This window comes from Streptomyces sp. NPDC049040 (assembly GCF_043197715.1).
GTDB lineage: Bacteria > Actinomycetota > Actinomycetes > Streptomycetales > Streptomycetaceae > Actinacidiphila.
The window spans coordinates 735,954-778,926 of record NZ_JBICTO010000003.1 but is presented as its reverse complement, the minus strand read 5'-3'; the positions used below and the strand labels follow the sequence as shown (position 1 = coordinate 778,926).

38 protein-coding genes and 2 rRNA genes are annotated in these 42,973 nt (G+C 73.8%); 32 read left to right on the top strand and 8 right to left on the bottom strand.

The annotated features are described in order from the left end of the window. The 4 genes from ACGFMP_RS12655 to ACGFMP_RS12640 form a co-directional block, all read left to right on the top strand. Window positions 1–94 (top strand): 23S ribosomal RNA (locus tag ACGFMP_RS12655); the annotation flags it as partial. Between the two features lie 139 nt (window positions 95–233). Beyond that, window positions 234–350 (top strand): 5S ribosomal RNA (rrf, locus tag ACGFMP_RS12650). Window positions 351–627: 277 nt separating this feature from the next. After that, on the top strand, window positions 628–1,881 hold the full coding sequence (locus ACGFMP_RS12645; protein ID WP_393672120.1) for a hypothetical protein: 1,254 nt from the start codon (window positions 628–630) through the stop codon (window positions 1,879–1,881). Next, window positions 1,881–2,774 (top strand): hypothetical protein, encoded by an 894-nt coding sequence (locus ACGFMP_RS12640; protein ID WP_393672119.1) that lies wholly within the window; start codon window positions 1,881–1,883, stop codon window positions 2,772–2,774. The genes ACGFMP_RS12645 and ACGFMP_RS12640 overlap by 1 nt, the downstream gene beginning before the upstream one ends. An 85-nt stretch (window positions 2,775–2,859) precedes the next feature. Here the strand turns inward: ACGFMP_RS12640 and ACGFMP_RS12635 are convergent, their stop codons facing one another. After that, window positions 2,860–4,173: a DUF1015 domain-containing protein gene (locus ACGFMP_RS12635; RefSeq protein WP_393672117.1), complete on the bottom strand. Its 1,314-nt coding sequence runs from the start codon at window positions 4,171–4,173 to the stop codon at window positions 2,860–2,862. A gap of 75 nt (window positions 4,174–4,248) precedes the next feature. Here ACGFMP_RS12635 and ACGFMP_RS12630 point away from each other — a divergent pair, with 75 nt between their 5' ends. Beyond that, on the top strand, window positions 4,249–5,256 hold the full coding sequence (locus ACGFMP_RS12630) for an HAD-IIA family hydrolase (protein WP_393672116.1): 1,008 nt from the start codon (window positions 4,249–4,251) through the stop codon (window positions 5,254–5,256). 552 nt (window positions 5,257–5,808) lie between these two features. On the opposite strand, the gene ACGFMP_RS12625 is transcribed toward ACGFMP_RS12630, so the two are convergent. Together ACGFMP_RS12625 and ACGFMP_RS12620 are read right to left on the bottom strand one after the other, a co-directional pair. Then, entirely contained in the window at window positions 5,809–6,609 is an 801-nt protein-coding gene (locus ACGFMP_RS12625; RefSeq protein ID WP_393672115.1) for a siderophore-interacting protein, read from the bottom strand. Window positions 6,610–6,613: 4 nt separating this feature from the next. Further along, window positions 6,614–7,627 carry an ABC transporter substrate-binding protein gene (locus tag ACGFMP_RS12620; RefSeq protein ID WP_393672114.1) on the bottom strand — a complete coding sequence of 338 codons (1,014 nt, stop codon included), beginning with the start codon at window positions 7,625–7,627 and terminating at the stop codon, window positions 6,614–6,616. Window positions 7,628–7,714: 87 nt separating this feature from the next. Between ACGFMP_RS12620 and ACGFMP_RS12615 the strand changes: the two genes are divergently transcribed. The 3 genes from ACGFMP_RS12615 to ACGFMP_RS12605 all read left to right on the top strand — a co-directional run bounded on the left by ACGFMP_RS12615 (window position 7,715) and on the right by ACGFMP_RS12605 (window position 10,943). Continuing rightward, entirely contained in the window at window positions 7,715–8,797 is a 1,083-nt protein-coding gene (locus ACGFMP_RS12615) for a FecCD family ABC transporter permease (RefSeq protein ID WP_393672169.1), read from the top strand. After that, entirely contained in the window at window positions 8,794–9,900 is a 1,107-nt protein-coding gene (locus tag ACGFMP_RS12610) for a FecCD family ABC transporter permease (protein ID WP_393672113.1), read from the top strand. Before ACGFMP_RS12615 ends, ACGFMP_RS12610 begins: the two co-directional genes overlap by 4 nt. A 131-nt stretch (window positions 9,901–10,031) precedes the next feature. Then, window positions 10,032–10,943 carry an ABC transporter ATP-binding protein gene (locus ACGFMP_RS12605; RefSeq protein ID WP_393672112.1) on the top strand — a complete coding sequence of 304 codons (912 nt, stop codon included), beginning with the start codon at window positions 10,032–10,034 and terminating at the stop codon, window positions 10,941–10,943. Here the strand turns inward: ACGFMP_RS12605 and ACGFMP_RS12600 are convergent. Next, a complete protein-coding gene (locus ACGFMP_RS12600; protein ID WP_393672111.1) occupies window positions 10,891–11,238 on the bottom strand; it encodes an SCP2 sterol-binding domain-containing protein in 348 nt (115 codons plus the stop codon). The genes ACGFMP_RS12605 and ACGFMP_RS12600 overlap by 53 nt on opposite strands. A 164-nt stretch (window positions 11,239–11,402) precedes the next feature. On the opposite strand from ACGFMP_RS12600, the gene ACGFMP_RS12595 reads away from it, so the two are divergent. The 8 genes from ACGFMP_RS12595 to ACGFMP_RS12560 all read left to right on the top strand — a co-directional run bounded on the left by ACGFMP_RS12595 (window position 11,403) and on the right by ACGFMP_RS12560 (window position 19,795). Next, complete coding sequence (locus ACGFMP_RS12595; RefSeq protein WP_393672110.1) at window positions 11,403–12,740, top strand: hypothetical protein; 1,338 nt, start codon at window positions 11,403–11,405, stop codon at window positions 12,738–12,740. Next, entirely contained in the window at window positions 12,733–12,978 is a 246-nt protein-coding gene (locus ACGFMP_RS12590) for a hypothetical protein (RefSeq protein WP_393672109.1), read from the top strand. The genes ACGFMP_RS12595 and ACGFMP_RS12590 overlap by 8 nt, the downstream gene beginning before the upstream one ends. A 13-nt stretch (window positions 12,979–12,991) precedes the next feature. Beyond that, the gene (locus ACGFMP_RS12585; protein WP_393672168.1) at window positions 12,992–13,801 is read left to right on the top strand and encodes a TlyA family RNA methyltransferase; all 810 of its coding nucleotides are present in this window, start codon (window positions 12,992–12,994) and stop codon (window positions 13,799–13,801) included. Window positions 13,802–13,815: 14 nt separating this feature from the next. Beyond that, window positions 13,816–14,712, top strand: a complete 897-nt coding sequence (locus tag ACGFMP_RS12580) for an NAD kinase (protein WP_393672167.1) — start codon at window positions 13,816–13,818, stop codon at window positions 14,710–14,712. Window positions 14,713–14,776: 64 nt separating this feature from the next. Further along, window positions 14,777–16,534 (top strand): DNA repair protein RecN, encoded by a 1,758-nt coding sequence (gene recN, locus ACGFMP_RS12575; protein ID WP_393672108.1) that lies wholly within the window; start codon window positions 14,777–14,779, stop codon window positions 16,532–16,534. Between the two features lie 559 nt (window positions 16,535–17,093). Continuing rightward, window positions 17,094–17,924, top strand: coding sequence for a hypothetical protein (locus ACGFMP_RS12570; protein ID WP_393672107.1), 831 nt, complete (start codon window positions 17,094–17,096; stop codon window positions 17,922–17,924). A 121-nt stretch (window positions 17,925–18,045) separates the two neighbouring features. Beyond that, window positions 18,046–19,176, top strand: coding sequence for a glycosyltransferase family 4 protein (locus ACGFMP_RS12565; protein WP_393672106.1), 1,131 nt, complete (start codon window positions 18,046–18,048; stop codon window positions 19,174–19,176). 52 nt (window positions 19,177–19,228) lie between these two features. Further along, entirely contained in the window at window positions 19,229–19,795 is a 567-nt protein-coding gene (locus ACGFMP_RS12560; protein ID WP_393672105.1) for a hypothetical protein, read from the top strand. An 84-nt stretch (window positions 19,796–19,879) separates the two neighbouring features. Here ACGFMP_RS12560 and ACGFMP_RS12555 read toward each other — a convergent pair whose 3' ends face one another. Continuing rightward, window positions 19,880–21,694, bottom strand: a complete 1,815-nt coding sequence (locus tag ACGFMP_RS12555) for a glycoside hydrolase family 15 protein (protein ID WP_393672103.1) — start codon at window positions 21,692–21,694, stop codon at window positions 19,880–19,882. Between the two features lie 452 nt (window positions 21,695–22,146). Here ACGFMP_RS12555 and ACGFMP_RS12550 point away from each other — a divergent pair, with 452 nt between their 5' ends. The 9 genes from ACGFMP_RS12550 to ACGFMP_RS12510 all read left to right on the top strand — a co-directional run bounded on the left by ACGFMP_RS12550 (window position 22,147) and on the right by ACGFMP_RS12510 (window position 33,417). Then, window positions 22,147–23,799: a CTP synthase gene (locus ACGFMP_RS12550; protein WP_393672102.1), complete on the top strand. Its 1,653-nt coding sequence runs from the start codon at window positions 22,147–22,149 to the stop codon at window positions 23,797–23,799. Between the two features lie 57 nt (window positions 23,800–23,856). Next, window positions 23,857–24,480: an NUDIX domain-containing protein gene (locus ACGFMP_RS12545; protein WP_393672100.1), complete on the top strand. Its 624-nt coding sequence runs from the start codon at window positions 23,857–23,859 to the stop codon at window positions 24,478–24,480. Between the two features lie 354 nt (window positions 24,481–24,834). Beyond that, entirely contained in the window at window positions 24,835–26,772 is a 1,938-nt protein-coding gene (locus ACGFMP_RS12540) for a tetratricopeptide repeat protein (RefSeq protein ID WP_393672099.1), read from the top strand. 249 nt (window positions 26,773–27,021) lie between these two features. Further along, window positions 27,022–28,137: an alanine dehydrogenase gene (ald, locus tag ACGFMP_RS12535; protein ID WP_393672166.1), complete on the top strand. Its 1,116-nt coding sequence runs from the start codon at window positions 27,022–27,024 to the stop codon at window positions 28,135–28,137. 379 nt (window positions 28,138–28,516) lie between these two features. Then, window positions 28,517–29,482 carry a ParA family protein gene (locus ACGFMP_RS12530; protein WP_393672164.1) on the top strand — a complete coding sequence of 322 codons (966 nt, stop codon included), beginning with the start codon at window positions 28,517–28,519 and terminating at the stop codon, window positions 29,480–29,482. Next, window positions 29,467–30,165: a hypothetical protein gene (locus ACGFMP_RS12525; protein WP_393672098.1), complete on the top strand. Its 699-nt coding sequence runs from the start codon at window positions 29,467–29,469 to the stop codon at window positions 30,163–30,165. The genes ACGFMP_RS12530 and ACGFMP_RS12525 overlap by 16 nt, the downstream gene beginning before the upstream one ends. Before the next feature lie 65 nt (window positions 30,166–30,230). Beyond that, window positions 30,231–31,592 carry a segregation/condensation protein A gene (locus ACGFMP_RS12520; protein ID WP_393672097.1) on the top strand — a complete coding sequence of 454 codons (1,362 nt, stop codon included), beginning with the start codon at window positions 30,231–30,233 and terminating at the stop codon, window positions 31,590–31,592. Beyond that, a complete protein-coding gene (gene scpB / locus ACGFMP_RS12515) occupies window positions 31,589–32,281 on the top strand; it encodes an SMC-Scp complex subunit ScpB (RefSeq protein WP_393672096.1) in 693 nt (230 codons plus the stop codon). Before ACGFMP_RS12520 ends, scpB begins: the two co-directional genes overlap by 4 nt. Next, window positions 32,281–33,417, top strand: coding sequence for a pseudouridine synthase (locus ACGFMP_RS12510; RefSeq protein ID WP_393672095.1), 1,137 nt, complete (start codon window positions 32,281–32,283; stop codon window positions 33,415–33,417). Before scpB ends, ACGFMP_RS12510 begins: the two co-directional genes overlap by 1 nt. Before the next feature lie 6 nt (window positions 33,418–33,423). On the opposite strand, the gene ACGFMP_RS12505 is transcribed toward ACGFMP_RS12510, so the two are convergent. Next, window positions 33,424–34,170 (bottom strand): DNA polymerase beta superfamily protein, encoded by a 747-nt coding sequence (locus ACGFMP_RS12505; RefSeq protein WP_393672093.1) that lies wholly within the window; start codon window positions 34,168–34,170, stop codon window positions 33,424–33,426. A 227-nt stretch (window positions 34,171–34,397) separates the two neighbouring features. On the opposite strand from ACGFMP_RS12505, the gene ACGFMP_RS12500 reads away from it, so the two are divergent. From ACGFMP_RS12500 to der, 4 genes are all read left to right on the top strand, one after another. Beyond that, on the top strand, window positions 34,398–35,483 hold the full coding sequence (locus ACGFMP_RS12500; protein ID WP_393672092.1) for a prephenate dehydrogenase: 1,086 nt from the start codon (window positions 34,398–34,400) through the stop codon (window positions 35,481–35,483). 209 nt (window positions 35,484–35,692) lie between these two features. Continuing rightward, window positions 35,693–36,373 carry a (d)CMP kinase gene (gene cmk, locus ACGFMP_RS12495; RefSeq protein ID WP_393672090.1) on the top strand — a complete coding sequence of 227 codons (681 nt, stop codon included), beginning with the start codon at window positions 35,693–35,695 and terminating at the stop codon, window positions 36,371–36,373. Window positions 36,374–36,453: 80 nt separating this feature from the next. Next, the gene (locus ACGFMP_RS12490; RefSeq protein WP_393672163.1) at window positions 36,454–37,038 is read left to right on the top strand and encodes a lysophospholipid acyltransferase family protein; all 585 of its coding nucleotides are present in this window, start codon (window positions 36,454–36,456) and stop codon (window positions 37,036–37,038) included. 74 nt (window positions 37,039–37,112) lie between these two features. Next, window positions 37,113–38,570: a ribosome biogenesis GTPase Der gene (gene der / locus ACGFMP_RS12485; RefSeq protein WP_393672089.1), complete on the top strand. Its 1,458-nt coding sequence runs from the start codon at window positions 37,113–37,115 to the stop codon at window positions 38,568–38,570. A 6-nt stretch (window positions 38,571–38,576) separates the two neighbouring features. On the opposite strand, the gene ACGFMP_RS12480 is transcribed toward der, so the two are convergent. Both ACGFMP_RS12480 and ACGFMP_RS12475 read right to left on the bottom strand, forming a co-directional pair. Then, a complete protein-coding gene (locus ACGFMP_RS12480) occupies window positions 38,577–38,879 on the bottom strand; it encodes a hypothetical protein (protein ID WP_393672087.1) in 303 nt (100 codons plus the stop codon). Between the two features lie 341 nt (window positions 38,880–39,220). Next, the gene (locus tag ACGFMP_RS12475; protein WP_393672085.1) at window positions 39,221–40,048 is read right to left on the bottom strand and encodes a hypothetical protein; all 828 of its coding nucleotides are present in this window, start codon (window positions 40,046–40,048) and stop codon (window positions 39,221–39,223) included. A 203-nt stretch (window positions 40,049–40,251) separates the two neighbouring features. On the opposite strand from ACGFMP_RS12475, the gene ACGFMP_RS12470 reads away from it, so the two are divergent. The 3 genes from ACGFMP_RS12470 (at window position 40,252) to ACGFMP_RS12460 (ending at window position 42,799) form a co-directional block, all read left to right on the top strand. Then, complete coding sequence (locus tag ACGFMP_RS12470) at window positions 40,252–40,875, top strand: transglycosylase family protein (protein ID WP_393672084.1); 624 nt, start codon at window positions 40,252–40,254, stop codon at window positions 40,873–40,875. 141 nt (window positions 40,876–41,016) lie between these two features. Continuing rightward, window positions 41,017–42,300, top strand: a complete 1,284-nt coding sequence (locus ACGFMP_RS12465; RefSeq protein ID WP_393672083.1) for a glycosyltransferase — start codon at window positions 41,017–41,019, stop codon at window positions 42,298–42,300. Between the two features lie 202 nt (window positions 42,301–42,502). Beyond that, window positions 42,503–42,799, top strand: a complete 297-nt coding sequence (locus ACGFMP_RS12460) for a proteinase inhibitor I78 (protein ID WP_393672082.1) — start codon at window positions 42,503–42,505, stop codon at window positions 42,797–42,799. Window positions 42,800–42,973 lie beyond the last annotated feature (174 nt).

The window sequence follows — 42,973 nt, the reverse complement described above, 5'->3', positions numbered from 1 at the left end:
AGGCTCCCAGTAGACGACTGGGTTGATAGGCCGGATGTGGAAGCCCTGTAAGGGGTGGAGCTGACCGGTACTAATAGGCCGAGGGCTTGTCCTCATTTGCTCGCGTCCACTGTTTGGTTCCCGGGTTGCGAACAGTCGCACCGGTTGAACAGATTCACTTAACTGAAAAGTGTGCTTGTTCGCTTGGACTCTGTCGATGTCCCACCTGCGCGGTGGGGCGTACCCGATAGCGTTTCGGTGGTCATAGCGTTAGGGAAACGCCCGGTCACATTCCGAACCCGGAAGCTAAGCCTTTCAGCGCCGATGGTACTGCAGGGGGGACCCTGTGGGAGAGTAGGACACCGCCGAACAATCTTTCCAGACCCCTGGTCCTGGCCTAAGCGCTGGGACCAGGGGTCTTTTTGCATGGCGCGCACACAAAGCGCAGCTTCCCCGTGATTACGGGAGACTTGTACTACAGCAGCACGATTCGAGGAGTCACGTCGATGTCCAACTCGCCTGAAGACCGGCCCGAGCGTCCCGAACGCCGGGACTCGCGCCCGAACGGCGGTGGCGACCGCGGGGGTTACCGCAGTGGTGGCCCGCGAAGGGACGGCGACCGTCCCAGCGGTGGCGGTTTCCGCCGCGATGACCGACGTGACGATCGTCCTCGTGACGACCGGCGTGACGACCGTCCGCGTGGTCCGCGTCGTGAGGGTGACCGTCCCGGTGGCAGTGGCGGCGGCTTCCGTCGTGACGGCGACCGTCCCGGTGGCGGCGGTGGCGGTTTCCGCGGTAACGACCGCCCGCGCTACGACCGCCCGGCCGGCGGTGGCGGCGGCGGCGGTGGTTTCCGTCGTGACGACCGTCCCGGTGGTGACCGTCCGCGCTTCAACGGCCCGCGTGACGACAGGCCCCGCGATGACCGGCGTGATGACCGTCCGCGTGGTCCGCGTCGTGACGGTGACCGTCCCGGCGGCAGCGGCGGCGGTTTCCGCCGCGACGACCGCCCGGCCGGCGGCGGCTTCCGCCGCGATGACCGTCCCGGTGGTGACCGTCCGCGCTTCAACGGCCCGCGGGACGACCGACCGCGCTATGACCGTCCGCGTGACGACCGTCCTCGCGACGATCGCCCGCGTGATGACAGGCCGCGTTTCGACCGCCCCCGTGACGATCGTCCGCGCTACGAGGACCGGCGTGATGACCGTCCGCGTGGTCCGCGTCGTGACGGTGACCGTCCCGGCGGCAGCGGCGGCGGTTTCCGCCGCGACGACCGCCCGGCCGGCGGCGGCTTCCGCCGTGACGACCGTCCCGGTGGTGACCGTCCGCGCTTCAACGGTCCCCGCGACGACCGTCCCCGCGACGACCGGCCCCGCTTCAACGGCCCGCGTGACGACAGGCCCCGTTACGACCGTCCCCGCGACGACCGTCCCGGCTACGACCGGCCGAGGGACGACCGTCCCCGTGACGACCGCCCGCGCTACGACCGTCCGCGTGACGACAGGCCGTCCCGTGACGACAGGCCGCGTTTCGACCGCCCGCGTGACGATCGCCCGCGTGGGCCGCGCCGCGAGGACGACCGTGGCGGCTTCCGCCGCGACGACCGTCCGCGTGACGACAGGCCGTCGCGTGATGACAGGCCGCGTTTCGACCGCCCCCGTGACGATCGCCCGCGCTACGACGACCGGCGTGACGACCGCCCGCGCGGCCCGCGCCGTGACGACGACCGTCCCCGTGACGACCGCGGCTTCGGCCGGCGGCCCGCCGTCGAGGGCCGCGGCCGGTTCGAGAACCGGGGCGGCCGGGACGACCGGCGCGAGGAGCGGGAGCCGGTACGCCGGCTGCCCATCCCCGACGAGGTCACCGGTCACGAGATCGACCCGAGCGTGCGGCAGGAGCTGATGAGCCTGCCCAAGACGCTCGCCGACGACGTGGCGCGCAACCTCGTCATGGTGGCCCGGCTGCTGGACGAGGAGCCGGAGCAGGCGTACGCGTACTCGCGGATCGCGCTGCGGCTCGCCTCGCGCGTGGCGGCCGTACGGGAGGCGGCGGGCTTCGCCTCGTACGCCAGTGAGCGCTATGCCGAGGCGCTCGCCGAATTCCGCGCCACCCGGCGGATGACCGGCACGGTGGACCTGTGGCCGGTGATGGCGGACTGCGAGCGCGGCCTGGGCCGCCCGGAGCGCGCCCTGGAGATGGCGGGCGCGCCCGAGGTGCACAAGCTCGACAAGGCGGGCCAGGTCGAGATGCGCCTGGTCGCCGCGGGCGCCAGGCAGGACATGGGCCAGGCGGAAGCGGCGGTCGTGACGCTCCAGAGCTCGGAGCTGGCGTCCAACGCCGTGCACCCGTGGACCGCGCGGCTGCGGTACGCGTACGCCGACGCGCTGCTCGCGGTGAACCGTGAGCCCGAGGCGCGCGAGTGGTTCGCGAAGGCGCTCGAGGCCGACCAGAACGGTACGACCGACGCGTCCGACCGCCTTGCGCAGCTGGACGGCGTGGAGTTCGTGGACGCCTTCGACGACGCGGACGAGGACGAGGTGGCGGACGAGGAGAAGTCCGGCGCCGCGGACGCCTCCGACACGGCCGACGACGCGGATGCCGACGACATCGACGAGCAGGACGACGATGGCGCCGACGACCAGGATGAAGACGACGAGGACGACGACGAAACCGACTCGGAGGCGCCCGCTGCGGACGCCGCCGGGGACAAGGACGTCGATCTGACCGACGAGGCGGACCCGTCGTCCTTCCTCGACTCGCCGTTCCGCGAGCCGGCGCCGGGCGAGAAGGACTGACCGGATCGGTGAGGCAAGGGGAGGGAGGCACCCGCGGATTCGCGGGTGCCTCCCTCCCCTTCTTTGCGTTTGCGTGCCGTGCAGGTCAGTCCAGGTCGAGGCTCCGTATCACCAGTCCGCCGGCCGGCTTCGGGCCGAAGGACGTCGACTTGCGCGGCATCATGACGCCCTGCCGGGCGAGTTCCAGGACGACCTGTTCGTGCACCGGGTGCATCAGGACCGCCGTACCCGCGTGCCTTTCGGCCTGTTCGACGGCGGCGTCGGCCGCATGGATGTAGCGGATGTCGTCGGGCGAGTCGGGGATCCGCCAGACGTGGTCGAGCAGCAGGGTGTGCAGGACGGTGGCGTCCAGGCGCCGCCATGGCGTCGGCCGCCCGGTGGGGACGTGGGCGTCGAGCGGGCCGGGCTCCGGCCGGTCCAGGAGGTGGAAGCCGCCGTCGCCGGCCAGGACGAAGGCGTTGCCGTCGGCCGCGGCCTCGGCGAGCACGTCCAAGGCGGTGTCGAGGGTGTGGCCGGGCAGCGCGCGTACCCGGAAGAACGGGCGGGCGGTGTCGAGGGCGCGGTCGAGCGGCAGGCGTTGCAGGACGCGGTGGATGGCGCGTACCCGCAGCGGGTGTCGGGCGGTGTCGACCAGCAGGACGAGGCCGTGGTCCCAGGGGGTGCCCGGCGGGTGCGCGGCCTGGAGCCTGCGGTAGGTGGCCCAGCGGTGGTGGCCGTCGGCGATCAGTGCCTGGCGGCCCGCAAGATCGGCGTCGATGGCGGCGATCTCGGCCGGCTCGGTCAGCGACCACAGGCGGTGGTGGACGCCGTCCTCGGTGGTCGTGTCGAGCAGCGGCTCGCAGGTGGTCGCGGTCCTTTCGACGAGGGCCGCGGTCGCGTCGCCGTCGCGGTAGGCGAGCAGCAGGGGTTCGAGGTTGGCGCGGGTGGCGCGCATCAGGGCCGCGCGGTCGGCGACCGGGCCCGGCATCACGTCCTCGTGGGGCAGCACCACGCCGTCCTCCGGCGGGGTGAGCCGCAGCGCGCCGATGACGCCGCGTTGCAGGTGGTCCCCGTCGCGCTGCTCGTAGACGTAGAGGGCGGGCCGCGGGTCGGCGGCCAGCACGCCCTCGGCCCGCCATGCGGCGAGCGTGCGGGCGGCCTTGCCGTGCCGTGCGGCGGGCGTCTCGGCGTCGGGGAGGATGAGGCGGACCACGTTGTACGGGTCGGCCGTCTCCAGATGGCGCTGCCCGTCGGGGCGGACCACGACGTCGTACGGCGGAGAGGTGACCGCCGCGAGGCTGCCGACGCGTTCCGCGACATACCGCAGGCCGCGGAAAGGGGCCAAGCGCAAGCCCTGCTCACGGCCAGGACCCGGGTGGGTTCCGGAATCGGGTCCTGGGTGGGGACCGGGAGTGCTCATCAGCGCATGGTACGTCCGGCGTCCGCGATGGGGGATGATCGAGATGACGTCGACCTACGAGGAGCGAGCCCGCCCATGACCCACCGGACCAGTCCGAGCGGCAGCGAGCAGCCGCTCGACACCGCGTACGACACGGCGCTGCTCGACCTCGACGGAGTCGTCTACGCAGGCGGCGACGCCATCGCCCACGCGGTGGACTCGCTCACCGCGGCCCGTTCCGACGGGATGCGGCTCGCCTACGTCACCAACAACGCCGCGCGTACGCCGCAGGCCGTCGCGGAACACCTCAGCCGGCTCGGCGTGCCCGCAGAGACCGAGGACGTCATCACCTCCGCGCAGGCCGTCGCCCGGCTCATCGCCGACCAGGTGCCGGCCGGGGCGAAGGTCCTCGCGGTGGGCGGCGAAGGCCTTTTCGCGGCGCTGCGCGAACGCGGCCTCCAGCCGGTGGAGTCCGCGGACGACGGGCCGGCGGCGGCCGTGCAGGGCTACGGGCCCGAGCTGCGCTGGTCGCAGCTCGCGGAGATGGCCCACGCGGTGAACGCCGGGGTGCCGTGGTTCGCGTCCAACACCGACCTCACCATCCCCACGGCACGCGGGGTCGCCCCGGGGAACGGCGCCGCCGTCCAGGCCGTGCGGTACGCGACCGGCCGCGAGCCGCAGGTGGCGGGCAAGCCGCAGCCGCCGATGCACCGGGAGACGGTGCTCAGGACGGGGGCTCGGCGCCCCCTTGTCGTCGGGGACCGGCTCGACACGGACATCGAGGGGGCCAACGCCTCGGGCGTGGACTCGCTGCTGGTCCTGACCGGGGTCTCCACCGCGGCCGAGCTGGTCGCGGCGCCGCCGGAGCACCGGCCGACCTATGTCGCGGCCGACCTGCGGGGGCTGCTCACCCCGCACCCGCCCGTCACCTGGGACGGCTCCCAGGCCCACTGCGGCGGATGGACCGCCGACTCCGCTCTCGAGCTCACCGGTTCCGGCGAACCCCTCGACGGGCTCCGCGCCCTCTGCCGCGCCGCCTGGTCCCGCACCGACGACACCCCCGCCCCCGACCCGGCCAAGGCCCTCTCCCACCTCAACCTCTGACCTCCACCGCACCGCAGGGGCACCCCCTGAGGGGTGCGAGGAACGGCGCGAGCAGCCACGACGGCGCGACACAAGCAGCGCCGCCTGAGGGGGCACCCCCTGAGGGGCGCGAGGAACCACGACGGCGCGGCGCAAGCGGCGCCACCGCAAGCGGCACCCCCTGAGGGGTGCGAGGAACCACGACGAACCGCAGGTGTGCCGGCGGCCGCAAGTGGCACCCCCTGAGGGGTGCGAGGAACCACGACGAACCGCAGGTGTGCCGGCGGCCGCAAGTGGCACCCCCTGAGGGGTGCGAGGAACGGCGCGAGGAACCACGACGAACCGCAGGTGTGCCGGCGGCCGCAAGTGGCACCCCCTGAGGGGTGCGAGGAACGGCGCGAGGAACCACGACGGCGCGGCACAAGCAGCGCCACCGCAAGCGGCACCCCCTGAGGGGCGCGAGGAACGGCGCGAGCAGCCACGACGGCGCGGCGCAAGCGGCGCCACCGCAAGGGGCACCCCCCGAGGGGTCGCGAGGAACAGCGCGCGCACCCCGGGCGGCCGGGGGAGGGCTCAGGTCACCGAAAGCAGGGCGTCCTCCGAGCTCCCCCGGCGCCAGTAGCCGGCGAAGGCGACCGCGGGCCGGGGGAAGCCGCGGCTCCCCACGAGGTGCCGCCTGACGTCGCGGACGAGCGCGGCTTCGCCGGCCAGCCAGGCGTAGGGCGTGCCCGGCGGCAGGTCGGCCGCGGCGACGGCTTCGGGGAGGGCGGCGGGCCGGGTCACCCAGGTGACATCGGCCTGGCACTTCGTGGGGAGCGCGATGCGGTCCCCGGGGTCGCCGACCGACACCCAGGCCTTGACCACGGTGCCGGCCGGCAGCCACTCCAGGATGCCGGCGACCGCGGGCAGCGCCGTCTCGTCGGCGCACAGCAGGACCCAGTCGGTGCCGTCCGGCGGCTGGAAGTCGACCCCGCCGTTGTCGGGTACGACGGGCGCCAAGAGGGTGACCCTGTCCCCGGGCACGGCCCTGTTCGCCCACCGCGAGGCGGGTCCGGTGTCGCCGTGCAGGGCGAAGTCGATGTCGACTTCGACCGGTTCGCTGCGCACATCGCGAACCGTGTACGTCCGCATGACGCCGCGCACTTCGGGGTCGAGGGCGCGCCAGCGCGGGTACCAGTCGATGTCGAGGACGTCGGGCAGGATGGGCCGTTCCTGCCCGTCCTGTGGCAGGAAGAGCTTGAGCCGCTGGTCCCGCCCGCCGCTGACGACGCGGGAGAGCCCCGGCCCGCCGAGCACGACCCGCAGCAGCGTGGCGGACAGCCGCCGGGTGCGCAGCACGTGTACGTCGAAGAAGTCGTAGGTGGGCTCCGGCACGGCGTCAGCTCACCTTCTTCGCACCGGCGATCGCCTTGGTGAGGGCTTCGAGCTGGTCGGCGCACTTGGCGTAGGAGAAGATCGGCTCGCTGGGCCAGCCGTATATCTGCCCTGCCTTGACGGCGGGCAGCTGCGTCCAGGTGGGCCGCCCGGTCAGGTCCTTCGGCTGGATGGTGGCCGAGCGGTTGTCGAGCATGATGACGTCGGCCTTGTACTTGCCGGCGTTCTCCCAGCTGAGGGTCTCGAAGAAGCCGCCTTCGACCTTGTCGGGGACGATGAAGTCGACGCCGAGGCTCTTGTAGTACGTCAGGTCGGCGGCGGACGACGGGGTGGAGACGTAGAAGGACTCGGCGCTGGCGGAGGTGGCCATCACCGTGATGCCGCCTGAGGCCTTGGCCGCGGCGCGCAGGCCGGCCGACGCGGTCTCGAAGCGGGCCTTGGCGGCGGCGTTGGCGGTGGACCGCATGTCGGCGCCGAGGGCTTCGGCGAGTTCGGCGTAGCGCTGCAGGGGCGTGGTGAGCGGGACGCCCGCCACGTTGATGCCGGCGCTGGGGGCGATGCCGAGGATCTTCGCGGTGCTCTGCTCGGGCACGTACCAGAGGGACTTGGGGTCGTACATGTGGCTGATGAGCAGGCCGGGGGCGAGCGCGGCGTACTTCTCGATGTTGAACTCGCCCCAGACGTTGCCGATCACGGTGACCTTGCCCACGTCGAGGTCGCCGGCCTGCGCGTCGGGGGAGCCGTCCTTGAGCTTGGTGGGGCCGAAGACGCCGGTGCACTCGACCCCGTAGTCGTGCAGCGCCGCGGCGGAGCCGATGTAGGCGACCAGGTCGGCGGGCGTGCGACCGAGCTTCACCGTGGTCTTGCGGTCGTCGGTGAAGGAGAAGGGTCCGGCGGACGGCTTCGCGCCGGCGGGGGCGGCCTCGGAGTCCGAGTCCGAGCCGGAGCCGCCGCAGGCGGCGAGCAGGGCGCCGGCACCGAGGGCGCCGCCGGCGGCGAGCACGCCTCGGCGGGACATTCCGGACATGGCGGGGAAACGGGAGGAGTTCATGGTGGAGCGCCGCTCTGCTTGGAGGGGAGATAGCGAGGTTAGGCTAACCTAACCATCGTGCTGGTTGACCACGACTCCCCACCTGCCCCCGCCGCGCGCAAGCCCGCAGGCGAACCCGCCCCGCCGTCGTCCGGCCCCCCGGCCCGTACGAACACCGCACGGGCCGCGGGACTGCTGGCCGCCACGGGGCTGCTGCTCGCCGTCGCCGTGGCGAGCATCGCGATCGGCGCCAAGGACGTCCCGCTCGACCAGGTCTGGCACGGGCTGTTCCACTACGCCGGCACCGACGACGACGTGGTGATACGCAAACTGCGGCTGCCCCGCACCCTGCTCGGCCTGATGGTCGGCGCCGCCCTCGGGGTCGCGGGCGCGGCCATGCAGGCCCTCACCCGAAATCCGCTCGCCGACCCCGGCCTGCTCGGCGTCAACGCGGGCGCCGCCGCGGCCGTCGTCACCGCCATCAGCTTCCTCGGCGTCAGCTCGCCCGCCGCCTGGGTGTGGTTCGCGCTGGCCGGGGCCGCCGTCGTCTCGGTGCTGGTCTACGTGGTCGGCGGCAGCAGGTCCGCCACGCCCGTACGCCTCGCGCTCGCCGGGACCGCGGTCACCGCGCTGCTCCAGGGCTGGAGCAGCGCCGTGCAGCTCACCGACAGCGTGGCCCTCGACCGGATGCGCTTCTGGCAGGTCGGCTCGCTGGCCTCCGCCGACATGGCGACCGTGCGCAGGATCGCGCCCTTCCTGCTGGCCGGCGCCCTGCTGGCGATGGCGACTGCCCGCCCGCTCAACGCCATCGCGCTCGGCGACGACACCGCCCGCGGCCTCGGCGCCCGGCTGACGTCGACCCGGGTGCTGGTGATGGCCGCCATCACCCTGCTGTGCGGGGCGGCCACCGCGGCCTGCGGGCCGATCGTCTTCATCGGCCTGATGGTCCCGCACGTCGTACGCGGCATCACGGGCCCCGACATGCGCTGGATCCTGCCCTACGCCGCGGTGCTCTCGCCCGTACTGCTGCTCGGCTCCGACGTGCTGGGCCGGCTGCTCACCCGGCCGGCGGAACTCCAGGTCGGCATCGTCACCGCCGTCATCGGCGGCCCGGTCTTCATCGCGCTGGTGCGCCGCAGAAGGATGGCGGAGCTGTGACCCGCTTCACGACCAGCGACACGACCAGCGACACGACCCGTGGCCGGACCGCGGGGACCACCGTGCCGCGCGGCACCGTCGTACGCACCGCCCGCGGCGGGCTGTCGCTGCGGTTCGACCGGCGGTCCGCCGCGGTCGGCACCGGACTGCTCCTCGTCGCGCTCGCCGCCGCCGTGGTGCTCGTCGGCACCGGCGACTACACCATCGCCCCGGCCGACGTGCTGCGCACGCTCACCGGCCACGGCACCGCCGGCCAGGAGTTCATCGTCCGTCAGCTGCGGCTGCCCCGGGTCGTGGTGGCACTGCTGGTCGGGGCCGCCCTCGGCATGGCGGGCGCCGCCTTCCAGACCGTCGCGCGGAACCCGCTGGGCAGCCCCGACGTCATCGGCTTCGGCCAGGGCTCCGCGGCAGGCGCGCTCGTCGTGATCGTCCTGCTGCACGGCTCGTCGTACGAGGTCGCCGCGGGCGCGGTGGCCGGCGGCCTGCTCACAGGACTCGCCGTCTACGCGCTGGCGTGGAAGCGCGGGGTGCAGGGCTACCGTCTCGTGCTGGTCGGCATCGGCGCCTCGGCGGTGCTCGCCGCGGTCAACAGCTACCTGCTGGTGAAGGCGAACCTGGTGGACGTCGCCAGGGCCGTCGTCTGGATCACCGGCTCCCTCGACGGCCGGGACTGGGACCAGGTGTGGCCGCTGCTGGCCGTCTGCGCGGTCCTGATGCCCGTACTGCTCGGACAGGGCAGGGCGTTGCGTATCACCGAGATGGGCGACGACGCGGCCAGCGCCCTCGGGGTGCGCGTCGAACGGGTCCGGCTGATCGCTGTCCTGTCCGCGGTCCTGCTCACCGCCGCCGCGACCGCCGCCGCGGGACCCGTCGCCTTCATCGCCCTCACCGCGCCCCAGCTCGCCCGCCGGCTGACCCGGTCGCCCGGCGTCGGACTGCTGCCGTCCGCCGTGATGGGCGCCGCCTTGCTGGTGCTCGCCGACCTGGCGGCGCAACGGGTGTTCGGATCCGGGCAGGTGCCCGTCGGGGTGGCCACCGGCGTGCTCGGCGGCGGCTACCTGCTCTGGCTCCTGGTCAGCGAGCGCCGGGCGGGCAGGATATGAGCCCCCGCGGAACCGGCCCCCGCGGAACCGTCCCCCGCACCGGCACCGGCACCGGCGCGCCGCGGCAGCGGCCGTGGCGGCACATCGACGTGACGACATCTCCACCGAACGACCCTCCCGGGAGCACCGCCATGACCAGCCGCAATGCCGACACATCGACCGAGGGACCACGCCTGCGGGCCGACGGGGTGACCCTCGGATACGACCAGCGGATCATCGCGGAGCGGCTGAGTGTCGACATACCCGACCACTCCTTCACCGTCGTCGTCGGACCCAACGCCTGCGGCAAGTCGACATTGCTGCGCGCGCTGGCCCGGCTGCTCAAGCCCACGCAGGGCAGGGTGCTGCTGGACGGGCGGGCGATCGGCAGCCTGCCGGCCAAGTCGGTCGCCAGGACCCTGGGACTGCTCCCCCAGAGCTCGGTCGCGCCCGACGGCATCACGGTTGCCGCACTGGTGGCCCGCGGCCGCTACCCGCACCAGGGCCTGCTGCGGCAGTGGTCGGCGCAGGACGAGCGGGTCGTCGGCGAGGCGATGGCCGCCACCGGTGTCGCGGAGCTGGCCGACCGCCAGGTCGACGAACTGTCCGGCGGCCAGCGGCAGCGGGTGTGGATCGCCATGGCCCTGGCCCAGCAGACACCGCTGCTGCTGCTCGACGAGCCGACCACGTACCTGGACATCCAGCACCAGATCGACGTCCTCGACCTGTGCGCTGGGCTGCACGAGGAGGGCGGGCGCACCCTCGTCGCCGTACTGCACGACCTCAACCAGGCCGCGCGCTACGCCACCCACCTGATCGCCATGCGCGACGGGCGGATCGAGGCGGAGGGCCCGCCCGGCGACATCATCACCGCGGAAATGGTCGAACGGGTCTTCGGGGTGCGCTGCCGGATCATCGAGGACCCGGAGAGCGGCACACCGCTCGTGATACCTGCGGCGCGCCGGACCGCCAGGCCCGCGACGGTCCGGGGGAACGGCCCGCAGGCCGCCCTCACAGCAGCGAGCGCAGCCGCAACACGTCCCGCAGCCCGCCCTGCACCTTGACCCGCCCGCTGCCCCACGCCTTGGCGAAGCTCAGCTCACCGCCGACCATCGCGACCAGGTCGTCCCCCGACATCGCCAGCCGGATCTGCGCCTTCTCGGACGGCGCGCCCGGCACGGCGACCACATCGGTGATCGTGCCATCCGCGAGCCGGCCCACGAAAGTGATGTCCAGATCGGTGATCCGGCAGCTCAGCGACCGGTCGAAGGCGAGGCCCGAACGGACGTCGCCCTCCGCCCGCGCCATGCTCAGGGACAGGTGGTCGAGTGCGGTGCGGCACTCCTCGATGGTGGCCATCTGCGCGGTCTCTCCGGGTTGAACGGTACGTCCGGACGACGGTACCGCAGGGCAGGGTCAACGGGCCGCGGCGGCCGAAGGCGGTAGCGTCATGACCACGGTGGTCCGCGCTGCGGTCCGCCGGGTGAACGACGAGTCAACGGGCGAGGCGAGGAGTGAAAGCGATGCGGGACGCGCTGCGTACCTGTCTGCAGATCGCGGGCGGCCTGACCGAGGCCACCCGCCGCCGTACGGTCGACGCGGCCAGGGAGCTGCTCGACCAGACCGGGATCGACGTCGATGCCGTCCAGCGGAAGATCGGTTCGTCCATCCCGGCGGAGGTTCAGACCCTCGCCGACGAGCTGATGGCCACCGGACGGGCCAACCGCGACCTCCTCCTCGGACTGATCCGTGAGGAAGTCGACAAGGCGATGGGCCGCGTCGGCCGGGTCGCGGACGAGGTGACGAAGGTCGGCGTCGTGCTGGAGACCCTCGAACGCCGCATCCGCAACCTGGAGTCGACCGAAACGGAGGAGGGTGCCGAGGCGGGTGCCGGTGGCCGTACCGCGGCGCCCAAGGCACCGCCGCGCGAGCCCGCACCGCCGGTGCAGCACGTACGCGTCGACGCCGAGCCGCCCGCGGCGGCGCGCAGGGCCGCCGCCAAGGAGGCGGCGGGCGCGAAGAAGACCGCCCCGCCGGCGAAGAAGGCCGCGCCGGCCAAGAAGTCCGCCGCGCCCGCCGGGAAGAAGGCCGCCGCGCCCGCGAAGAAGGCCGCCGCCGCGGCCAAGAAGGCGCCGGCGGCACGTAAGTCGGCTGCGGCGAAGAAGGCCACCACCACCAAGTCGGCGGCCGCCCACAGGACCACGGCGACCCGGAAGACGGCGGCGGCGGCCCGGAAGTCGACCGCAACCGCGGGTATGGGCGCACCCGCACCGACGCCGGCCACGCCGACCGCGAACCCCACCCGGGTCACCACGCCCGGCGCCAAGAAGACCGCCACGAAGCGCGCCCCGGCGAAGAAGGCCGCCACCGACGCTCCCGCGCCGATCCAGCCTTCCGTCGACGCTCCGGTCGCGAAGAGGGCCGCCCCGGCCAAGAAGACCGCTGCCGATACCCCTGCGGTGAAGAAGACTGCCGACGCCGCTCCGGTCGCGAAGAGGGCCGCCCCGGCCAAGAAGGCCGCGGCCGATACCCCTGCGGCGAAGAAGACCGCCGCCGACGCTCCGGTCGCGAAGAGGGCTGCTCCGGCCAAGAAGGCCGCGGCCGATATCCCTGCGGTGAAGAAGACTGCCGACGCCGCTCCGGTCGCGAAGAAGGCCCCGGCCAAGAAGTCCGCCGACGCCTCGGCGGTGCGGAAGGCAGCTGCCGATGCTCCCGCGGTGAAGAAGGCGACGGCCGACTCTTCCGCCGTGAAGAAGGCGGCGGCGAAGAAGGCCCCCGCCAAGAAGGCTGCCGACGCCTCCCCGGCGAAGAAGGCCGTGGCGAAGAAGACCGGGTCTGCCGAGGCGAACGGCAATGAGTGAAGCGGCCGCCGAGCCCGGCGCGTACGGTGAGCCGCCTGCGGCCGCAGACGACACCCCGATACGGCCGGAGCCGCTGGGGGTGACCGTCGCCCCGACGGGGAATGCTGACGTCGACGCGGCGATCGGCCGCCTCGCCGACGCCGACGAAATGCCGACGCAGTCGCACATCGAGGTGTACGAGGATGTGCACAGCGGGCTGCGGGACGCGCTCGCCGCGCTGGACGAGAACAGGAGCTGAACCGTACGTGGCAGTGGCACGACGCCGACTCGACGCCGAGCTGGTGCGCCGGAAACTCGCGCGCTCCCGTGAGCACGCAAGCCAGTTGATCGCCGCGGGCCGGGTGACCGTGGGCGGGGCGACCGCCACCAAGCCCGCGACCCAGGTGGAGACGTCGGCCGCTTTGGTGGTGGCCGAAGGCGGGGACGATCCCGACTACGTGTCGCGCGGCGGCCACAAGCTGGCCGGCGCGCTGGCCGCCTTCCAGCCCCTCGGGCTGGCCGTCGAGGGCCGCAGGGCGCTGGACGCGGGCGCCTCCACCGGCGGCTTCACCGATGTGCTGCTGCGTGCGGGCGCGGCGCAGGTGGTCGCGGTCGACGTCGGCTACGGACAGCTTGCCTGGTCGCTCCAGAGCGACCCGAGGGTCGTCGTCAAGGACCGCACGAACGTACGGGAGCTGACGCTCGACCACATCGACGGCAATCCCGTCGACCTGGTCGTCGGCGACCTGTCGTTCATCCCGCTCGGCCTGGTGCTGCCCGCCCTGGTGCGCTGCGCGGGGCCGGACGCCGACCTGGTCCTGATGGTCAAACCGCAGTTCGAGGTGGGCAGGGAGCGGCTCGGCAGCGGCGGGGTGGTCCGCAGCCCGCAGTTGCGGGCCGAATGCGTGACGAAGGTCGCCGGGCAGGCGGCGGAGCTGGGCCTCGGGGTGCTCGGAGTCACGGCGAGCCCGCTTCCCGGGCCTTCGGGGAACGTGGAATATTTTCTGTGGCTGCGCGCCGGTGCGCCCGCGTTGGACCCGGCCGATGTCGACCGTGCTGTGGCGGAGGGGCCGAACCGGTGACCATCAAGAGCGACGTGCAGGACCGTACCGTCTTCCTGTTGGCCCACACCGGCAGGGCCGCCGCGATCCGCAGTGCCGAGCGGGTCGTCCAAGGCCTGTTGCGGTGCGGTATCGGTGTGCGCCTGCTCGCCGACGAGGCAGCCGACCTGCCGCTGCCCGAGTCCGTGGAGCAGGTCGCGGAGGCCGGGCCCGCGGCCGTCGAGGGCTGCGAGCTGATCATCGTGCTGGGCGGGGACGGGACGCTGCTGCGCGGCGCCGAGTTCGCCCGTGCCTCCGGTGTGCCGCTGCTCGGCGTCAACCTCGGCCGGGTCGGCTTCCTCGCGGAGGCCGAGCGGGACGACCTCGACAAGGTCGTGGACCGGGTCGTCACCCGGGAGTACGAGGTCGAGGAGCGGATGACCCTCGACGTCCTCGTCCGCAACGACGGCCGCGTCGTGCACACCGACTGGGCGCTCAACGAGGCGTCGGTGGAGAAGGCGTCCAGGGAACGCCTGCTCGAAGTCGTCACCGAGGTCGACGGCCGCCCGGTGTCCCGCTTCGGCGGCGACGGCGTGGTCTGCGCGACCCCGACAGGATCCACCGCCTACGCCTTCTCCGCCGGCGGCCCCGTCGTCTGGCCGGAGGTCGAGGCACTGCTCATGGTCCCGATCAGCGCGCACGCGCTGTTCGCCAAACCGCTGGTGACCTCGCCGCGGTCGGTGCTCGCCGTCGAGGTGCAGCCGCAGACACCCAACGGGGTGCTGTGGTGCGACGGCCGCCGTACGGTCGAACTGCCCGCAGGGGCCAGGGTCGAGGTCAGGCGGGGGGCTGTTCCCGTCCGGCTGGCCCGGCTGCACCACGCCTCCTTCACCGACCGCCTGGTGGCGAAGTTCGCCCTCCCGGTGGCCGGCTGGCGCGGCGCTCCCTCGTGACGCACTGCTGAGCGAAAGACCATTGCCGGGGGGCGGGCGTCGCGCCGGGGCCGGGAAACCTCGTATGGTCGTATCCGTGTTGGAGGAAATGCGGATCCGGTCGCTGGGAGTCATCGAGGACGCCGTGGTGGAGCTGTCACCCGGCTTCACGGCGGTGACCGGCGAGACCGGTGCGGGCAAGACCATGGTCGTGACCAGCCTCGGCCTGCTGCTGGGCGGCCGGGCCGACCCTGCCCTGGTGCGGATCGGCGCGGGCTCCGCGGTCGTCGAGGGCCGGATAACGATGGCGCCGGACGCGCGTGCCGCGATCCGTGCGCAGGAGGCGGGAGCCGAGCTCGACGACGGTGCGCTGCTGATCAGCCGCACGGTGTCGGCCGAGGGCCGCTCCCGGGCGCACCTCGGCGGGCGTACCGTCCCGGTCGGGCTGCTCGCCGAACTCGCCGACGACCTGGTCGCCGTCCACGGCCAGACCGACCAGCAGGGCCTGCTGCGGCCGGCCAGGCAGCGCGAGGCGCTCGACCGCTACGCCGGGCACGTCGTGGTCGTGGCACTGGAGAAGTACGGGGCCGCCTACCGCAGGCTGCGCGAGATCGCCTCGGAGCTCACCGAGCTGACCACCAGGGCCAGGGAACGCGCCCAGGAAGCCGACCTGCTGCGCTTCGGCGTCGAGGAGGTCTCCGCCGCCGAACCCCAGCCGGGGGAGGACGCCGAACTCTCGGCAGAGGCGGAACGCCTCGGGCACGCCGAAGCGCTCGCGTCCGCCGCGACCCTCGCGCACGCCGCACTGGCGGGAAACCCCGAGGACCCCGAGGGAGTGGAGGCCGGCACGCTCGTCGCCGGCGCCCAGCGTGCGCTGGACTCCGTCGCCGCCCACGACCAGGAGCTGGCCGCGCTCGCCGCCCGGCTGGGCGAGATCGGCATCCTGCTCGGTGACGTGGCAGGCGAACTCGCCGGCTACGCCGACAACCTCGACGCCGATCCGCTGCGGCTCGCCGCGGTCGAGGAACGCCGGGCCGTCCTCGCGCACCTGGTACGGAAATACGGCACCGACATCGACGCGGTCCTCGCCTGGGCCGGGCAGAGCGCCGCGCGGCTCGCCGAGCTGGAAGGCGACGACGACCGCATCGGCGAACTCACCGCCGAGCGGGACGCGCTGCGCGCCGAGCTGAGCGGCCTGGGCCAGCACCTCACCGACCTCCGTACCGAAGCGGCGGACCGCTTCGCCACCGCCGTCACCGCCGAGCTGGCCGAGCTGGCCATGCCGCACGCCCGGGTCACCGTCGCCATCCGGCAGACGGAGGTCCCGGAGGCCGACGCCGAATCCGGCATCGAGATCGACGGGCGGGCCGTCGCGTACGGCCCGGCCGGTGCGGACGAGGTCGAGCTGCTGCTCGCCCCGCACCCCGGCAGCCCTGCCCGGCCGATCGCGAAGGGGGCCTCAGGGGGTGAGCTGTCCCGGGTGATGCTCGCGGTCGAGGTGGTCTTCGCCGGATCCGACCCGGTGCCCACGTACCTGTTCGACGAGGTGGACGCCGGGGTCGGCGGCAAGGCCGCGGTCGAGGTCGGGCGGCGCCTCGCGCGGCTCGCGCGCAGCGCCCAGGTCGTGGTGGTCACCCACCTTCCGCAGGTCGCGGCATTCGCCGACCGGCAGCTGCTCGTCGAGAAGACGAGTGACGGGTCTGTCACCCGCAGCGGTGTCACCGTCCTGGAGGGTGAGGATCGCGTCCGCGAACTGTCCCGCATGCTTGCGGGCCAGGAGGATTCCGAGCTGGCTCGGGCCCATGCCGAGGAGTTGCTGGCCACGGCCCGCTCCTCGCAATAGCCTGCGGTTCGCTCGCGGGGCAGCCCGCGAGGTTCTGCGGGGTGTCACCGGCTCGGTGTGGCTGCTGGTGTCGTTTCCGGGCTGCCGGCCGGTGGGTGGTTGCTCGCGCCCCTTCCAGGGTGCCGTCTGCCGCGGGGGGTGAGCCCCGTGGTGGTGCGGGGTGTCGCCGGCCCCGGTGGGGGTGTTGGTGGTTGTTTCCGGGGCGTCGGGTGGGCGGGTGGTTGCTCGCGCCGTTCTCCCCCGGCGCCTCGGGTGGGGGTACCCCGAGGCGCCCCTTGGGGGTGTCGTCTGCCGCCGAGGGTGAGCCCTTTGAGGGTGCGGGGGTGTCACCGGCTCGGTGGGTGGGCTGCTGTCGTTTCCGGGGCGCCGGGTGGTGGTTGCTCGCGCCGTTCTCCCCGGGGCTTCGCCTGGGGTACCCCCAGGCGGCCCCCTCCAGGGTGCCGTCTGCCGCAGAGGGTGGGCCCCTGGGGGTGGGCGCGGGGGTCGTCAGTGGTGGGGGCCCGTGGTTGGGGGGCGGCGGGGGTGGGCAGGGTGGGCAGGGGGGAGCGGGGGAGTGGGCGTGAAGGCACAGAGTGGGCGGCTGTCCGTCGGGCTGGCCGCGGCCGGGGCCACCCGGGCCGCGTACGCGCAGCTGCGGCGGAGCCCGCCGGTCGAGCCGCGGATGTGGCGGCGTACGAATTACGCGGGCCGCGGTGTCGAGCTCTACGGCGGGCTGGCCGCCGCGGCCGGTGCGGCCACCGCCGTGGCCGCGGCACGCGGCCTGACGCTGCGCACCCGTCTCGCCGCTGTCGGCGCGGCGCTGGCGGCAGCGGCCTGCGGGGCGTACGACGACCAGCACGGCTCGCCCGCGGAACGCGGCTTCGGCACGCACATGAGGGCGTTGCGTGAGCTCCGCTTCACCCCGGGCGCGGTGAAGCTGTTCGGCATCGGCGCCGCCGGCCTCGCCGCCGGGGCGCTGCTCAAGGTGCACCCGGTCGACCGGGTGCTGGCCGGCGTGGTGATCGCCGGCACCGCCCACGCGGTGAACCTCGTGGGCGTGCGTCCCGGCCGCGCCGCCAAGGCGGTGATCGCGCTCGGCGCCCCGGGCCTGCTGCGCCGCGGCCCCGCGGCCCTGCTTGCCGCCGCCCCGGTCGGCGCGGCGGCCGCGGTGCTGCGTGACGACGTGAGCGAGCGGACGATGCTCGGCGACGCCGGCGCCCACGCGCTGGGCGCGGCACTGGGCGCCGCGACCGCCGTCGCGAACGGCAGGGCCGGGCTGCTGCTGCACGCGGCGGCGCTGGTCGCCGTGACCGCCGTGGGCGACCGGATCCCCACCGCGGGGTGGTTGTGGAGTGCCCCAGGGGTACGGCACGTTGACTCCTGGGGGCGGGTGGCACACCCGTATGGGTGATCCGGGACGCGGGTGAGCCGGTCGGACCGCCCCCGCGGCTGCCCCGCCCCTTGCGCGGCCTGGCATCCTGGACAGGCCGCACCCGCCGCAGACAAGGCCCGAGTCAGGAGCAGTACCCCGCGTGAGCAGCACGTCCGACCCCTTCACAGGGCAGCTGCACGCCGTGCACGTGCTGGGCACGACGGCGGGAGCGCATGTCAGCTCGCTGGTCGGCGGCCTGGCGGCGAGAGGTGTCGAGGTCACCGTGTGCGGCCCGGTGGCGGCCGAGGCGCACTACGCCTTCGGCTCGACCGGTGCCCGCTACGTCCCCGTCGACCTGGGCCGCCACCGTGCCACGGCGGCCGACGCACCGGTGGTCGGCGCGCTGCGTGCCGCCTTCAAGGGGGCGGGCGTGGTGCACGCGCACGGCCTGTGGGCCGGCTTCCTCGCCGCCGTCGCGCTCGGCGGCCGCGGCATCCCGCTGGTCGTCACCTGGCACGGCGGCGCCCCTCCGGCCGGCGGCCGCGGCCTGCTGCTGCGCTGGCTGGAGCGCCGGGCGGTGCGCGGCGCCACCGTCGTACTCGCCGTGTCGTCGGAACTCGTCGACCGGGCCCGCGGTCTCGGCGGCAAGGACGTGCGGCTGGCGCCCGCCGCCGTGCCGCGCCCGCCGGGTCGGCCGCCGCTGCCGCCGGAGGAGGGCGAGCGCCGGCGTCAGAAGACCAGGGCCGATCACGGGGCCGTCGACCGCCCGCTGCTGCTCGCGGTGGGCAGGCTCGAACCGCGGCAGGGCTACGACCTGCTGCTGGACGCGGCCGCCCGGTGGTCCTCGCTCGTCCCGGCGCCGCTGGTGGCCGTCGCGGGCGAGGGCGGGCAGCGGGCCGAGCTGGAACGCCGGATCGAGGCGGACCGGCTGCCCGTGCTGCTGCTCGGCACCCGGGACGACGTCCCGGAGCTGCTGGCCGCGGCCGACCTCGTGGTGCTGCCCAGCCGCTGGGAGGCCCGCGCGCTGATGGCGCAGGAGGCGCTGCACGCGGGGGTGCCGCTGGTCGCCACCGACGTGGGCGGGATGCGGGAACTGGTCGGCGACGCCGCCGTCCTGGTCCCCTACGGCGACCCGCGCGCGCTGGCCGCAGCGGTCACCGGCCTGCTCGCCGACCCCGACCGCAGGGCCGCCCTGTCCATCGCGGGCCGCGCCCAGGCGGCCACCTGGCCCACCGAGGACGACACCGTCGCCCAGGTCCTCAGCGTCTACGACGAGCTGACCCAGCGCTGAACCCGTCGGGCTGTGCCGCGCCCCGGGGCGGGGCATTGGCACCGTAGGCCGGGTGGCACTACGTTCCTATCGCCGGAATCAGAAGGACGGCGAGGGCGGGGGGGCGTGGGTGCTGGAAGCACTGGTGACAACGGCCGCGGGCGCCCTGTGCGCCACGGCGGGGGTCCTGGTCGGGGGCGTCGTGACGTACCGTGCGCAGGATCGCCAGTGGCTGCGCGACAGGCAGCTCATCGCGTATCAGGAACTGATCGGCCACTATGCCAAGTTCACGATGGAGATCAGCCGGGCGCACGCCGACCGGCGCGGCTGGGACTACGACTGGGGCGAGTGGAGCGCGGCACTGACCAGGGCCAGTCTCGTCGCCCCCGCGGATGTGGCGGCGGAGATCGACGACTTCGGCAGGGCCGTCGGCACCTTCCTCGACAAGACGGCACGGGACCCGGCGAGGGACCCCTTGCTTCATCCGCTGAGCGCGGAGGAGTTCGCGCAGGCCGGCCGGGCGCCGGCCCGCGCGCAGGTGCGGCTGGTCAACGCCATCCGGCGGTCGCTGGGCAGGCACCAGAAGGCGCTGCCCTTCCCGATGGGCGGATCGCTCGCGGGCGGACGCGACGGCCGCTGACGAAGCCCGGAGCGGCGGCGGGGACCGGGAGGCCGCCGCGGGCGGCGGGGGGACGGGCCGCTGCCCGATCCCCCCGCCCGGGCGTCACGCCCGGAAGGCTCCGGCGGCGGTGAGCCGCAGTGCGGTGTCGATCAGCGGGACGTGGCTGAAGGCCTGCGGGAAGTTGCCCACCTGGCGCTGCCGCCGCGGGTCCCACTCCTCGGCGAGCAGCCCCAGGTCGTTGCGCAGCGCGAGCAGCTTCTCGAACAGCCGCCGTGCCTCCTCCACCCGGCCGATCATGGCCAGGTCGTCGGCGAGCCAGAAGGAGCAGGCGAGGAAGGCGCCCTCGTCGCCCGGCAGCCCGTCGAGGTTGTCGTCGCCGCTGGTGTCCGTGCTGGAGGTCGGGTAGCGCAGCACGAAGCCGTCCTCGGTGGACAGCTCCCGCTGGATCGCCTCGATGGTGCCGATGACCCGCTTGTCGTCCGGCGGCAGGAAGCCCATCTGCGGGATCAGCAGCAGCGAGGCGTCCAGCTCGCGCGAGCCGTAGGACTGGGTGAAGGTGTTCCGCTCCCGGTCGTAGCCCTTCTCGCACACGTCGTAGTGGATCTCGTCGCGCAGGTCCTTGAGCCGCTCGAGCGGGCCGTCGACCTCGCCGGACTCGATGAGCTTGACCGTGCGGTCCACCGCGACCCAGGCCATCACCTTGGAGTGCACGAAGTGCCGGCGCGGGCCGCGTACCTCCCAGATGCCCTCGTCCGGCTCGTTCCAGTGCTTCTCCAGATAGCGGATCAGCTTGAGCTGGAGCAGGCTGGCGTAGTCGTTGCGGGCCAGGCCGGTCATGTGGCCGAGGTGCAGGGCCTCGGTGACCTCGCCGTAGACGTCCAGCTGGAGCTGGTGGGCGGCGCCGTTGCCGATGCGGACCGGGGTGGAGCCCTCGTAGCCGGGCAGCCAGTGCAGCTCGTTCTCGCCGAGCTCGCGCTCGCCGGCGATGCCGTACATGATCTGCAGGTTCTCCGGGTCGCCCGCCACCGCCCGCAGCAGCCACTCGCGCCAGGCCTGCGCCTCCTCGCGGTAGCCGGTGCGCAGCAGCGACGACAGGGTGATCGCGGCGTCCCGCAGCCAGGTGAAGCGGTAGTCCCAGTTGCGGACCCCGCCGATGTCCTCGGGCAACGATGTCGTCGGCGCGGCGACGATGCCGCCGGTCGGACCGTACGTCAGCGCTTTGAGGGTGATCAGCGAGCGGACCACGGCCTCGCGGTAGGGCCCGGTGTACGTGCACTGCGCGACCCAGTCCCGCCAGAAGTCCTCGGTCGCGGTCAGCGACCCCTCCGGGTCGGGCAGCGAGGGCTGCGGCTTGTGCGAGGGCTCCCAGCTGATGGTGAAGGCGACCCGGTCGCCGGGCGCGACGGTGAACTCGGAATACGTCGTCAGGTCCCTGCCGTGCGTCTCGACCTCGGTGTCCAGCCATACCGAGTCGGGCCCGGCGACCGCCACCGTGCGGTCGCCGACCTTGTGCACCCAGGGCACGACCTGGCCGTAGGCGAACCGCATCCGCAGCGAGGAGCACATCGGCACCCGGCCGCTGACCCCCTCCACGATCCGGATCACCTGGGGCGCGCCGTCACGCGGCGGCATGAAGTCGATGACACGGACCGTGCCGCGCGGCGTGTCCCACTCGGACTCCAGTACGAGCGAGTCGCCGCGGTAGCGGCGGCGTGTCGCCGCCGGCGGCTGCGGGTTCCCGGGATGGGCGGGGCCGAGACGCCAGAAACCGTGCTGCTCGGTACCCAGCAGCCCTGCGAAGACCGCGGGCGAGTCGAACCGGGGCAGGCACAGCCAGTCGACCGTGCCGTCCCGGCAGACCAGTGCGGCGGTCTGCATATCACCGATGAGTGCGTAGTCCTCGATACGCCCGGCCACGTGCAACTCCAGTCGAACGACGGCGCCGCCCCATGAGACTGGGACGGTCTTGCGGTCTGGGGATATTCGACGAGCTCATGATCCGGGAGCGGGCGGGATGGTGCCGTGCCGGCCGGCTCGCATCAATGCGTCCGTGAAGGATACGTCGTCCGGGTGGGCCGGTGTGCGCGTCCCGGCGATCTTCGCTGGGCCGGTCGGGTGCAGTCCCGGCACACCGGACGTACCCTCCCGAGACGACCGCAGTACCCGCGGGGGACACCCTTGGCACCCGCCGGGCGGCGGGCCGCGGGGGGCGAAAAGCCGCTGCGCGCACGTGCCGCCTGCCATGGCGGCCCGGCACCGCTGATACCCTGGTAGCCCGTGGGCCGGTGGGCTGAACCACTGAACCGCCGCGACGGCGCTCCCCCGACGAGCTCCGTCCCGACTCACCTCGCGACCACGGGAGCCCCCTCTTGGCAATTGCGCCGAAATCCACGACGACCAAGCACATCTTCGTCACCGGTGGTGTGGCCTCCTCGCTCGGCAAGGGACTGACAGCGTCCAGTCTCGGAGCGCTGCTCAAGGCACGCGGCCTGCGGGTCACCATGCAGAAGCTCGACCCGTATCTGAACGTGGACCCGGGCACCATGAACCCGTTCCAGCACGGTGAGGTCTTCGTCACAGAAGACGGCGCGGAGACCGACCTCGACATCGGCCACTACGAGCGCTTCCTCGATGTGAACCTGGCCGGTTCTGCGAACGTCACCACGGGGCAGATCTACTCGACGGTCATCGCCAAGGAGCGGCGCGGCGAGTACCTGGGCGACACCGTGCAGGTCATCCCGCACATCACCAACGAGATCAAGTCCCGTATCCGGCGGATGGCCGCCGACGACGTGGACGTGGTCATCACCGAGGTCGGCGGCACCGTGGGCGACATCGAGTCGCTGCCGTTCCTGGAGTCGATCCGCCAGGTCAGGCACGAGGTCGGCCGGGACAACGTCTTCGTCGTGCACATCTCGCTGCTGCCGTACATCGGCCCGTCCGGCGAGCTGAAGACCAAGCCGACCCAGCACTCGGTCGCCGCGCTGCGGAACATCGGCATCCAGCCCGACGCGATCGTGCTTCGAGCGGATCGCGAGGTTCCGACCGCGATCAAGCGGAAGATCTCCCTCATGTGCGACGTCGACGAGGACGCGGTCGTCGCCGCGATCGACGCGCCGTCCATCTACGACATCCCCAAGGTGCTGCACACCGAGGGCCTCGACGCCTACGTCGTCCGCCGGCTGGACCTGCCCTTCCGCGACGTGGACTGGGCGCAGTGGGACGATCTGCTGCGGCGCGTGCACCAGCCCGCCCACGAGGTGAGGATCGCCCTGGTCGGCAAGTACATCGACCTGCCCGACGCCTACCTTTCGGTCACCGAGGCGCTGCGGGCCGGCGGCTTCGCCAACAACGCCAAGGTCCACATCAAGTGGGTCACCTCCGACGCGTGCAGGACCCCGGCAGGCGCCGCTGAGCAGCTCGGCGACGTGGACGCGGTGTGCGTGCCCGGCGGCTTCGGCGACCGCGGTGTCGAGGGCAAGGTCGCCGCGATCACCTTCGCCCGCGAGCAGCGCATCCCGCTGCTCGGACTGTGCCTGGGCCTGCAGTGCATCGTCATCGAGGCGGCCCGCAACCTGGCCGGCATCACCGACGCGAACTCCACCGAGTTCGACCCGGCGACCGCCCACCCGGTGATCTCCACCATGGCCGAGCAGCTCGACATCGTCGGCGGCAAGGGCGACCTCGGCGGCACGATGCGGCTCGGCACCTACCCGGCCAAGCTCGCCGAGGGCTCCATCGTCCGCGAGGTCTACGGCGACCAGCCCTACGTGGAGGAGCGGCACCGCCACCGCTACGAGGTCAACAACACCTACCGCGCGGACCTGGAGAAGACGGCGGGCCTGGTCTTCTCCGGCACCTCCCCCGACAACAAGCTGGTCGAGTACGTCGAGTACCCGCGCGAGGTGCACCCCTACCTGGTGGCGACCCAGGCGCACCCCGAGCTGAAGTCGCGCCCGACCCGGCCGCACCCGCTGTTCGCCGGCCTGGTGAAGGCCGCCGTGGAGCGCCGTACCGCCTGACGCCCGCACGCCGCCTGACGCACGTATCCGTCCCGTCCCTTTCCCGGAAGGCGCAGCATGATCGAGGACACCCCGGAGGAGTGGCGGGTCACGGCCACCACCACCCCCTTCACCGGCAAGAAGACCAGCGTCCGCACGGACGAGGTGGTGATGCCGGAAGGGGGCACGGCCACCCGCGACTTCCAGGTCCACCCGGGGTCGGTGGCCGTCCTGGCCCTCGACGACGAGGAGCGGGTGCTGGTGCTGCGGCAGTACCGGCACCCGGTGCGGCACCGGCTCTGGGAGATCCCGGCGGGACTGCTCGACATCCCCGGCGAGAACCCGCTGCACGCCGCGCAGCGCGAGCTGTACGAGGAGGCGCACGTCAAGGCGGAGGACTGGCGGGTCCTCACCGACGTCTACACCTCGCCCGGCGGCAGCGACGAAGCCGTGCGCATCTTCCTGGCCCGCGGTGTCTCGGAGGCCGAGGGCGAGCGTTTCGAGGTCGCCGACGAGGAAGCCGACATGGAGCTCGCCCGGGTCCCGCTCGCCGACCTGGTGCGCGGCGCCCTGGCCGGCGAACTCCACAACAACTGCCTGGTCGTCGGCGCCTTCGCGCTGCAGGCCGTGCTCGCGGGCGACGGCGTCGAGGCCCTCCGCCCGGCCGAGTCCCCCTGGCCCGCCCGGCCGTTCACCGCCTGACCCGCGCGCCGCTCGCCCCGCGCGCGGCGCCACCGGCGGCCGGGCAGGCCGTCCACGGCGCCGCGTGCGGACCGGTCTTGTGGGCGCGGTTCCCGCGGCGCCCGCGTCAACTACGCTCGTCGCCGTAGCGGCAACGGCGGCGCCGTGCCGACACGGCGACCAGGACCGACCCAGCCGGGAGCGTGGCCCGTGACAGACCAGTCCCTCCACTCTGAACCCCCTGCCCCGCGCCCCGGCCCGCCCCCCGGCATCCCGGCGGGGCAGCGGGGGAGCGCCGACAGTGGGCAGGGCGGCAGGCCGGCCCCGGCAGGGCCGGGCGAGGACCGGGCCCGCCCGGGGGACGGCGGGGTCATCGTGCTTCCGGCCCCGCCGGGTGACTTCGTCGGGCGGGAACGGGAGCTGGCCGAGCTGCTCGCGGAGATCGGCAGGGCCGGACTCGGCGGCGCGCGGACCGCCGCGCGGGTGCTGCTGGTGGCCGGGCGCCCGGGCACCGGGCGGACCGCGCTCGCGCTGCGGCTCGCGGCCGAGGTGGCCGACCGCTACCCCGACGGCCGCTACTTCGTCCGGCTGACCAGCGCCGAGGGCACGCCCGTACCGGTCGAGCAGGTCGCCCGCGGGCTGCTGCGGGCGCTGCCACCGGGAGCCGCCGAGCTGCGGGACGCGACGGCGGGGCGGCGCCTGCTGCTGGTACTCGACGACGTGGTGCAGGCGGCCCAGCTGGCCGCGCTGCTGCCCGAGGCCGTGGACAGCCTGGTCGTGGCCACCTCGGGCGGCCCGCTGTCCGGCGTCCCCGACGTACGCCCCTGCACGCTCGGCGGGCTCGACACGCCGGCCGCCGTCGACCTGCTGTCCGCGACGGTCGGCGCCACCCGGGTCGGCTGCGACCCGCGCGGCGCCGAGACGCTGGTCCAGGAGCTCGCGGGCCATCCCACCGCGCTGCGGCTGACCGCCGCCTGGCTCGCCGCGCACCCCGGGCTGTCCTTCGCCGACACCGCGACCCGCCTGCGGGAGATCCCGGCGGCCCCCCTCATCCCGCCGCCCGGCACGGGCGAGGCCGCGCCGCCGCCCCCGCCGGGCGAGCTCGTACGGGCCTTCCGGATGGTGTACGACTCGCTGCCGGCCGCCGCGGCCAGGATGCTGCGGCTGCTCGTGCTGGCGCCGGCCGGCGTGGTGGACGCGCAGGGGGCGTCCGCGCTCGCCGGGTGCCCGGTGGAGGCCGCGCAGGGGACGCTCGACGACTTCGTGCGGGGCGGGCTGCTGGCGGGCGGTGCGCCGCAGTACCGGGTGCCCGGGTGCCTCGAACCGATGCTGGCCGGGCTGTCGGCCGCCGCCGACCGCCCGGAGGACGTCCGGCTGGCCCGCGCAAGGATGCTGGAGCGGACCGTGCGGCTGCTGCTGTCCTGCCGGGCGGCGCTGGCCGGCGAGCCGGTCGAGGAGGGCACACCGCGCCCCCTGCGGTTCGACACCGCCGCCGCGGCGGCCGGCTGGCTGGAGTCACGGCTGCCCGCGCTGCTCGCCGCGGCCCGCTCCGCGGTCGCGGACGGTGAGCTGGACACGCTCGCCCGCCGTCTGGTGGCCGCCCTGGTCAGGGCGCTCGCCGCCTTCCCCGGCGGGGACTCGATGGCCGCGGAGCGCTACGAACTGCACTCCCTGGTGCTGGACGTGGCCGAGCGCCGCGGGCTGCTGCGCGAGCAGGCCGCAGCCCTGATCAACCTCGGCGACCTGGACGCGGGCGCGGGCCGCACCGATCGCGCCCTGGACCGCTACCGGGTCGCCCTGGCCGCCGCCCGCGGCTGCGACGACCGGCAGGCGGAGGGCCGGGTCCTCGAGGCGCTCGGCGGCACGTACCTGGAGCGGCACGACCCCGGCCGGGCCTTCGACTGGTACGGCCGGGCGCTGGCCCTGCGCCAGGCGGGCGGCGAACTCGCCGACCAGGCCAGGCTGCACGGCAGGATCGCCACCCTGCTGACGTACACCGGCCAGTACGGGGCCGCGCTGCGCGAGTGGCGGACGTCGGCCGGCATCAGCAGGCGGCTCGGCGACCTGCCGGCGCAGGCCCGCGCGCTGGCCGAGTCGGCCCGCGCGCAGGAGTTCGCCGGCCGCCCCGAGGACGCGGTGCGCAGTTGCCGCGACGCCCTGTACTGGGCGCGGCAGGCGGCGGACACCCGGCTGGAGGCGGCACTGCTGATGCGGCTCGCCGACCTCCTCGACCGGATGGGCGATCCGGAGGGCGCCAGGCTCCAGCGGGCGAGCGCGAAAGGCCTGTTCAGCCCCGGTGGGCAGGCCGGCTGATGTCCCCCGACCGTGACCTGGCGGCAACGTGCCGGTGACCGGCCCATGCTTGGCACATCGCCTCACCAGCCTACGAAACTGCCAACAGTTCGCAGAGAACCGTCCACTTTGTAAGGCTGGACAGCAGCTCCTCCTTCACTAGAATGGACAGCGCCGCGCACAACGCGGTCAGGTCCGACGTGTCGTGCCTACCTGCACCATGTCAGGACATCCCTGCCGGTTATCCCTGATGCAAGGACCGTGATCGACGTGAAGGTGGGCATCCCCCGCGAGGTCAAGAACAACGAGTTCCGCGTGGCCATCACCCCGGCCGGCGTGCACGAGCTCGTACGAGGCGGACACCAGGTCGTCGTCGAGGAGGGCGCGGGCCGCGGCTCGTCCATCCCCGACGCGGAGTACACGGCCGCGGGCGCGGCCATCCTCGGCAGCGCCGACGAGGTGTGGGCCGCCGCCGATCTGCTGCTCAAGGTCAAGGAGCCCGTCGCCGAGGAATACCACCGGCTGCGCAAGGACCAGACCCTCTTCACCTACCTGCACCTCGCGGCGTCCCGCGAGTGCACCGACGCGCTGCTGGAGTCCGGCACCACGGCCATCGCGTACGAGACGGTCGAGACCGCCGACCGGCGGCTGCCGCTGCTCGCCCCGATGTCCGAGGTCGCGGGACGGCTGGCCCCGCAGGTCGGCGCCTACCACCTGATGCGCTCGGCGGGCGGCCGCGGCGTGCTGCCCGGCGGGGTGCCGGGTGTGCGGTCAGGGCGGGCCGTCGTCATCGGCGCCGGGGTCTCCGGCTGGCACGCCACCACCATCGCGCTCGGCCTGGGCTTCCACGTCACCCTGCTGGACAAGGACGTCAACAAGCTGCGCGAGGCCGACAAGGTGTTCGGCAACCGGGTGCAGACCATCGCGTCCAACGCGCTCGCCCTCGAGCAGGCCGTGCTGGACGCCGACCTGGTGGTCGGCGCGGTGCTGATCCCGGGTGCCAAGGCGCCCAAGCTGGTCACCAACGAGCTGGTGTCCCGGATGAAGCCCGGCGCGGTGCTCGTCGACATCGCCATCGACCAGGGCGGCTGCTTCGAGGACTCGCGGCCCACCACACACGCGGAGCCGACCTTCACCGTCCACGAGTCGGTCTTCTACTGCGTCGCCAACATGCCGGGCGCGGTGCCCAACACCTCGACGTACGCGCTGACCAACGCCACCCTGCCGTACGTCGTCGAACTGGCCGACCGCGGCTGGCGCGAGGCGCTGCGCCGCGACCCGGCGCTCGCGCTCGGCCTCAACACCCATGAGGGACAGGTCGTTTACGGTCCGGTCGCCGACGCGCACGGACTCGACCCGGTCGAACTGCGCACACTGCTTGGCTGATAGCGGCACGCGGTGCCACCGTGCGGTGGCCACGGTGTCAACACTGCACCTCCGGCCGGGTCTTGCCGCTTCAGGACCCGGCCGTTCGCGTGCTTACGCCCTTGACAGCCGGGTGTTCGGTTGCCGACACATCGTGCCGTGTCCGGCGGATTGTGTTGCTGTGAACCACCGACACGCCATAGAGTCGCGAATCGTCGGCTGTAGTCACGCTGACCTGTCTAGAAGTTTCCTGGTCACCAAGGAGGTAAGACGACTTGTGAATGAGTCGACATTTGCTCCCGGGGGTGGTCAACCAGGAATGACCGTCGGTTCCGTTGCGGTCCGCACCTTCGAGTCGCGCAGAGCCGAGACGACCACAGAGACGCAACCTGCTTACGCCATGGCGCCTTACAACGACGACAACGACCTGCAGGACGGCCAGTTCTACGACCCCGACGCGGAGTACGAACCCGATCCGGAGTACGCCGCCACCCTCGCACCCGACGCGGCCCGCCAGCGCCGCGAACGCGTGGGCCCCACCGGCCGTCCGCTGCCCTACTTCCCGATCCCCAACCCGCTCACCGACCACGGCCCGGCGAAGATCGTCGCGATGTGCAACCAGAAGGGCGGGGTCGGCAAGACCACCTCGACCATCAACCTGGGTGCCGCGCTGGCCGAATACGGCCGCCGGGTGCTGCTCGTCGACTTCGACCCGCAGGGAGCGCTGTCCGTCGGACTCGGCGTCAACCCGATGGAACTCGACATCACCGTCTACAACCTGCTGATGGAACGCGGGCTGGCGGCGGACGAGGTGTTGCTCAAGACCGCGGTGCCGGGCATGGACCTGCTGCCGAGCAACATCGACCTGTCGGCCGCCGAGGTCCAGCTGGTCAGCGAGGTGGCCAGGGAGTCGACCCTGCAGCGCGCCCTCAAGCCGCTGATGGCCGACTACGACTACATCGTGATCGACTGCCAGCCCTCGCTCGGCCTGCTCACCGTGAACGCGCTCACCGCGGCGCACTCGGTGATCGTGCCGCTCGAATGCGAGTTCTTCGCGCTGCGCGGGGTCGCCCTGCTCACCGAGACCATCGAGAAGGTCCGCGAGCGGCTCAACCCGGAGCTCGAACTCGACGGCATCCTCGCCACCATGTACGACTCGCGGACCGTGCACAGCCGCGAGGTGCTGGCCCGCGTGGTCGAGGCCTTCGACGAGCACGTCTTCCACACCGTCATCGGCAGGACCGTCCGCTTCCCCGAGACCACCGTGGCCGGCGAGCCCATCACCACCTACGCCTCCAACTCCGTCGGCGCCGCCGCCTATCGCCAACTCGCCAGGGAGGTGCTCGCCCGGTGCCACGCCGAGTGACCCTGCCGGGCGCCGACGAGCTGTTCCGGACCACCGGGGGTGCGGCGCTCCAGGCACCGCAGCCCCGGCAGCAGCCGCAGCAGCACACCGGCGCCGGCGAGCCGCGTGAGCCGCAGGGCGACACGCGGCTGCGGCCCGGCCAGGACGGCGAGGCGGAGGGCGACCCGGACACGTCCGACGACGGCCGGGAGCGCGGCGAGGACCGGGACGGCGCGGCGGAGCACGGAGGCCGCGACATCCCGCAGAGCCGCCGTCAACCGGGTGCCGCCGGCACCACCGGTACGGGCACGGTCAACGGCACGGCCGCCTCCGCGCCCCCGCAGGCGCACGTGCCGGCGCAGCAGCCGTACGCCCCCGCGGGGGCGGCACAGCACGCGGTGGCGCCACCGGTCAGCGCACAGCCGCCGCAGCAGGCACCCCAGCCGCAGCAGGGGGCCCGCCGCAAGGCCCCCCGGCAGAACCGCCGCCCCAGCGGGCGCGAGCGGCACGACGAGAAGATCACCGTCTACGTGTCGGCCGAGGAGCTGATGGACCTGGAGCACGCCCGGCTGGTGCTGCGCGGCGAGCACGGCCTGGCCATCGACCGCGGCCGGATCGTCCGCGAGGCGGTCGCCGTGGTGCTCGCCGATCTGGAGTCGCGCGGCGACGCCAGCATTCTCGTACGCCGGCTGCGCGGACGCTGAGTCCCCGCGGAAGCCGTCCCCGGGGGAGATAGCCTGCCTATCCCGCCCCCGCACTCTGGACCGCGATGCCGACCACCTCGACCGACGACCCCGACCGCCCGCGCCGCCGCCTCGGCCGCGGCGCCTCGGCCTTGCCGGGACCGCGGTCCGGCGACCCCGCACCGGAGGCGGCCCAGGCCGCGATTCCCGAACCCGCGGCGGAGGCGGCACCCGCGGAGGTGCCGCAGGCCGTGGGGGCGGACGCGGGTGCAGGCGGGGCGGTGGACGTACCCGCCGTGGTGCCGCAAGGCGGCCCGGCCGACCCGCCGCGAGACGTACCGGCCGCCGGGCCGGAGGACGCCGCCGGGGACGTGCGGGAAGGGGTGCCTGCCGCCGGGCCGGAAGGCGCCGCCGGAGACGTGCGGGAAGGCGTATTGGCCGGCGGCCCCGAGGACGCCGCCGCGGACGTGCGGGAAGAGGTGCCTGCCGCCGGGCCGGAAGACGCCGCCGGGGACGTGCGGGAAGGCGTACCGGCCGGCGGGCCGGAAGGGGTGTCCCCCGGCGTACCGGAGCATGGCGCGGTGGGGGCCGCCGGTGGGGCGGCGCCCGTGGAGGAGGCGGCCGACGGGCGCTTCACCGTGCGGCTGGCCAACTTCGAGGGGCCCTTCGACCTGCTGCTGCAGCTGATCTCCAAGCACAAGCTGGACGTCACCGAGGTCGCGCTGTCCAAGGTCACCAACGAGTTCATGGCGCACCTCCAGGCGATGGGCCCGGACTGGGACCTCGACCAGACCACCGAGTTCCTGGTGGTCGCGGCCACGCTGCTCGATCTCAAGGCGGCCCGGCTGCTGCCCGCCGCCGAAGTCGAGGACGAGGCGGACCTCGCCCTGCTGGAGGCCCGCGACCTGCTCTTCGCCCGGCTGCTGCAATACCGTGCCTACAAGCAGATCGCCGGGATCTTCGCCGACCGGTTGGCGCGGGAGGCGCTGCACCACCCGCGCACTGTGGGTCTGGAACCGCAGCACGCGGAGCTCCTGCCCGAGGTGGTGCTGAGCATCGGCCCCGAGCGTTTCGCGCAGCTCGCGGTGAAGGCGATGCAGCCCCGGCCGCGGCCCCAGGTGTACGTGGACCACATCCACGCCCCCCTGGTCAGCGTGCGGGAGCAGGCTGAGCAGGTGATCGCGCTGCTGCGGGAGCGGGGCACCGCCAGCTTCGGCGACCTCACCGCGGACGCCCCGGACACGCTGACCGTGGTGGCGCGCTTCCTCGCGCTGCTGGAGCTGTACCGGGAGAAGGCGGTCGCACTGGACCAGGAGGAGGCGCTGGGCGAGCTGCTGGTCCGCTGGACAGGTGGCGAGGAGCCGCCTGACGCCCCGCTGGTGACCGACGAATTCGACCAGGAAGCCGCGGCCAAGCCCGCCAAGGGCCGGAACGGAGAGCAACGATGACCGACGTGGCGGATCTCACCGCGGGACTCGAACTGCCGGAACAGCAGTCCGCGCCGACCGGATCGCTCGGCGCGGCGACAGCGGAGCTGGAGCTGAAACCCGCTCTCGAAGCGGTCCTGATGGTGGTGGACGAACCGGCCACGGAGGAGCAGCTCGCCAAGGTGCTCGAACGCCCCCGCCGGGCCGTCGGCAAGGCGCTGCGCGAGCTGTCCGACGACTACACACGCGAGGGCAGGGGCTTCGACCTGCGCCTTGTGGCCGGCGGCTGGCGTTTCTACACCCGGCCCGACTTCGCGCCCGCGGTGGAGAAGTTCGTCCTCGACGGCCAGCACGCGCGGCTCACCCAGGCCGCGCTGGAGACGCTGGCGGTGGTCGCCTACCGGCAGCCGGTCAGCCGTTCCCGGGTCTCGGCGGTGCGCGGGGTCAACTGCGACGGCGTCATGCGGACCCTGCTCCAGCGGGGGCTGGTGGTCGAAGGTGGGACGGAACCCGAGACAGGTGCGATCCTGTACAGGACGACGAACTACTTCCTGGAACGCATGGGCCTGCGCAGCCTTGACGAGCTGCCCGAGCTCGCCCCGTTCCTGCCGGAGGCGGACGCGGTCGAGGCGGAGTCCCAGGAGGGGCTGCCGTCGTTCGATCCGGATGCGCCGGACGAGCCATCGACCATTGCGAATACGGAAACTTGATGCGAAGCAGCGACAGGAACAGCGGCAGCGGCGACCGTAACCCCAGGGGTGGTGGCTCGGACCGCAGAGGTGGGGGTACCCCCGGACGTGGTTCCGGGGGCGGCTCCGGCCGCGGCGGCGACGCCCCGCGGCGCGGGGACGCGCAGGGACGGGCCGACGGCCCCCCGCAGCGGCCCAGCAAGCCCCGCCCCGAGGAGCGCCGCTACGACGTCGGCAGCACCGGCCAGTCCGGTGCGAACAAGCCCGGCGGCATGCCCCGCACCAAGCCCGGCAGCAACAAGCCGACCGGGAACCGCGGCCGCGGCCCGGCCCCGGCCAGGCCGCGCGAGCTGGACGCACAGATCGAGGAGCGCAACCGGCAGCGGCACAGCAAGCCCAAGCTGAACCTGCCCAAGACCTTCCCCGGCGCCGAGCAGGAGGGCGAGCGGCTGCAGAAGGTGCTGGCCAGGGCGGGTATGGGGTCCCGGCGGGCGTGCGAGGAGCTGATCGAGCAGCACCGCGTCGAGGTCAACGGGCGGATCGTCACCGAGCAGGGCCTGCGGGTCGACACCGAGCACGACGAGGTCAAGGTCGACGGGCTCACCGTGGCCACCCAGTCGTATCTGTTCTTCGCGCTGAACAAGCCCGCAGGGGTCGTCTCCACCATGGAGGACCCCGATGGCCGGCAGTGCCTCGGCGACTACGTCACCAACCGGGAGACCCGGCTCTTCCACGTCGGCCGGCTCGACACCGAGACGGAGGGCCTGATCCTGCTCACCAACCACGGCGAGCTGGCCCACCGGCTGACCCACCCCCGCTACGGCGTGCAGAAGACCTACCTCGCCGCGATCCAGGGCCCGCTGCCGCGCGACCTGGGCAAGCAGCTCAAGAGCGGTATCGAGCTGGAAGACGGCTGGGCCAGGGCCGACCACTTCAGGATCGTGCAGAACACCGGCAAGAACTACCTGGTCGAGGTCACCCTGCACGAGGGCCGCAAGCACATCGTGCGGCGGATGCTCGCCGAGGCGGGCTTCCCGGTCGACAAGCTGGTGCGCACCAGCTTCGGGCCGATCCCGCTGGGCGACCAGAAGTCCGGGTGGCTGCGCCGGCTGACCAACACCGAGGTCGGCATGCTGATGCAGGAGGTCGACCTCTAGCACCGGCTAGGGGCTGCCAGGTAAGCGGTGGGCGGTGCCCGCGGCCGGCACCGGGACCTGCGCAGGTCCCGCCGACGCCCGGCGGACCCGGACGAGGAAGTCCTCCACCCGGGCCCGGTCCGGCTCCTCGGGCAGCGGGGTACGGGCGGCGGCCGCTGCCGTCTCCTCGTGCAGCGTCCGTATCCAGCCGCGTACCTCCTCCCAGCCGCGCTCGCCGCGCCGCACCGCCAGCAGGTCGTCCCGCCGGTCGCCGACGTGGACGGCCAGGGTGCCGGTGCGCAGCAGGTCGCGGCAGCTGATCAGCAGCCGCAGCAGGTGCGTGGCGTGCATCCAGTGCGGCTCGCCGTGGCTGCGGATGTCCGCCTCGATCCGGCCGAGATGCCGGGCGGCGTGGCCCCGGAAGCCGGCCTCGACCCTGCGGGACAAGAACGCGTCCCGCAGGCCGAGCAGCTCCCGCCCGGTGGCGTCCAGGCGCTCGACCAGCGGGGAGTGCAGGCACTCGAGCACCGGGGGGTTGGCGCGCAGGGCGAGGGAGCAGAAGCGCTCGATCTCCCAGGAGAACTCCTCGGCGCGCGGCCCGCTGACCTGCGTGGGCGGCTTGTCGAACCGCCAGAAGAGGGGAGCGGGGGCGACGTAGACCCCGCGCACGTCGTCGCCGCCGGCCTCGGTGGCGAGTCCGAACGCCCGCAGGCCCGTGACACACGAGTAGACCGTGTGCGCGCGGACCAGATCGTGCCCCAGGGATTCACGCATGGTGGCGATTATCGCCACCGGGTCCGCCCGCCCGCCGGGGATTGGCTGCTTCAGACGGTGACCAGGGGGTTTACGGTGAGTACGGGACGCCTGGGACCGGCGAGCGCGCGGCGCGTCTCGCGGTACGGTCCGGGGTCTCGCGACCGGGCCGCGCTGGCTACCCTGGTCCGCGAGGCATCGGCCCTACGCAGCCGCCCCGCCGCCCCCCTCCGCAAGGACACCGCCACGTGAGAACCGCACTCGTCATCGGCGCAGGACTCGTCGGTACGTCGGCCGCGCTCGCGCTCACCGCCCGCGGTGTCGACGTCCGGCTCAGCGACCTGGACGACTCGGCGGCGAGGACCGCGGCGGCGCTCGGCGCGGGAAGCGCCGTACCGTCGGACGAAACCGTCGACCTGGTGATCGTCGCCGTGCCGCCCGCGCATGTCGCGGCCACCCTCGCCGACGCGATGGCCCGGGGCCTGGGCCGCGGATACCTCGACGTGGCCAGCGTCAAGGGCGGTCCGCGCCGCGACCTGGAAGCACTCGGCTGCGACCTGTCCGCCTACCTCGGCACCCACCCGATGGCCGGCCGCGAGCGCTCGGGACCGCTGGCCGCCACCGCCGACCTCTTCGACGGGCGCCCCTGGGTGCTCACCCCGACCCCCGCCACCGACACCGATGTGCTCAACCTCGCACTCGAGCTCGTCGCCCTGTGCCGGGCCGTCCCCGTGGTCATGGACGCCGACGCCCACGACCGGGCCGTCGCGCTGGTCTCGCACACCCCGCAGCTGGTGTCGAGCATGGTCGCCGCCCGGCTGGAGAAGGCGGAGGACGGCGCGGTGCGGCTGTGCGGTCAGGGCGTCCTCGACGTGACCAGGATCGCCGGCTCCGAGCCGGCGATGTGGATGGACATCCTCGCCGCCAATCCCGGCCCGGTCGCCGACGTCCTCGCCGACCTCGCCGCCGACCTCGGCAGCACGGTCGAGGCGCTGCGGGCGCTGCAGAGCGCCGACGAGGCGAAGCGGCACGAGGGCGCCGCGGCCGTCGAGGACGTCCTGCGCCGCGGCAAGGCAGGCCGGGCCAGGGTCCCGGGCAAGCACGGGGCCGCCCCCAAGGCGTACGAGGTCGTCGCCGTCCTCATCGGCGACCAGCCCGGCGAGCTGGCCAGGCTCTTCGCCGACGCCGGCGCCGCAGGTGTGAACATCGAGGACGTCCGCATCGAGCACAGCACGGCCCAGCAGGCCGGCCTGGCCCAGCTCTTCGTCGAGCCGCGCTCGGCCCCCGTCCTGGCCGCCGCCCTCCGCGAGCGCGCCTGGTCCCTCCGGCCCTGACACCCGTCCCCGCGGTGACCGGGCACGCGCCGAAGGGCACAGCGCCCCGCACGCCTCCGGGCCGGAACCGTGCGACCGGCCCGGGTACCGGGCGCGGCCGCCGGGATGCGCACCCCGCGGCCGGGGGACCGGGGGCCTGCGATTGCCCGGTAATCTAGGTGGAATGGCCCGGCGCCCAGCCGGGTGGCACACGAGGAAGGCCTCCCGCTGTGGACAACCCGGTGATCGTCGCCATCGACGGCCCCTCCGGCACAGGCAAGTCCAGCACCTCCAAGGCGGTCGCCGCCAAGCTCGGGCTCAGCTACCTGGACACCGGCGCACAGTACCGGGCCATCACCTGGTGGATGCTGACCAACGGCATCGACGTCGACGACCCTGACGCCGTCGCGGACAGCGCGGGCAAGGCGGCCATCGTGTCCGGAACCGACCCGCTCGACCCCCAGATCAGCGTCGACGGCGTGGACGTGAGCGTGCCGATCCGCTCCCAGCAGGTCACCGCCGCCGTCAGCGCGGTCAGCGCGGTCCCCGAGGTCCGCGCGCGCATGGTGGAGCACCAGCGTGCCGCGGCCGCCGCGGCGACCGCGGGCATAGTGGTCGAGGGCCGCGACATCGGCACCACCGTCCTGCCCGACGCGACAGCCAAGATCTTCCTCACCGCCTCCGCCGAGGTCCGCGCCGCCCGGCGCAGCACCGAGCTGATGGGCGCGGTGAGCCTTGCCGCCACCCAGGAGGCGCTGACCAAGCGGGACGCCGCCGACTCCGGCCGCAAGACCTCCCCGCTCGCCAGGGCCGCCGACGCCGTCGAGGTCGACACCTCGGAGCTGACCCTCGACCAGGTCGTGGACCGCGTGGTCGCCCTGGTCGAGGAGAAGCGGGCGACCGTCAGGTGACCACCGAGCTCCACCAGGAGGCCCCCGCGCTGCCCAGCCCGCGCGGCGCGGCCGTCGCCCGCGGTATCGGCATCGGCCTGATGAACGGCCTGTGGCGCCCCCGCGTGCTCGGCGCCTGGCGCATCCCGGCGCGGGGCCCGCTGATCCTGGCGGGCAACCACGCGCACAACATCGACGGACCGATGCTCATCGGCACCTCGCCGCGGCCGCTGCACTTCCTGGTGAAGAAGGAGGCCTTCGTCGGGCCGCTCGACCCGTTCCTGCGGGCCATCGGCCAGATCGAGGTCGACCGGTCGAGCGCGGATCGCACCGCGATCGCCCACGCGCTCGGGGTGCTGGAGCAGGGCGGTGTGCTCGGGATATTCCCCGAGGGCACCCGCGGCGGCACCGAGTTCGCCCAGCTGCGGGCCGGCCTCGCGTACTTCGCGCTGCGCTCGGGCGCGCCCATCGTGCCGGTCGCGGTGCTGGGCAGCGCCCGCAAGGGCCGCCTGGTGTCCGCGCTGCCGCCGCTGCGCAGCAGGATCGATGTCGTCTACGGCGAGCCCTTCGCCGCGGGCGACGGCAGCGGGCGGCGTACCCGCGGCGCGCTGGACGCCGCGACCCTGCGCATCCAGGACCGGCTGACCGCACACATGGCCGAGGCCCGGCGGGCCACCGGCCGCTGAACCACCGCCGCTGCACCGCACCGGCTGATGCCGAACGGTGCCGCGCGCACCACTGTTGACCGACGGAGAGACCAATGGACCAGCACGACCAGCACGGCGAGACCGGCGCGCTCGGCGACGCCGAATACGCCGAGTTCATGGAGCTCGCCGCCGAGGAGGGCTTCGACCTCGAAGAGGTCGCCGACGACCTCGCGGAGGCGGGCCACGGCCCGCTGCCGGTGCTCGCCGTCGTCGGCCGGCCGAACGTCGGCAAGTCGACTCTGGTCAACCGGATCATCGGCCGCCGTGAGGCGGTCGTCGAGGACAAGCCGGGCGTCACCCGCGACCGTGTCACCTACGAGGCGAACTGGAACGGCCGCCGCTTCAAGATCGTCGACACCGGCGGCTGGGAGCAGGACGTCCTGGGCATCGACGCCTCGGTCGCCGCGCAGGCCGAGTTCGCCATCGAGGCTGCCGACGCGGTGGTCTTCGTGGTGGACTCCACCGTCGGGGCCACCGACACCGACGAGGCCGTCGTCAAGCTGCTGCGCAGGGCCGGCAAGCCGGTCGTCCTGGCCGCCAACAAGGTCGACGGGCCCTCCGGCGAGGCGGACGCCTCGGCGCTGTGGAACCTGGGCCTCGGCGAGCCCTTCCCGGTCTCCTCGCTGCACGGGCGCGGCACCGGCGACCTGCTGGACGCGATCCTCGACGTACTCCCCGAGGCGCCCGCCATGACGTACGGCGACGTCGTCGGCGGCCCGCGCAGGATCGCCCTGATCGGCCGGCCCAACGTCGGCAAGTCCTCCATGCTGAACAAGATCGCCGGTGAGGACCGGGTGGTCGTCAACGAGATGGCCGGCACCACCCGCGACCCGGTCGACGAGCTGATCGAGCTCGGCGGGATCACCTGGAAGTTCATCGACACCGCGGGTATCCGCCGCCGGGTCCACCTCACCGAGGGCGCCGACTACTATGCCTCGCTGCGTACCGCCGCCGCGCTGGAGAAGGCCGAGGTCGCGGTGATCCTGGTCGACGTCGCCGAGACGCTCGCCGAGCAGGACACCCGGATCATCTCGATGGCGGTCGAGGCGGGCCGTGCGGTCGTCATCGCCTACAACAAGTGGGACCTGCTGGACGAGGAGCGCCGCTACTACCTGGAGCGCGAGATCGAGCGGGACCTCGTCCAGGTGCAGTGGGCACCGCGGGTCAACGTCTCCGCCCGCACCGGGCGGCACATGGAAAAGCTCGTCCCCGCGATCGAGACCGCGCTGGCGGGCTGGGAGACCCGGGTGCCGACCGGCAGGCTCAACGCCTTCCTCGGCGAGATCGTCGCCGCCCACCCGCACCCGGTACGCGGCGGCAAGCAGCCGCGCATCCTGTTCGGCACCCAGGCGGGCACCAAGCCGCCGCGCTTCGTCCTGTTCGCCTCCGGCTTCCTGGAGGCGGGCTACCGGCGCTTCATCGAGCGCCGGCTGCGCGAGGAGTTCGGCTTTGCCGGCACCCCGATCCAGGTGTCGGTCCGGGTCCGCGAGAAGCGCGGCCGCAAGAAGTAACCGGGCTCAGCGCTCGTTCATCCGGTTGTCGGACCGGCCCGGCGGCAGTGCCGCCGGGCCGGTTCCACGATGCCGTCCGCCCGACGCCGACGGGAAGTCGGAGTGCCAGGAGGAGAAGCCGTTGTACTCCAGCGACTCCTCGCCCGTGCGGTCGCCCGGCAGGGTACGGAAGAGCCGGCGGTATTCGCTGTAGAGGGCGTCGTAGATCGGCGTGCCCGTGCCACCGCCTCCGGAGGCGTCCTGCGCGCTGCGCATCGACGGGATGTAGCGCTGGAAGGGGGACCGGGAGGAGGCGTCAAAGGTCTGCACACAACTGCCAACGACACGGCATTCCCGCAGGATGTGGGCCGCACGACTGAACTTCCGCTCCGCTGAGTGCCATGACCTCCCCCTCCTCCTGGGCGGGCGTCCCCGTACACGGGGGGCTGCTCGCGCCGTTCCCCGCGCCGGGTGGACGCTTGCCCTCAGCGGTGGGGCCGAGCCCTTGGGGGCGCGGGGAAGCGCGCGACAAGCCCCCTCCGGTCGATGCGGGTCGGCACCGGCCGGAAGGGGCTGTTCGGTTCGTGCCGGGCCGCCAGGCGGTGGAGGGTGCCGTCCGAGGCGGGGCGGGGTCACCGCCGGGCGAAGGCACGTACCCCACCCGGCAGGGGTCAGGTGCCGGCGAGGGGCATGGTCGCCCCGACCAGCTGGCCCCTGGCGCAGGCCTTGGCGAGGGCGTCGCGCATGAGGTCCTCGCGGGACTGCCGCCCGATGGAGCCGGCCGGGCCCGCGTAGACGTACACCGAGTTCGAGCGGCCGGCCGCGGCCCGCCACCCGTCGCTGACCTGGAGCGGCTGGTGCGCCTGCCACCACGCGCTCGCGGGCGCGCCGCCGGTCGCCGGCTGGAGCACCGCGTGCAGCTTGCCCATCGCGAGCAGCACCGACCAGCCCGCCAGCGGCGACGGCGGGGCCTCCAGGTCGAGCTGCGGCATGAAGCCCTGCTCGATGAGCAGCGGCAGGAAGTCGTCGCCGCCGCCGGTGGCGCCGACCCGGGCGACCGGCCCTGTCGGCTCGATCACCAGCGCGGGGCGCAGCGTCTCCTGGACGATGATCAGCCCGCAGGTGATGCCGAGCACCGCCTGCCGCGGGGCCGGCTCCGGCCCGGGCGCGGCACCCGCCGCGGGTGCGGGCATCCGGGCGGGGGGCGGGGCCGCCGCTTCCTCGTCGCCCGAGATGCTCCGTACGGCACCCTGCAACTGCTCCTCCGCGACCGGTACGACCTGGGAGGGGATGCATGCGGCGTGGGCGAACGCCAGTACTGCGGTCTCGTCGCCGACGAAGAGCACGGTGCTCGTCCGCTCCTGCCCGGTGTCCCCGGGGGTGCGGCAGGACGTGCAGTCGTATGTGCCCGGGGCGTTGTCCCCGGCGAGGAGCCGCTGCGTCTCCTCCTCGCCGATCTCGGCTCGTACCTCGTCGCTCACGTCGAGCAGGGGCGCCACGGGAGTCTCCTTGGTCCGTTCGGCCGGGCCTGCCCCGGCGCACTGTGACAACGGCCGGTCCGCGCCGGGGGTCACGGTCTGCCGCGCCGCGGGTTGGCGGCCCGCAGGCCGGGGGGCCGGCTGTGGGCCGAACGGGTGCGGCACGGCGGGGGGCGGGGCGTGCCGGGCGGAACCGCGGGGGAGCGCATGCTTAGCGTGGGCCGATGAGCGAGAAATCGTCTTGTCGTCATTTTCCGCGACGGCTCCGTGCTGCCGTGCTCGCCGGGCTCGGCACCGCGGCCCTGCTGCCGCTGATCACCCAGCCCGCCGAGGCCGCACAGAGCGCGCCCGAGCGCCCCGCGGCCGCCCACGCGGCGTCCGGCCCTCCCGCCGACCGCCCCGCACGGGCCGAGGCGGTGCGGCCGACGCGCTCCATCTGGGACGACCTCGCGATGTGCGAGAGCAGCGGTGACTGGCACATCGACACCGGCAACAGCTTCTACGGCGGGCTCCAGTTCTGGCAGCCGACGTGGGAACTGTTCGGCGGCCTGAAGTACGCGCGACGCGCCGACCTGGCCACCCCGGAGCAGCAGATCGCCATCGCCGAGCGGGTGCTGCGGGTCCAGGGCTGGAGCGCCTGGCCGGTGTGCTCCAAGCGGCTCGGGCTGAGCGACCACACCCACACCGTGCACATCGTGCACACCGTGCGGAGCGGCGAGACGCTGGTCGCCATCGCCGCCGACTACGCGGTGCCCGGCGGCTGGCAGCACCTCTACGCGCTGAACAAGTCGGCGGTCGGCGCCGACCCCGACCTGCTGACCCCGGGAGTGGTCCTCGGTATCGACTGACCCGGCCCGCCCCTCCCGGCCGCCCGCAGGCCGAAGCGGGGCAGCACTTGGAGGGCTGTCCCTTAGGGTTGAAGGTGACAGTCCGTCAGTCCCCGGCGCGCAGACCGGGGCGGGACGCGGCCCAGGGGGGACCTGGCACCGATGCGCATAGCCTTTCTGCTGCACAACGCCTACGGCGTCGGCGGCACCATACGCACCACCTGCAACCTGGCGAACGCCCTGGCCGGCGAGCACGAGGTGGAGGTCCTCTCGGTCTTCCGCACCCGGGAGGTGCCCGCCTTCGGCTACGACCCGCGGATCCGGCTCCGCCCGCTGGCCGACCTGCGCGAGGGCAACCCGGCCCGGCTGCGCGACGACCCACGGGCCGGCCGCCCGGCCAGGGTCTTCCCGCGCGGCGACCGGAAGTACGGCGAGTACAGCGAGCTCACCGACGCCCTGATAGGCGAGTGCCTGGCCGGCCTCGACGCCGACGTGCTGGTCGGCACCCGGCCCGGACTCAACGTGCACATGGCCAGGCAGGCCCCGCGCCGCATCGTGCGGGTCGCCCAGGAGCACCTGACGCTCGACACCCACTCCACCCGGCTGACCGCGACCCTGCGCCGCCGCTACCCGGCCCTCGACGCGGTCACCACCACCACCGCGGCCGACGCGGCCGCCTACCGCCGCAGGATGCCCGGCATCCGTGCGACCGGGGTGCCCAACAGTGTCCCGTCGGCGGGTGACGCCGTCTCCGACGGCTCGGCGCCCGTCGTGGTGGCCGCCGGCCGGCTCGCCGAGGCAAAGCGCTACGACGACCTGATCCGCGCGTTCGCCACCGTGGCCGCCGCCCACCCGGAGTGGACGCTGCGGCTCTACGGCAAGGGCGAGCGGCGCGCGGCACTCGCCGCGCTGACGAAGGAGCTCGGCCTCGGCGAGCACGTGCGGCTGATGGGCCCGACCGCCCCGCTGGAGCCCGAACTGGCCAAGGCGTCCGTCCTTGCCGTCACCTCCTCCATGGAGTCCTTCGGGATGACCATCGTGGAGGGGATGCGCGCGGGCCTGCCGGTGGTCGCCACCGACTGCCCGCTCGGCCCGGGGGAGATCGTCAGGCACGGGGTGACCGGGCTGCTGGTGCCGCCCAGGGACGTCCCGGCCATCGCCGCCGCGCTGCTGAGCCTGATCGAGGACCCGGAGCGCCGCGCCGCCATGGGGCGCGCCGCACTGGCCGCCGCGGAGGACTACGATCCGGCGGCCGTCGCCGAGCGCCACCTGCGGATCTTCCGCGAACTGCTGGCGTCGCGCCGAAGCCCCGCGGCCCGCCCCCGGGCCGCCTTGCGGGCCACCGCGGCCCTCGCCGCGGGGTCCTTGCTGACCGTCGCCGACGCCGCGGCCGCGGCCCGCAGGGCGGCGGCCAGAAAGAGCCGCGGCTTCGGGCACCGTCGGTGACGGACCCGTCGATTCACAATCCGTCCCGCATACCGGTCACCAGGTGACGGCGGGCATTGCGGAGAAGTTGTGGCGGTGTTGTGTGCACAGGAAATTCATTGGCACCGGTATTCGTACACCGGCGACGTACCGAAATGCACGATCCGTGACGCGGCAGGACAACAGGCGGCGTACGGCCGTCCGGGGGCCTACCGTGGCAGGCATGGCGCCCTCACCGCACCCCCGGCAGCAGGACCCCGACGACCCGCGTCCCGACGGGCAGCCCGCAGGCGCGGGCGGCGGCGAGCCGCAGCTGCCCTTCCCCGCCCCCAACCCGCGTGACGACCTCGACGCCTACCCGGGCCTCCCGCAGCGGCAGGCCGAGCAGCGGGCGTACGACCGCGGCTGGCAGACCGTGCGCAGCCTGCCGCCCGACGCGGTGGTGACGATGGAGTACATGGCCGGCCGGCTGAACTTCACGATCGCCGACGGCCGGGTGCGGCGCTGCTGGCTGGGCTGAGCGCCTGCCGCCGAGCCGTCCTGCGCGGCCGCGCACGGCGACGGCGGCGCGCCACCGGGTACGCGGACGGGGCGGGGGGGGGGGCCCCCCCCCCGGGCGGGGGCCCCCCCGGGGGGGGGGGGGGGGGGCGGGGGGGGGCCGGGGGCCCCGCCCCCCCGGGCCCCCCCCCCCGCC

Excerpts from the sequence above, each read along its gene's own strand:
- ACGFMP_RS12645 (WP_393672120.1), top strand. The coding sequence starts at position 628 with ATGACCGACGTGACGATCGTCCTCGTGACGACCGGCGTGACGACCGTC.
- ACGFMP_RS12640 (WP_393672119.1), top strand. The coding sequence starts at position 1,881 with ATGAGCCTGCCCAAGACGCTCGCCGACGACGTGGCGCGCAACCTCGTC.
- ACGFMP_RS12635 (WP_393672117.1), bottom strand. The coding sequence starts at position 4,173 with ATGAGCACTCCCGGTCCCCACCCAGGACCCGATTCCGGAACCCACCCG.
- ACGFMP_RS12630 (WP_393672116.1), top strand. The coding sequence starts at position 4,249 with ATGACCCACCGGACCAGTCCGAGCGGCAGCGAGCAGCCGCTCGACACC.
- ACGFMP_RS12620 (WP_393672114.1), bottom strand. The coding sequence starts at position 7,627 with ATGTCCCGCCGAGGCGTGCTCGCCGCCGGCGGCGCCCTCGGTGCCGGC.
- ACGFMP_RS12605 (WP_393672112.1), top strand. The coding sequence starts at position 10,032 with ATGACCAGCCGCAATGCCGACACATCGACCGAGGGACCACGCCTGCGG.
- ACGFMP_RS12600 (WP_393672111.1), bottom strand. The coding sequence starts at position 11,238 with ATGGCCACCATCGAGGAGTGCCGCACCGCACTCGACCACCTGTCCCTG.
- ACGFMP_RS12595 (WP_393672110.1), top strand. The coding sequence starts at position 11,403 with ATGCGGGACGCGCTGCGTACCTGTCTGCAGATCGCGGGCGGCCTGACC.
- ACGFMP_RS12590 (WP_393672109.1), top strand. The coding sequence starts at position 12,733 with ATGAGTGAAGCGGCCGCCGAGCCCGGCGCGTACGGTGAGCCGCCTGCG.
- recN (WP_393672108.1), top strand. The coding sequence starts at position 14,777 with ATGGTCGTATCCGTGTTGGAGGAAATGCGGATCCGGTCGCTGGGAGTC.
- ACGFMP_RS12545 (WP_393672100.1), top strand. The coding sequence starts at position 23,857 with ATGATCGAGGACACCCCGGAGGAGTGGCGGGTCACGGCCACCACCACC.
- ACGFMP_RS12530 (WP_393672164.1), top strand. The coding sequence starts at position 28,517 with ATGGCGCCTTACAACGACGACAACGACCTGCAGGACGGCCAGTTCTAC.
- ACGFMP_RS12520 (WP_393672097.1), top strand. The coding sequence starts at position 30,231 with ATGCCGACCACCTCGACCGACGACCCCGACCGCCCGCGCCGCCGCCTC.
- scpB (WP_393672096.1), top strand. The coding sequence starts at position 31,589 with ATGACCGACGTGGCGGATCTCACCGCGGGACTCGAACTGCCGGAACAG.
- ACGFMP_RS12510 (WP_393672095.1), top strand. The coding sequence starts at position 32,281 with ATGCGAAGCAGCGACAGGAACAGCGGCAGCGGCGACCGTAACCCCAGG.
- ACGFMP_RS12505 (WP_393672093.1), bottom strand. The coding sequence starts at position 34,170 with ATGCGTGAATCCCTGGGGCACGATCTGGTCCGCGCGCACACGGTCTAC.
- ACGFMP_RS12490 (WP_393672163.1), top strand. The coding sequence starts at position 36,454 with ATGAACGGCCTGTGGCGCCCCCGCGTGCTCGGCGCCTGGCGCATCCCG.
- der (WP_393672089.1), top strand. The coding sequence starts at position 37,113 with ATGGACCAGCACGACCAGCACGGCGAGACCGGCGCGCTCGGCGACGCC.
- ACGFMP_RS12470 (WP_393672084.1), top strand. The coding sequence starts at position 40,252 with ATGAGCGAGAAATCGTCTTGTCGTCATTTTCCGCGACGGCTCCGTGCT.
- ACGFMP_RS12465 (WP_393672083.1), top strand. The coding sequence starts at position 41,017 with ATGCGCATAGCCTTTCTGCTGCACAACGCCTACGGCGTCGGCGGCACC.
- ACGFMP_RS12460 (WP_393672082.1), top strand. The coding sequence starts at position 42,503 with ATGGCGCCCTCACCGCACCCCCGGCAGCAGGACCCCGACGACCCGCGT.